Annotated in this window: 72 protein-coding genes (1 of these 72 only partly in view); 57 read left to right on the top strand and 15 right to left on the bottom strand. The window is 32.2% G+C overall.

Annotated features, from left to right (window positions below):
• Both IDG63_RS09355 and IDG63_RS09350 read right to left on the bottom strand, forming a co-directional pair.
• A protein-coding gene (locus IDG63_RS09355) for an SA1362 family protein (protein WP_001244301.1) crosses the window boundary here: on the bottom strand, window positions 1–188 show its 5' portion. The gene continues 31 nt to the left of window position 1, outside the view; only the first 188 of its 219 coding nucleotides appear in the window; it begins with the start codon at window positions 186–188; its stop codon lies off the left edge, out of view.
• Between the two features lie 13 nt (window positions 189–201).
• Window positions 202–783 (bottom strand): hypothetical protein, encoded by a 582-nt coding sequence (locus IDG63_RS09350; RefSeq protein WP_000737686.1) that lies wholly within the window; start codon window positions 781–783, stop codon window positions 202–204.
• 104 nt (window positions 784–887) lie between these two features.
• Between IDG63_RS09350 and IDG63_RS09345 the strand changes: the two genes are divergently transcribed.
• The 17 genes from IDG63_RS09345 (at window position 888) to IDG63_RS09265 (ending at window position 17,299) form a co-directional block, all read left to right on the top strand.
• Complete coding sequence (locus tag IDG63_RS09345) at window positions 888–1,949, top strand: M24 family metallopeptidase (protein ID WP_000087107.1); 1,062 nt, start codon at window positions 888–890, stop codon at window positions 1,947–1,949.
• Between the two features lie 25 nt (window positions 1,950–1,974).
• Entirely contained in the window at window positions 1,975–2,532 is a 558-nt protein-coding gene (efp, locus tag IDG63_RS09340) for an elongation factor P (protein WP_000626504.1), read from the top strand.
• Between the two features lie 473 nt (window positions 2,533–3,005).
• The gene (gene accB / locus IDG63_RS09335) at window positions 3,006–3,470 is read left to right on the top strand and encodes an acetyl-CoA carboxylase biotin carboxyl carrier protein (RefSeq protein WP_001009520.1); all 465 of its coding nucleotides are present in this window, start codon (window positions 3,006–3,008) and stop codon (window positions 3,468–3,470) included.
• The gene (accC, locus tag IDG63_RS09330) at window positions 3,470–4,825 is read left to right on the top strand and encodes an acetyl-CoA carboxylase biotin carboxylase subunit (protein WP_000756612.1); all 1,356 of its coding nucleotides are present in this window, start codon (window positions 3,470–3,472) and stop codon (window positions 4,823–4,825) included. The genes accB and accC overlap by 1 nt, the downstream gene beginning before the upstream one ends.
• A 14-nt stretch (window positions 4,826–4,839) precedes the next feature.
• Window positions 4,840–5,202: an Asp23/Gls24 family envelope stress response protein gene (locus IDG63_RS09325; protein WP_000241588.1), complete on the top strand. Its 363-nt coding sequence runs from the start codon at window positions 4,840–4,842 to the stop codon at window positions 5,200–5,202.
• Window positions 5,203–5,261: 59 nt separating this feature from the next.
• The gene (gene nusB, locus IDG63_RS09320; protein WP_000087385.1) at window positions 5,262–5,651 is read left to right on the top strand and encodes a transcription antitermination factor NusB; all 390 of its coding nucleotides are present in this window, start codon (window positions 5,262–5,264) and stop codon (window positions 5,649–5,651) included.
• 16 nt (window positions 5,652–5,667) lie between these two features.
• Window positions 5,668–7,005 (top strand): exodeoxyribonuclease VII large subunit, encoded by a 1,338-nt coding sequence (xseA, locus tag IDG63_RS09315; protein ID WP_001286928.1) that lies wholly within the window; start codon window positions 5,668–5,670, stop codon window positions 7,003–7,005.
• Window positions 6,998–7,228 carry an exodeoxyribonuclease VII small subunit gene (locus IDG63_RS09310; RefSeq protein ID WP_000159865.1) on the top strand — a complete coding sequence of 77 codons (231 nt, stop codon included), beginning with the start codon at window positions 6,998–7,000 and terminating at the stop codon, window positions 7,226–7,228. Before xseA ends, IDG63_RS09310 begins: the two co-directional genes overlap by 8 nt.
• Entirely contained in the window at window positions 7,206–8,087 is an 882-nt protein-coding gene (locus tag IDG63_RS09305) for a polyprenyl synthetase family protein (protein WP_000183371.1), read from the top strand. Before IDG63_RS09310 ends, IDG63_RS09305 begins: the two co-directional genes overlap by 23 nt.
• Before the next feature lie 431 nt (window positions 8,088–8,518).
• On the top strand, window positions 8,519–8,971 hold the full coding sequence (ahrC, locus tag IDG63_RS09300) for a transcriptional regulator AhrC/ArgR (protein ID WP_001124985.1): 453 nt from the start codon (window positions 8,519–8,521) through the stop codon (window positions 8,969–8,971).
• 15 nt (window positions 8,972–8,986) lie between these two features.
• Window positions 8,987–10,666: a DNA repair protein RecN gene (gene recN, locus IDG63_RS09295; RefSeq protein WP_000942211.1), complete on the top strand. Its 1,680-nt coding sequence runs from the start codon at window positions 8,987–8,989 to the stop codon at window positions 10,664–10,666.
• Window positions 10,667–10,816: 150 nt separating this feature from the next.
• Window positions 10,817–12,238: a dihydrolipoyl dehydrogenase gene (gene lpdA, locus IDG63_RS09290; protein ID WP_001291533.1), complete on the top strand. Its 1,422-nt coding sequence runs from the start codon at window positions 10,817–10,819 to the stop codon at window positions 12,236–12,238.
• A gap of 15 nt (window positions 12,239–12,253) precedes the next feature.
• Window positions 12,254–13,246 (top strand): thiamine pyrophosphate-dependent dehydrogenase E1 component subunit alpha, encoded by a 993-nt coding sequence (locus tag IDG63_RS09285; protein WP_000568351.1) that lies wholly within the window; start codon window positions 12,254–12,256, stop codon window positions 13,244–13,246.
• On the top strand, window positions 13,246–14,229 hold the full coding sequence (locus IDG63_RS09280) for an alpha-ketoacid dehydrogenase subunit beta (protein WP_086095944.1): 984 nt from the start codon (window positions 13,246–13,248) through the stop codon (window positions 14,227–14,229). The genes IDG63_RS09285 and IDG63_RS09280 overlap by 1 nt, the downstream gene beginning before the upstream one ends.
• A 12-nt stretch (window positions 14,230–14,241) precedes the next feature.
• A complete protein-coding gene (locus IDG63_RS09275; RefSeq protein ID WP_000406848.1) occupies window positions 14,242–15,516 on the top strand; it encodes a dihydrolipoamide acetyltransferase family protein in 1,275 nt (424 codons plus the stop codon).
• Window positions 15,517–15,867: 351 nt separating this feature from the next.
• Window positions 15,868–16,305, top strand: a complete 438-nt coding sequence (gene brxB, locus IDG63_RS09270) for a bacilliredoxin BrxB (protein ID WP_000367419.1) — start codon at window positions 15,868–15,870, stop codon at window positions 16,303–16,305.
• A 13-nt stretch (window positions 16,306–16,318) separates the two neighbouring features.
• The gene (locus IDG63_RS09265; protein ID WP_000916195.1) at window positions 16,319–17,299 is read left to right on the top strand and encodes an aromatic acid exporter family protein; all 981 of its coding nucleotides are present in this window, start codon (window positions 16,319–16,321) and stop codon (window positions 17,297–17,299) included.
• A gap of 126 nt (window positions 17,300–17,425) precedes the next feature.
• Here the strand turns inward: IDG63_RS09265 and prli42 are convergent, their stop codons facing one another.
• Window positions 17,426–17,605 (bottom strand): stressosome-associated protein Prli42, encoded by a 180-nt coding sequence (gene prli42, locus IDG63_RS09260; RefSeq protein WP_001789875.1) that lies wholly within the window; start codon window positions 17,603–17,605, stop codon window positions 17,426–17,428.
• 262 nt (window positions 17,606–17,867) lie between these two features.
• On the opposite strand from prli42, the gene IDG63_RS09255 reads away from it, so the two are divergent.
• The 7 genes from IDG63_RS09255 (at window position 17,868) to IDG63_RS09225 (ending at window position 25,724) form a co-directional block, all read left to right on the top strand.
• Window positions 17,868–19,001 (top strand): tripeptidase T, encoded by a 1,134-nt coding sequence (locus IDG63_RS09255; protein WP_000606681.1) that lies wholly within the window; start codon window positions 17,868–17,870, stop codon window positions 18,999–19,001.
• Between the two features lie 67 nt (window positions 19,002–19,068).
• The gene (gene gndA, locus IDG63_RS09250) at window positions 19,069–20,475 is read left to right on the top strand and encodes an NADP-dependent phosphogluconate dehydrogenase (RefSeq protein WP_000193707.1); all 1,407 of its coding nucleotides are present in this window, start codon (window positions 19,069–19,071) and stop codon (window positions 20,473–20,475) included.
• 315 nt (window positions 20,476–20,790) lie between these two features.
• Window positions 20,791–22,008, top strand: a complete 1,218-nt coding sequence (locus IDG63_RS09245) for an MFS transporter (RefSeq protein WP_000122710.1) — start codon at window positions 20,791–20,793, stop codon at window positions 22,006–22,008.
• Window positions 22,009–22,474: 466 nt separating this feature from the next.
• Window positions 22,475–22,846: a VOC family protein gene (locus tag IDG63_RS09240; RefSeq protein ID WP_000413425.1), complete on the top strand. Its 372-nt coding sequence runs from the start codon at window positions 22,475–22,477 to the stop codon at window positions 22,844–22,846.
• Window positions 22,785–23,039 (top strand): hypothetical protein, encoded by a 255-nt coding sequence (locus IDG63_RS09235; protein WP_001792107.1) that lies wholly within the window; start codon window positions 22,785–22,787, stop codon window positions 23,037–23,039. The genes IDG63_RS09240 and IDG63_RS09235 overlap by 62 nt, the downstream gene beginning before the upstream one ends.
• Complete coding sequence (locus IDG63_RS09230) at window positions 23,040–24,059, top strand: LacI family DNA-binding transcriptional regulator (protein WP_000256320.1); 1,020 nt, start codon at window positions 23,040–23,042, stop codon at window positions 24,057–24,059.
• Between the two features lie 15 nt (window positions 24,060–24,074).
• Complete coding sequence (locus IDG63_RS09225; protein ID WP_001041928.1) at window positions 24,075–25,724, top strand: glycoside hydrolase family 13 protein; 1,650 nt, start codon at window positions 24,075–24,077, stop codon at window positions 25,722–25,724.
• An 81-nt stretch (window positions 25,725–25,805) separates the two neighbouring features.
• On the opposite strand, the gene IDG63_RS09220 is transcribed toward IDG63_RS09225, so the two are convergent.
• Together IDG63_RS09220 and zwf are read right to left on the bottom strand one after the other, a co-directional pair.
• Entirely contained in the window at window positions 25,806–26,672 is an 867-nt protein-coding gene (locus IDG63_RS09220; RefSeq protein WP_000382586.1) for an AraC family transcriptional regulator, read from the bottom strand.
• Between the two features lie 229 nt (window positions 26,673–26,901).
• Window positions 26,902–28,386, bottom strand: coding sequence for a glucose-6-phosphate dehydrogenase (gene zwf / locus IDG63_RS09215; RefSeq protein WP_000105070.1), 1,485 nt, complete (start codon window positions 28,384–28,386; stop codon window positions 26,902–26,904).
• A gap of 312 nt (window positions 28,387–28,698) precedes the next feature.
• On the opposite strand from zwf, the gene rnz reads away from it, so the two are divergent.
• The gene (rnz, locus tag IDG63_RS09210) at window positions 28,699–29,619 is read left to right on the top strand and encodes a ribonuclease Z (RefSeq protein WP_000454066.1); all 921 of its coding nucleotides are present in this window, start codon (window positions 28,699–28,701) and stop codon (window positions 29,617–29,619) included.
• A gap of 109 nt (window positions 29,620–29,728) precedes the next feature.
• Here the strand turns inward: rnz and proC are convergent, their stop codons facing one another.
• Complete coding sequence (proC, locus tag IDG63_RS09205; protein WP_000779750.1) at window positions 29,729–30,541, bottom strand: pyrroline-5-carboxylate reductase; 813 nt, start codon at window positions 30,539–30,541, stop codon at window positions 29,729–29,731.
• Between the two features lie 141 nt (window positions 30,542–30,682).
• Between proC and IDG63_RS09200 the strand changes: the two genes are divergently transcribed.
• Both IDG63_RS09200 and IDG63_RS09195 read left to right on the top strand, forming a co-directional pair.
• Window positions 30,683–31,438 (top strand): SDR family NAD(P)-dependent oxidoreductase, encoded by a 756-nt coding sequence (locus tag IDG63_RS09200; RefSeq protein WP_000678235.1) that lies wholly within the window; start codon window positions 30,683–30,685, stop codon window positions 31,436–31,438.
• A 15-nt stretch (window positions 31,439–31,453) separates the two neighbouring features.
• On the top strand, window positions 31,454–31,702 hold the full coding sequence (locus tag IDG63_RS09195; protein WP_000995804.1) for a hypothetical protein: 249 nt from the start codon (window positions 31,454–31,456) through the stop codon (window positions 31,700–31,702).
• Between the two features lie 215 nt (window positions 31,703–31,917).
• Here the strand turns inward: IDG63_RS09195 and IDG63_RS09190 are convergent, their stop codons facing one another.
• Window positions 31,918–32,826, bottom strand: a complete 909-nt coding sequence (locus tag IDG63_RS09190; protein ID WP_086095942.1) for an aldo/keto reductase — start codon at window positions 32,824–32,826, stop codon at window positions 31,918–31,920.
• A gap of 81 nt (window positions 32,827–32,907) precedes the next feature.
• Here IDG63_RS09190 and IDG63_RS09185 point away from each other — a divergent pair, with 81 nt between their 5' ends.
• The 3 genes from IDG63_RS09185 to xerD all read left to right on the top strand — a co-directional run bounded on the left by IDG63_RS09185 (window position 32,908) and on the right by xerD (window position 34,940).
• Window positions 32,908–33,450 (top strand): NUDIX hydrolase, encoded by a 543-nt coding sequence (locus tag IDG63_RS09185; protein WP_000365246.1) that lies wholly within the window; start codon window positions 32,908–32,910, stop codon window positions 33,448–33,450.
• A 104-nt stretch (window positions 33,451–33,554) separates the two neighbouring features.
• Entirely contained in the window at window positions 33,555–34,004 is a 450-nt protein-coding gene (fur, locus tag IDG63_RS09180) for a ferric iron uptake transcriptional regulator (protein WP_000392691.1), read from the top strand.
• Between the two features lie 48 nt (window positions 34,005–34,052).
• Window positions 34,053–34,940 (top strand): site-specific tyrosine recombinase XerD, encoded by an 888-nt coding sequence (gene xerD, locus IDG63_RS09175; RefSeq protein ID WP_000447733.1) that lies wholly within the window; start codon window positions 34,053–34,055, stop codon window positions 34,938–34,940.
• Window positions 34,941–35,017: 77 nt separating this feature from the next.
• Here the strand turns inward: xerD and IDG63_RS09170 are convergent, their stop codons facing one another.
• On the bottom strand, window positions 35,018–35,524 hold the full coding sequence (locus tag IDG63_RS09170; RefSeq protein ID WP_001183429.1) for a DUF309 domain-containing protein: 507 nt from the start codon (window positions 35,522–35,524) through the stop codon (window positions 35,018–35,020).
• 91 nt (window positions 35,525–35,615) lie between these two features.
• On the opposite strand from IDG63_RS09170, the gene IDG63_RS09165 reads away from it, so the two are divergent.
• The 7 genes from IDG63_RS09165 (at window position 35,616) to IDG63_RS09135 (ending at window position 43,394) form a co-directional block, all read left to right on the top strand.
• On the top strand, window positions 35,616–36,347 hold the full coding sequence (locus IDG63_RS09165; protein WP_000273371.1) for a segregation and condensation protein A: 732 nt from the start codon (window positions 35,616–35,618) through the stop codon (window positions 36,345–36,347).
• Window positions 36,340–36,882, top strand: coding sequence for an SMC-Scp complex subunit ScpB (scpB, locus tag IDG63_RS09160; RefSeq protein WP_000368654.1), 543 nt, complete (start codon window positions 36,340–36,342; stop codon window positions 36,880–36,882). Before IDG63_RS09165 ends, scpB begins: the two co-directional genes overlap by 8 nt.
• Entirely contained in the window at window positions 36,875–37,612 is a 738-nt protein-coding gene (locus IDG63_RS09155; RefSeq protein ID WP_000159577.1) for a pseudouridine synthase, read from the top strand. The genes scpB and IDG63_RS09155 overlap by 8 nt, the downstream gene beginning before the upstream one ends.
• Before the next feature lie 132 nt (window positions 37,613–37,744).
• The gene (srrA, locus tag IDG63_RS09150; protein ID WP_000064078.1) at window positions 37,745–38,470 is read left to right on the top strand and encodes a two-component system response regulator SrrA; all 726 of its coding nucleotides are present in this window, start codon (window positions 37,745–37,747) and stop codon (window positions 38,468–38,470) included.
• Window positions 38,451–40,202 (top strand): two-component system sensor histidine kinase SrrB, encoded by a 1,752-nt coding sequence (gene srrB, locus IDG63_RS09145; RefSeq protein WP_000987769.1) that lies wholly within the window; start codon window positions 38,451–38,453, stop codon window positions 40,200–40,202. The genes srrA and srrB overlap by 20 nt, the downstream gene beginning before the upstream one ends.
• A gap of 244 nt (window positions 40,203–40,446) precedes the next feature.
• On the top strand, window positions 40,447–41,355 hold the full coding sequence (locus IDG63_RS09140; protein WP_001641538.1) for a DUF1672 domain-containing protein: 909 nt from the start codon (window positions 40,447–40,449) through the stop codon (window positions 41,353–41,355).
• Between the two features lie 11 nt (window positions 41,356–41,366).
• Window positions 41,367–43,394: a hypothetical protein gene (locus IDG63_RS09135; protein WP_001793477.1), complete on the top strand. Its 2,028-nt coding sequence runs from the start codon at window positions 41,367–41,369 to the stop codon at window positions 43,392–43,394.
• A gap of 42 nt (window positions 43,395–43,436) precedes the next feature.
• Here IDG63_RS09135 and IDG63_RS09130 read toward each other — a convergent pair whose 3' ends face one another.
• Window positions 43,437–44,642 carry a tyrosine-type recombinase/integrase gene (locus IDG63_RS09130; RefSeq protein WP_000264751.1) on the bottom strand — a complete coding sequence of 402 codons (1,206 nt, stop codon included), beginning with the start codon at window positions 44,640–44,642 and terminating at the stop codon, window positions 43,437–43,439.
• Window positions 44,643–44,767: 125 nt separating this feature from the next.
• Between IDG63_RS09130 and IDG63_RS09125 the strand changes: the two genes are divergently transcribed.
• Window positions 44,768–45,382, top strand: coding sequence for a hypothetical protein (locus IDG63_RS09125; RefSeq protein WP_000191466.1), 615 nt, complete (start codon window positions 44,768–44,770; stop codon window positions 45,380–45,382).
• Here the strand turns inward: IDG63_RS09125 and IDG63_RS09120 are convergent.
• From IDG63_RS09120 to IDG63_RS09100, 5 genes are all read right to left on the bottom strand, one after another.
• Window positions 45,379–45,525, bottom strand: a complete 147-nt coding sequence (locus tag IDG63_RS09120) for a hypothetical protein (RefSeq protein ID WP_001795334.1) — start codon at window positions 45,523–45,525, stop codon at window positions 45,379–45,381. The genes IDG63_RS09125 and IDG63_RS09120 overlap by 4 nt on opposite strands.
• Window positions 45,526–45,616: 91 nt before the next feature.
• A complete protein-coding gene (locus IDG63_RS09115; RefSeq protein WP_000449655.1) occupies window positions 45,617–46,012 on the bottom strand; it encodes a hypothetical protein in 396 nt (131 codons plus the stop codon).
• Window positions 46,013–46,040: 28 nt separating this feature from the next.
• On the bottom strand, window positions 46,041–46,475 hold the full coding sequence (locus IDG63_RS09110) for a hypothetical protein (RefSeq protein WP_000755718.1): 435 nt from the start codon (window positions 46,473–46,475) through the stop codon (window positions 46,041–46,043).
• A 17-nt stretch (window positions 46,476–46,492) separates the two neighbouring features.
• Window positions 46,493–46,954 carry an ImmA/IrrE family metallo-endopeptidase gene (locus tag IDG63_RS09105; protein ID WP_000525000.1) on the bottom strand — a complete coding sequence of 154 codons (462 nt, stop codon included), beginning with the start codon at window positions 46,952–46,954 and terminating at the stop codon, window positions 46,493–46,495.
• 12 nt (window positions 46,955–46,966) lie between these two features.
• Complete coding sequence (locus IDG63_RS09100) at window positions 46,967–47,296, bottom strand: helix-turn-helix domain-containing protein (protein WP_000429766.1); 330 nt, start codon at window positions 47,294–47,296, stop codon at window positions 46,967–46,969.
• Window positions 47,297–47,456: 160 nt separating this feature from the next.
• Here IDG63_RS09100 and IDG63_RS09095 point away from each other — a divergent pair, with 160 nt between their 5' ends.
• Together IDG63_RS09095 and IDG63_RS09090 are read left to right on the top strand one after the other, a co-directional pair.
• Window positions 47,457–47,648, top strand: coding sequence for a helix-turn-helix transcriptional regulator (locus tag IDG63_RS09095; protein ID WP_001115060.1), 192 nt, complete (start codon window positions 47,457–47,459; stop codon window positions 47,646–47,648).
• Window positions 47,649–47,731: 83 nt separating this feature from the next.
• Window positions 47,732–47,908, top strand: a complete 177-nt coding sequence (locus IDG63_RS09090; protein ID WP_001001356.1) for a hypothetical protein — start codon at window positions 47,732–47,734, stop codon at window positions 47,906–47,908.
• Here the strand turns inward: IDG63_RS09090 and IDG63_RS09085 are convergent.
• A complete protein-coding gene (locus tag IDG63_RS09085) occupies window positions 47,905–48,123 on the bottom strand; it encodes a hypothetical protein (RefSeq protein WP_000957729.1) in 219 nt (72 codons plus the stop codon). The two genes, IDG63_RS09090 and IDG63_RS09085, sit on opposite strands and share 4 nt — an antisense overlap.
• Window positions 48,124–48,190: 67 nt before the next feature.
• Here IDG63_RS09085 and IDG63_RS09080 point away from each other — a divergent pair, with 67 nt between their 5' ends.
• The 17 genes from IDG63_RS09080 (at window position 48,191) to IDG63_RS09000 (ending at window position 56,040) form a co-directional block, all read left to right on the top strand.
• Window positions 48,191–48,406, top strand: a complete 216-nt coding sequence (locus IDG63_RS09080) for a hypothetical protein (RefSeq protein WP_064135390.1) — start codon at window positions 48,191–48,193, stop codon at window positions 48,404–48,406.
• A 24-nt stretch (window positions 48,407–48,430) separates the two neighbouring features.
• Window positions 48,431–48,694: a helix-turn-helix domain-containing protein gene (locus tag IDG63_RS09075; protein ID WP_001124198.1), complete on the top strand. Its 264-nt coding sequence runs from the start codon at window positions 48,431–48,433 to the stop codon at window positions 48,692–48,694.
• Window positions 48,695–48,705: 11 nt separating this feature from the next.
• Window positions 48,706–48,867, top strand: a complete 162-nt coding sequence (locus IDG63_RS09070; protein ID WP_064125802.1) for a DUF1270 family protein — start codon at window positions 48,706–48,708, stop codon at window positions 48,865–48,867.
• A gap of 92 nt (window positions 48,868–48,959) precedes the next feature.
• Window positions 48,960–49,289, top strand: coding sequence for a hypothetical protein (locus IDG63_RS09065; RefSeq protein WP_016060011.1), 330 nt, complete (start codon window positions 48,960–48,962; stop codon window positions 49,287–49,289).
• Window positions 49,270–49,530 (top strand): DUF1108 family protein, encoded by a 261-nt coding sequence (locus IDG63_RS09060; protein WP_031786849.1) that lies wholly within the window; start codon window positions 49,270–49,272, stop codon window positions 49,528–49,530. The genes IDG63_RS09065 and IDG63_RS09060 overlap by 20 nt, the downstream gene beginning before the upstream one ends.
• Window positions 49,531–49,543: 13 nt before the next feature.
• Entirely contained in the window at window positions 49,544–49,906 is a 363-nt protein-coding gene (locus tag IDG63_RS09055; RefSeq protein ID WP_000985979.1) for a hypothetical protein, read from the top strand.
• A complete protein-coding gene (locus IDG63_RS09050) occupies window positions 49,903–51,069 on the top strand; it encodes a DUF2800 domain-containing protein (RefSeq protein WP_000762552.1) in 1,167 nt (388 codons plus the stop codon). The genes IDG63_RS09055 and IDG63_RS09050 overlap by 4 nt, the downstream gene beginning before the upstream one ends.
• 25 nt (window positions 51,070–51,094) lie before the next feature.
• Window positions 51,095–51,652 carry a DUF2815 family protein gene (locus IDG63_RS09045; RefSeq protein ID WP_000645048.1) on the top strand — a complete coding sequence of 186 codons (558 nt, stop codon included), beginning with the start codon at window positions 51,095–51,097 and terminating at the stop codon, window positions 51,650–51,652.
• Between the two features lie 67 nt (window positions 51,653–51,719).
• Window positions 51,720–53,672, top strand: coding sequence for a DNA polymerase (locus IDG63_RS09040; protein ID WP_016060003.1), 1,953 nt, complete (start codon window positions 51,720–51,722; stop codon window positions 53,670–53,672).
• A 12-nt stretch (window positions 53,673–53,684) separates the two neighbouring features.
• Window positions 53,685–53,870 carry a DUF3113 family protein gene (locus tag IDG63_RS09035; RefSeq protein ID WP_001164629.1) on the top strand — a complete coding sequence of 62 codons (186 nt, stop codon included), beginning with the start codon at window positions 53,685–53,687 and terminating at the stop codon, window positions 53,868–53,870.
• The gene (locus IDG63_RS09030; RefSeq protein WP_000113974.1) at window positions 53,870–54,271 is read left to right on the top strand and encodes an SA1788 family PVL leukocidin-associated protein; all 402 of its coding nucleotides are present in this window, start codon (window positions 53,870–53,872) and stop codon (window positions 54,269–54,271) included. The genes IDG63_RS09035 and IDG63_RS09030 overlap by 1 nt, the downstream gene beginning before the upstream one ends.
• Complete coding sequence (locus tag IDG63_RS09025) at window positions 54,271–54,525, top strand: DUF3310 domain-containing protein (protein WP_000022736.1); 255 nt, start codon at window positions 54,271–54,273, stop codon at window positions 54,523–54,525. The genes IDG63_RS09030 and IDG63_RS09025 overlap by 1 nt, the downstream gene beginning before the upstream one ends.
• Window positions 54,525–54,773: an SAV1978 family virulence-associated passenger protein gene (locus IDG63_RS09020; RefSeq protein WP_060474161.1), complete on the top strand. Its 249-nt coding sequence runs from the start codon at window positions 54,525–54,527 to the stop codon at window positions 54,771–54,773. Before IDG63_RS09025 ends, IDG63_RS09020 begins: the two co-directional genes overlap by 1 nt.
• Window positions 54,774–54,786: 13 nt before the next feature.
• Entirely contained in the window at window positions 54,787–54,993 is a 207-nt protein-coding gene (locus tag IDG63_RS09015) for a hypothetical protein (protein WP_000693989.1), read from the top strand.
• Window positions 54,994–54,995: 2 nt separating this feature from the next.
• Window positions 54,996–55,400 (top strand): hypothetical protein, encoded by a 405-nt coding sequence (locus IDG63_RS09010; protein ID WP_031836912.1) that lies wholly within the window; start codon window positions 54,996–54,998, stop codon window positions 55,398–55,400.
• Window positions 55,397–55,591 (top strand): hypothetical protein, encoded by a 195-nt coding sequence (locus tag IDG63_RS09005; RefSeq protein ID WP_000983953.1) that lies wholly within the window; start codon window positions 55,397–55,399, stop codon window positions 55,589–55,591. The genes IDG63_RS09010 and IDG63_RS09005 overlap by 4 nt, the downstream gene beginning before the upstream one ends.
• Entirely contained in the window at window positions 55,588–56,040 is a 453-nt protein-coding gene (locus IDG63_RS09000; protein WP_000982706.1) for a YopX family protein, read from the top strand. The genes IDG63_RS09005 and IDG63_RS09000 overlap by 4 nt, the downstream gene beginning before the upstream one ends.
• Window positions 56,041–56,163 lie beyond the last annotated feature (123 nt).

Below are 56,163 nucleotides of genomic sequence, written 5' to 3'. Positions count from 1 at the left end.
CGCATCGCTTTGCGATATTTGCGTTGGTCTTCAGTTAAGATGAAGAAATAATAAATCAGATAAATAATACCAGCTATTACAGCAAAGCTGACTAACATTCTGACGATTGAAAAAATAAAGGCATCTAGATTCATTACTAATCCAATCGCAGCAATAATAAGTACAAGATAAAATATTATATTACGCATTAAAAGACTCCTATCATGATTTTGCATTTAAGTTTAATTTTGACAACGCTTGTTGTCCTTTTGTAAGTTGTTTTTTATCTTTATTTTGATAGCCATTTTTAATATCATCAAATGCATGATTCAAATCAGAGTTTAATTTATCGATATTTTTAGACGTTTTTTTATCATCATCACTAAGTGATAAACCATCGATAGCATCTTTGTATGAAGTGTGAGCACTTTGAATATCATTAGAAATTTGATTTAATTTCGATTGAACATTCTTATCGCCTTTGTTTTTACTTACATCTTTCTCAATATCGTTATAGGATTTCAAAGCTTTAGCAACTTTGTCGTAGTATGTTGATGTAACATTCATCAATTTAATTTTCGTATTATTAGATGCAGTTTTTTTACTGTTTTCTTTATCCTTTTCAAGCCCTTTAATTTTAGATTTAGAATCACTAATTTGTTGATTAAGTTCTTGAATATCTAGTTTGAGTTGATGATTATCTTCTCTTAAATCTGTTGTTTTTTCTTCTAATGGTGCTAAATTTTGTGATCCACATCCAGCTAACAATAATGTTGCGCCAACAATTGAAACCAATTTTTTCATTACTATCTCCCTAAAATCAATATCTATTATTTTTTATCCTTATTATGATATTATTTTAATGTATAAAGTTGAAATGCACAAACGTTTCACTAGGAGGTAATAAGATGAGCAGAATAACACAAGTGCATCGTATTTTAGAACAAAAACATTTAGATGCGATTATCATTCTTTCGGATTACAATAGAAGATATTTATCAGGTTTTACTGGTACCAGTGGAGCACTTATCATATCTAAAGATAAACAATATTTGATAACAGACTTTAGATATATTGATCAAGCAACTAAGCAGGCGCCAAATTATGAAATTATTAATCGTAAATCTACTATTATTGGTGAGATTAAAGAATTGCTACACCAAGAAAATTTTGAAAATGTAGGTTTTGAGGGGCATCATGTAAGTTATGATACATACCTTGAATTAAATAAAAGCCGTATATCATTAATAAGCATTTCTAATACTGTAGATAAAATTAGAGACGTCAAAGATGCTGACGAAATTGCTTTAATTCAAAAAGCAGCTAATATTGTTGATGAAACATATGAATATATTTTAACTGTTGTAAAAGCAGGCATGACTGAAAAAGAATTAAAGGCAATATTAGAAAGCAAAATGCTAGAATTAGGAGCAGATGGACCATCATTCGATACGATTGTAGCATCTGGTCATAGAGGTGCATTACCACATGGTGTTGCAAGTGATAAAATTATTGAAAAAGGCGACATGATTACATTAGATTTTGGCGCGTATTATAACGGCTATTGTTCAGATATTACTAGAACATTTGCTATTGGAGAACCAGATCCTAAACTGAAAGAAATATATCAAATAGTACTTGAATCTCAAATGAAAGCAATTAATGAGATTAGACCTGGCATGACTGGTGCAGAAGCTGATGCCATTTCAAGAAACTATTTAGAGTCAAAAGGGTATGGAAAAGAATTTGGACATTCACTAGGACATGGTATTGGTTTAGAAATCCATGAAGGGCCAATGCTGGCTCGTACGATACAAGATAAACTTCAAGTTAACAACTGTGTTACAGTAGAACCTGGTGTTTATATAGAAGGTTTGGGCGGTATAAGAATAGAAGATGATATTTTAATTACAGAAAATGGTTGTCAAGTCTTTACTAAATGCACAAAAGACCTTATAGTTTTAACATAAGCGTGTAAAATGAGGAGGAAACTGAATGATTTCGGTTAATGATTTTAAAACAGGTTTAACAATTTCTGTTGATAACGCTATTTGGAAAGTTATAGACTTCCAACATGTAAAGCCTGGTAAAGGTTCAGCATTCGTTCGTTCAAAATTACGTAATTTAAGAACTGGTGCAATTCAAGAGAAAACGTTTAGAGCTGGTGAAAAAGTTGAACCAGCAATGATTGAAAATCGTCGCATGCAATATTTATATGCTGACGGAGATAATCATGTATTTATGGATAATGAAAGCTTTGAACAAACAGAACTTTCAAGTGATTACTTAAAAGAAGAATTGAATTACTTAAAAGAAGGTATGGAAGTACAAATTCAAACATACGAAGGTGAAACTATCGGTGTTGAATTACCTAAAACTGTTGAATTAACAGTAACTGAAACAGAACCTGGTATTAAAGGTGATACTGCAACTGGTGCCACTAAATCGGCAACTGTTGAAACTGGTTATACATTAAATGTACCTTTATTTGTAAACGAAGGTGACGTTTTAATTATCAACACTGGTGATGGAAGCTACATTTCAAGAGGATAATCTCTAATTTGTTAACAAATAGCTTGTATTCACTATACTGATTTAACGTAAGATATTCTAAATAAGTCTCATAAAGCTATTGCCTAAAATGATTATAGGTTATATGCTGATATGAGGCTTTTTATTTTTAAAATAATTTTTAAAATATAAAACGAATCGTCTAATTGGTAGTGAAAAAACATAGACATAAGTAAAGGTATATATCTACATATCATATTGTTGAGGATAAAACATAATAGCTAATAAAAATAACATTGATATGTTTAACTGAATGCATAAAATTTTTAATCAAGAGTTAAGATGAGTCAATGTTAAGTAATAAATACACAAGTGTTTTTAATTTAAAATGTGTTTTTATTATAACTTTGGGATAGACTTATAATGTCGCCAGCAATATGAACATGCTTGAATTGAAGAGTTGTCTCAAGTAAAATAGACGGGTAGATGAAAACAAACTGAAGGAGTCAGTAATAATGAACTTTAAAGAAATCAAAGAATTAATTGAAATTCTGGATAAATCAACTTTAACGGAAATCAATATTGAAGATACTAAAGGCAAAGTGACGCTTAAGAAAGAAAAAGAAACTGAGATTATCACGCCACAAATCTCACAAATGCCAGTTGAAGCTGCGGCAATGCCTATGCCTCAAGTACAATCAACTGATAGCAATAAAACTGAAGCTCCAAAGCCAACTTCAGATAATCACAAAACAATTAATGCACCTATGGTAGGTACATTTTACAAATCGCCATCTCCAGATGAAGAAGCATATGTGCAAGTTGGGGACACTGTTTCAAATGAAACAACAGTGTGTATTTTAGAGGCAATGAAACTATTTAATGAAATTCAAGCAGAAATTTCAGGTGAAATTGTTGAAATCTTAGTAGAAGACGGACAAATGGTAGAGTATGGCCAACCGTTATTTAAGGTGAAATAATGAAAAAGGTTTTAATTGCAAACCGCGGTGAAATCGCAGTTAGGATTATTCGCGCTTGTCGTGATTTAGGCATCCAAACTGTTGCAATCTATTCTGAAGGGGATAAAGATGCGCTACATACTCAAATTGCTGATGAAGCATATTGCGTAGGTCCCACTTTGTCTAAAGATTCATATTTAAATATTCCGAACATCTTATCTATTGCAACTTCTACAGGTTGTGATGGCGTTCATCCGGGTTATGGCTTTTTAGCTGAAAATGCTGACTTTGCAGAATTATGCGAAGCATGCCAATTGAAGTTCATTGGACCAAGTTATCAATCTATCCAAAAAATGGGTATCAAAGATGTTGCTAAGGCAGAAATGATTAAAGCCAATGTTCCAGTTGTTCCTGGTAGTGACGGTTTAATGAAAGACGTTTCAGAAGCTAAGAAAATCGCCAAAAAAATTGGCTATCCGGTCATCATTAAAGCTACTGCTGGTGGTGGCGGAAAAGGTATCCGTGTTGCTCGTGATGAAAAAGAACTTGAAACTGGCTTCCGAATGACAGAACAAGAAGCTCAAACTGCATTTGGTAATGGTGGACTTTATATGGAGAAATTCATCGAAAACTTCCGCCATATTGAAATCCAAATTGTTGGGGACAGCTATGGTAATGTAATTCATTTAGGAGAACGTGATTGTACAATTCAAAGACGTATGCAGAAATTAGTGGAGGAAGCACCTTCCCCAATTTTAGATGATGAAACACGTCGTGAAATGGGAAATGCCGCAGTTCGTGCAGCGAAAGCTGTAAATTATGAAAATGCGGGAACAATTGAGTTTATATATGATTTAAATGATAATAAATTTTATTTTATGGAAATGAATACACGTATTCAAGTAGAACATCCTGTAACTGAAATGGTAACAGGAATTGATTTAGTTAAATTACAATTACAAGTTGCTATGGGTGACGTGTTACCGTATAAACAAGAAGATATTAAATTAACAGGACACGCAATTGAATTTAGAATTAATGCTGAAAATCCTTACAAGAACTTTATGCCATCACCAGGTAAAATTGAGCAATATCTTGCACCAGGTGGATATGGTGTTCGAATAGAGTCAGCATGTTATACTAATTATACGATACCGCCATATTATGATTCGATGGTAGCGAAATTAATCATACATGAACCGACACGAGATGAAGCGATTATGGCTGGCATTCGTGCACTAAGTGAATTTGTGGTTCTTGGTATTGATACAACTATTCCATTCCATATTAAATTATTGAATAACGATATATTTAGAAGCGGTAAATTTAATACAAACTTTTTAGAGCAAAATAGCATTATGAATGATGAAGGTTAATAGGAGGTCAATCCATGGTCAAAGTAACTGATTATTCAAATTCAAAATTAGGTAAAGTAGAAATAGCGCCAGAAGTGCTATCTGTTATTGCAAGTATAGCTACTTCGGAAGTCGAAGGCATCACTGGCCATTTTGCTGAATTAAAAGAAACAAATTTAGAAAAAGTTAGTCGTAAAAATTTAAGCCGTGATTTAAAAATCGAGAGTAAAGAAGATGGCATATATATAGATGTATATTGTGCATTAAAACATGGTGTTAATATTTCAAAAACTGCAAACAAAATTCAAACGTCAATTTTTAATTCAATTTCTAATATGACAGCGATAGAACCTAAGCAAATTAATATTCACATTACACAAATCGTTATTGAAAAGTAATGTCATACCTAATTCAGTAATTAAATAAAGAAAAATACAAACGTTTGAAGGAGTTAAAAATGAGTCGTAAAGAATCCCGAGTGCAAGCTTTTCAAACTTTATTTCAATTAGAAATGAAGGACAGTGATTTAACGATAAATGAAGCGATAAGTTTTATTAAAGACGATAATCCAGATTTAGACTTCGAATTTATTCATTGGCTAGTTTCTGGCGTTAAAGATCACGAACCTGTATTAGACGAGACAATTAGTCCTTATTTAAAAGATTGGACTATTGCACGTTTATTAAAAACGGATCGTATTATTTTAAGAATGGCAACATATGAAATATTACACAGTGATACACCTGCTAAAGTCGTAATGAATGAAGCAGTTGAATTAACAAAACAATTCAGTGATGATGATCATTATAAATTTATAAATGGTGTATTGAGTAATATAAAAAAATAAAATTGAGTGATGTTATATGTCAGATTATTTAAGTGTTTCAGCTTTAACGAAATATATTAAATATAAATTTGATCAAGATCCACATCTCCAATCTGTATTGATTAAAGGTGAGCTTTCAAATTTCAAAAAGCATTCAAGTGGTCATTTATATTTTAATGTGAAAGATAAAGAAAGCGTTATAAGTGCCATGATGTTCAAAGGTAGTGCTTCTAAATTAAACTTCGAACCTAAAGAAGGAGATGAAGTCTTATTAGAAGCACGTGTTTCTGTTTTTGAACGTCGTGGAAACTATCAAATTTATGTAAATAAAATGCAATTAGATGGTATAGGGAACTTATATCAAAAATTAGAAGCATTAAAGAAAAAATTAACTGAAGAAGGTTGTTTTGATAAAGCGAATAAGAAATCAATACCTAAGTTTCCTAAAAAAATTGCAGTTTTAACAGCGAGTACAGGTGCCGCAATTCGAGATATCCATTCAACGATAAATAGTCGTTTTCCATTAGCTGAACAAATACAAATTAGTACTTTGGTTCAAGGTGAAAAAGCAAAGGACGACATTATTGAAAAAATTGAATATGCAGATAGTTTAGGTGTAGATACCATTATTGTAGGTCGAGGCGGTGGATCCATAGAAGATTTATGGAATTTTAACGAAGAAGCTGTCGTCCGTGCAATATATAATTGTAAGACACCGATTATATCAGCAGTAGGTCATGAAACAGACTTTACATTAAGTGATTTTGCTGCAGACATCAGAGCTGCGACTCCAACTCAAGCTGCTGTTATTGCAACACCAGACCAATATGAATTGCTGCAACAAATACAGCAATATCAGTTTACATTGACTCGTTTCATCAAGAAACATTTAGAACAACAACGTAAACATGTTGAACATTTGTCATCGTATTACAAGTTTAAACAACCAACTTTATTGTATGATCAACAGATACAACGTCGAGATGATTTAGAAAAGAGACTGAAACAACAAATTCAGGCAACTTTTGAACAACAGAGACATCGATTAATGCTGTTGCAACAACGTTATAATTTAAAAGCATTACTAAGTAGTGTTAATCAAGAACAACAAAATAATCTTCAATTGACAAACCAACTTGTTAAATTATTGAATTCTAAGATATTAAGTTATAAAAATGATTTGAAAAATAAAGTAGAAAACTTAAACAATTTAAGTCCAACTAATACAATGTTGCGTGGATATGCAATTGTTAATAAAAAAGACGAAGTCATTACGAGTACTAAAGATTTAACAGAAAATGATCAATTGACGTTAACAATGAAAGATGGCTTAGTAGATGCAAAAGTTACGAAAGTAAGGTGTAATAATGACTAAAGAAACGCAAAGTTTTGAAGAAATGATGCAAGAATTAGAGCAAATTGTTCAAAAATTAGATAATGAAACAGTATCTTTAGAGGAATCATTAGATTTATATCAACGTGGTATGAAACTATCAGCAGCTTGTGACACAACTTTAAAAAATGCCGAAAAAAAGGTGAATGACTTAATAAAAGAAGAAGCTGAGGATGTAAAAAATGACGAATCTACCGATGAATAAATTAATAGATGAAGTCAATAATGAATTATCGGTTGCGATAAATAAATCAGTAATGGATACTCAGCTAGAAGAAAGTATGTTGTATTCATTAAATGCTGGAGGTAAACGCATCCGACCAGTTCTGTTATTACTCACTTTAGATTCACTAAATACCGAGTATGAGTTAGGTATGAAGAGCGCAATTGCACTAGAAATGATTCATACATATTCACTTATTCATGATGACCTACCAGCGATGGATAATGATGATTATCGACGAGGAAAATTAACAAATCATAAAGTATATGGTGATTGGACTGCGATATTAGCAGGTGATGCTTTATTAACTAAAGCATTTGAACTTATTTCAAGTGATGATAGATTAACTGATGAAGTAAAAATAAAAGTTCTACAACGGCTGTCAATAGCAAGTGGTCATGTTGGAATGGTCGGCGGTCAAATGTTAGATATGCAAAGCGAAGGCCAACCAATTGATCTTGAAACTTTGGAAATGATACACAAAACAAAAACAGGAGCATTATTAACTTTTGCGGTTATGAGTGCAGCAGATATCGCTAATGTCGATGATGCAACTAAAGAACATTTAGAAAGTTATAGTTATCATTTAGGTATGATGTTCCAGATTAAAGATGATTTATTAGACTGCTATGGTGATGAAGCAAAGTTAGGTAAAAAAGTGGGCAGCGATCTTGAAAATAATAAAAGTACGTACGTGAGTTTATTAGGGAAAGATGGCGCAGAAGATAAATTGACTTATCATAGAGACGCAGCAGTGGATGAACTAACGCAAATTGATGAACAATTCAATACAAAACACTTATTAGAAATCGTTGATTTATTTTATAGCAGGGATCACTAAAAGCAAATATATCGATTAGCAACAATTGTAAAGTTTGAAATGTCTCAAAAGGCATATTCAACTGACGTTGTTTGTTAATCGATTTTTCTCATGTTGAAACTTAAAATTATGTTGAAGACTTTCATTTAAAAAATAGAATTTTCAATTTCTATACGACAATATTCGTATCTGTGATATCAATGTGATTTTAATTAAATATGTTCAAACAATTGACGCTTATTAAATCTAATAATTAGCAAGTTTATTACACATATATTCATTTTTATACATATTTTAAGCAATTGTTATGCGTAATATGAAAAATATTTATAAATAGATAACCAAGATAGATAAACCATGTTTACCCTTTTTACGTAAAGGTGTTTAGTAGTCGTAAATCAGTGCATGTGTTAAAATAAATGTATAAATATTCGTAATCAGAGGTGTTTACTGTGCCCAAAAAATCGGTTAGGCATATAAAAATTAGAGAAATTATTTCAAATGAACAGATAGAGACACAAGATGAATTAGTTAAACGATTAAACGATTATGATTTAAATGTCACTCAAGCAACTGTTTCTCGTGATATTAAAGAACTACAACTTATTAAAGTACCTATACCTTCAGGTCAATATGTTTATAGTTTACCAAATGATAGAAAATTCCATCCTTTAGAAAAATTGGGACGTTATTTAATGGATTCCTTTGTTAATATAGATGGTACTGATAATTTACTTGTTCTAAAAACATTACCTGGTAATGCACAATCTATTGGAGCTATATTAGACCAAATCAATTGGGAAGAAGTACTAGGCACAATTTGTGGTGATGATACTTGTTTAATTATTTGTCGAAGCAAAGAGGCAAGTGATGAAATCAAGTCAAGAATTTTCAATTTGTTATAAGGATGCGATGAGTTTATGTTACAAACCTTATCAATCAAGCAATTTGCTATTATTGAAGAGTTAGAAATTCAATTTTCTGATGGTTTAACTGTTTTAAGTGGTGAAACGGGTTCAGGTAAGTCAATTATTATAGATGCAATTGGACAATTAATTGGAATGAGAGCTTCATCTGATTTTGTAAGACATGGTGAAAAAAAGGCTGTCATCGAAGGTATATTTGATATTGACGAGAGTAAAGATGCTATACATATATTGAAAAATATGGATATTGATGTAGATGAAGATTTTTTATTAGTTAAACGGGAAATTTTCAGCTCTGGTAAAAGTCTTTGTAAAATTAATAATCAAACAGTTACTTTACAAGATTTACGAAAAGTTATGCAAGAATTATTAGATATTCATGGCCAACATGAAACGCAGTCTTTGTTGAAACAAAAATACCATTTAACATTATTGGATAATTACGCAGAATCACGTTATCAAGATTTGTTGGATAAATATCATCAAACTTTTCAAAATTATAAAGCCAAAAAGCAAGAGTTAGAAGATTTAGAATCAGCAGACCAAGCATTGCTGCAGCGTTTAGATTTAATGAAATTCCAATTAGAAGAATTGTCTGAAGCACATCTAAAAGAAGGCGAAATAGAGCAACTTGAAATAGATATTAAACGCATTCAAAACTCTGAAAAATTAAGCTTAGCGCTTAATAACGCACATATGACATTAACGGATGAAAATGCTATCACTGATCGTTTGTATGAACTAAGCAACCATTTGTTAACAATAAACGATATAGTTCCAAACAAATATGACAAATTAAAAGAAGATATTGATCAATTTTACTACATTTTAGAAGATGCAAAACATGAGTTATATGATGAAATGGCTAATACAGAATTCGACGAACAAGTGTTAAACGAGTATGAATCTCGTATGAATTTGCTGAATAATTTAAAACGTAAATATGGAAAAGATATTTCAGAATTAATCGCATATCAAGAAAAGCTTAATAATGAAATCAATAAAATTGAAAACTATGAACAAAGTACATCGCAGTTACGAGAAGAAATAAATGCATTGTATAATCAAGTTATAGAGGTTGGACAAGCGTTATCAAAGCAGCGTCGTATAGTCGCTAGGGAGTTAAGAGACCACATTGTATCGGAAATTCAAAACTTACAAATGAAAGACGCAAATCTTGAGATTTCATTTAAAAAATTAGAAGAACCGAATATTGATGGAATCGAATTTGTAGAATTTTTAATCAGTCCAAATAAAGGGGAACCATTAAAAAGTTTAAATAAAATTGCGTCAGGTGGAGAACTTTCTAGAATTATGTTAGCGTTAAAAAGTATTTTTGTTAAATCGAGAGGTCAAACTGCAATTTTATTCGATGAGGTTGACTCAGGTGTATCTGGACAAGCTGCACAAAAAATGGCAGAGAAAATGCGAGATATAGCTGAATATATACAAGTTATTTGTATCTCTCACTTACCACAAGTTGCATCGATGAGCGACCATCATTTATTAATTTCGAAATCATCAAAAGATGATCGTACAACAACACAAGTTCAAGAGTTAATTAGCGATGATAAAGTAGATGAAATTGCACGAATGATTTCAGGTGCAAGTGTTACTGATTTAACTCGAGAAAATGCAAGAGAAATGATACAACACAATCAAAGACGTAGATAATTTCCAAAGTGTGTTGAATACTCATTTATGGATTTATTTATGTGCATTCAAACTAAATAGACAATCATGTAAAATAGGTAATTAATGGACATGAAAACTATGTATTAATAAATTTTCAATGGATATATATCATTAGTTAGGAGTAAGAACATGTCAGAGAAACAATATGATTTAGTCGTTCTCGGTGGAGGTACTGCAGGATATGTTGCTGCGATACGTGCGTCTCAATTAGGTAAAAAAGTGGCAATAGTAGAACGACAACTATTAGGAGGTACTTGTCTCCATAAAGGTTGTATTCCTACTAAATCGCTGCTTAAATCTGCTGAAGTATTTCAAACAGTAAAACAGGCAGCAATGTTTGGCGTTGATGTCAAAGATGCTAATGTTAATTTTGAAAATATGTTGGCACGAAAAGAAGACATTATTAATCAAATGTATCAAGGTGTAAAGCATTTAATGCAACACAATCACATTGACATTTATAATGGCACGGGACGTATTCTAGGTACATCTATATTTTCACCTCAAAGTGGCACAATTTCTGTCGAATATGAAGATGGTGAATCAGACTTATTACCAAACCAATTTGTATTAATTGCAACTGGTTCTTCGCCTGCAGAGTTGCCATTCTTATCATTTGATCATGATAAAATTTTATCTAGCGATGATATATTATCATTAAAGACGTTACCATCAAGTATTGGTATTATTGGTGGTGGTGTTATCGGAATGGAATTTGCATCATTGATGATAGATTTAGGTGTTGACGTAACAGTTATAGAAGCAGGTGAAAGAATTTTACCAACTGAAAGTAAACAAGCTTCACAACTATTAAAAAAATCATTGTCAGCACGTGGTGTTAAATTCTATGAGGGAATAAAACTTTCTGAAAATGATATAAATGTTAACGAAGATGGTGTTACGTTTGAAATTTCCTCAGACATAATTAAAGTAGATAAAGTGTTGCTATCGATTGGTAGAAAACCTAACACATCAGATATAGGTTTAAACAACACTAAAATAAAACTTTCAACATCAGGACATATTTTAACGAACGAATTTCAACAAACTGAAGATAAACATATTTATGCAGCTGGTGATTGTATTGGAAAATTACAATTGGCACATGTTGGATCAAAAGAAGGTGTTGTGGCTGTCGATCATATGTTTGAAGGGAACCCAATCCCAGTAAACTATAACATGATGCCTAAGTGTATTTATTCACAACCTGAAATTGCTTCTATCGGTTTAAACATTGAGCAGGCAAAGGCAGAGGGAATGAAAGTTAAAAGTTTTAAAGTACCATTTAAAGCAATTGGTAAAGCAGTGATTGATAGCCATGACGCAAACGAAGGGTATAGCGAAATGGTGATTGATCAATCAACTGAAGAAATTGTGGGTATTAATATGATTGGTCCACATGTAACAGAATTGATTAATGAGGCATCACTGTTACAGTTCATGAATGGCTCGGCATTAGAATTAGGACTAACAACACACGCACATCCTTCCATCTCTGAAGTGTTGATGGAATTAGGATTGAAAGCAGAAAGTAGAGCTATTCACGTATAAATAGGAGGATTTAACATGATTGATTATAAATCATTAGGCCTTAGCGAAGAAGACCTAAAAGTAATATATAAATGGATGGATTTAGGTAGAAAAATAGATGAAAGACTGTGGTTATTGAACCGTGCAGGTAAAATTCCATTTGTTGTAAGTGGTCAAGGACAAGAAGCAACTCAGATTGGGATGGCATACGCATTAGAAGAAGGTGATATTACAGCGCCTTATTATAGAGATCTAGCTTTCGTTACTTATATGGGTATCTCAGCGTATGATACGTTTTTATCAGCGTTTGGAAAGAAAGACGATGTTAACTCTGGTGGAAAACAAATGCCATCACACTTTAGTAGTAGAGCTAAGAATATTTTGTCTCAAAGTTCACCGGTAGCAACTCAAATACCCCATGCTGTTGGTGCTGCTTTAGCTTTAAAAATGGATGGTAAGAAGAAAATTGCAACAGCAACTGTTGGTGAAGGTAGCTCAAACCAAGGTGACTTCCATGAAGGTTTAAACTTCGCGGGTGTACACAAACTTCCTTTTGTATGTGTCATTATAAATAATAAATATGCAATTTCAGTACCTGATTCATTACAATACGCAGCTGAAAAATTATCGGATAGAGCACTTGGTTACGGTATACATGGTGAACAAGTAGATGGTAATGATCCATTAGCAATGTATAAAGCGATGAAAGAAGCAAGAGATCGAGCTATTTCTGGTCAAGGTTCAACTTTGATTGAAGCAGTAACAAGTCGTATGACAGCTCATTCATCAGATGATGACGACCAATATCGTACGAAAGAAGAGCGTGAAGCGCTTAAAAAAGCAGACTGCAATGAAAAGTTCAAAAAAGAGTTGCTTTCAGCTGGCATTATCGATGATGCTTGGTTGGCAGAAATAGAAGCGGAGCATAAAGACATCATCAATAAAGCGACAAAGGCTGCTGAAGACGCGCCATATCCAAGTGTCGAAGAAGCCTATGCATTTGTGTACGAAGAAGGGAGTCTTAACTAATGGCTAAATTATCTTATTTAGAGGCGATACGCCAGGCACAAGACTTAGCATTACAACAAAATAAAGATGTGTTTATTCTTGGTGAAGATGTTGGTAAAAAAGGTGGCGTATTTGGTACTACTCAAGGACTACAACAACAATATGGTGAAGACAGAGTTATCGATACGCCATTAGCTGAGTCAAATATTGTTGGAACTGCCATTGGTGCAGCTATGGTAGGTAAAAGACCAATTGCAGAAATTCAATTTGCAGATTTTATTTTACCTGCGACAAATCAAATTATTAGTGAAGCTGCGAAAATGCGTTATCGTTCAAATAATGATTGGCAATGCCCATTAACGATTCGTGCACCATTTGGTGGCGGTGTTCACGGAGGACTATATCATTCACAAAGTATTGAAAGTATATTTGCTTCATCACCAGGTTTAACAATTGTTATTCCTTCCACACCGTATGATGCTAAAGGGCTTTTATTATCATCTATCGAATCAAATGATCCAGTATTGTACTTTGAGCATAAAAAAGCTTATCGTTTCTTAAAGGAAGAAGTGCCAGAAGAATATTACACTGTACCTTTAGGAAAAGCAGATGTTAAACGTGAAGGTGAAGATTTAACAGTATTTTGTTATGGATTAATGGTCAATTATTGTTTACAAGCAGCGGATATTTTAGCTGCAGACGGTATCAACGTTGAAGTCGTTGATTTACGAACTGTTTATCCATTAGATAAAGAAACAATTATTGATCGTGCTAAACATACAGGTAAAGTTTTACTTGTAACTGAAGATAATTTAGAAGGTAGTATTATGTCAGAAGTGTCAGCGATTATTGCAGAGCATTGCTTGTTCGATTTAGATGCACCAATCATGCGTTTAGCTGCTCCAGATATACCATCTATGCCATTTTCTCCTGTATTAGAAAATGAAATTATGATGAATCCAGAAAAAATCTTAAATAAAATGCGTGAATTAACAGAATTCTAGGGAGGGAAAGTCATGGAAATAACAATGCCTAAGTTAGGTGAGAGTGTTCATGAAGGTACCATTGAACAATGGTTAGTTTCTGTTGGTGATCATATTGATGAATATGAACCATTATGTGAAGTTATAACAGATAAAGTGACAGCTGAAGTCCCTTCCACGATATCAGGAACAATTACAGAAATTTTAGTTGAAGCGGGGCAGACAGTAGCTATTGATACAATTATCTGTAAAATTGAAACTGCTGATGAAAAGACAAATGAAACAACTGAAGAGATACAAGCAAAAGTGGATGAGCATACTCAGAAATCTACTAAAAAAGCTAGTGCAACAGTAGAACAGACATCTACTGCTAAACAAAATCAACCTCGTAATAATGGTCGCTTTTCACCTGTTGTATTTAAACTCGCTTCAGAGCATGACATTGATTTATCACAAGTTGTAGGTAGTGGATTTGAAGGTCGTGTAACTAAGAAGGATATAATGTCAGTTATTGAAAATGGTGGTACCACAGTTCAATCTGACAAACAAGTTCAAACAAAATCAACATCAGTAGATACATCAAGTAACCAATCATCTGAAGACAATAGTGAAAACAGCACAATACCAGTAAATGGTGTGCGTAAAGCAATTGCGCAAAATATGGTTAATAGTGTAACAGAGATTCCACATGCATGGATGATGATTGAAGTAGATGCTACAAATCTTGTGAATACGAGAAATCATTATAAAAACAGCTTTAAAAATAAAGAAGGATATAATCTAACTTTCTTTGCTTTCTTTGTAAAAGCTGTAGCAGATGCTTTAAAAGCATATCCTTTATTAAATAGTAGCTGGCAAGGAAATGAAATTGTCTTACATAAAGACATTAATATTTCAATTGCTGTTGCTGATGAAAATAAATTATACGTACCTGTGATTAAGCATGCAGACGAAAAGTCAATCAAAGGTATAGCTAGAGAAATTAATACTTTAGCAACGAAAGCGCGTAATAAGCAATTGACAGCTGAAGATATGCAGGGCGGTACATTTACGGTAAATAATACTGGTACATTTGGTTCAGTATCATCAATGGGTATTATAAATCATCCTCAAGCAGCGATTTTACAAGTAGAATCAATCGTTAAAAAGCCAGTAGTAATTAATGATATGATTGCAATTCGTAACATGGTTAATTTATGTATTTCAATTGATCATCGTATTTTAGATGGTTTACAAACAGGTAAATTTATGAATCATATTAAACAGCGTATCGAACAGTATACTTTAGAAAATACAAATATATATTAGTGATAACATAGATGCATCTATCGACAACTTGTTTTATCTTGTTTTTGTCGATGGATGTATTATTTTTTGGCAATAAAATATGTGCAATAAATTCAAAAAAAGATAAAGAACAATAATCAACATGGTTGAATGCATTTTTGCAGTAAAGTCAAAATAATACATCATACTTGAAACATATTAATGAAAACAGGTGAACAAATTAGTTTCCATGATATTAAGCACAATAATGTTTGGTATATTGTTAAAATTGTGTCTAAATATTGGTGTGATTCAGATTAGTTTATTGAACAATATGTTATTAATTAGTAGAATGAGGATAGTTTAAATATAAAGGGATAGGTGATTGAACTTATGGACATGAATTTCGATTTATACATGAACGGTGTTGTAGAACAAGCAAGGAATGAAATTGAATCTGCGGGATATGAGCAATTAACTACTGCAGAAGATGTTGACAAAGTTCTTAAACAAGATGGTACAACACTAGTTATGATCAATTCTGTATGTGGTTGTGCAGGTGGTATCGCAAGACCAGCAGCATCACATGCTTTACATTATGACGTATTACCTGATCGTCTAGTGACAGTATTTGCTGGACAAGATAAAGAAGCGACACAAAGAGCGCGTGAATACTTCGAAGGTTATGCGCCTTCAAGTCCGTCATTTGCATTAGTAAAAGATGGAAAGATTACAGAAATGATTGAAAGACATCAAATCGAAGGTCATGATGTGATGAACGTAATTAATCAATTACAAACATTATTCAATAAATATTGTGAAGAAAGATAAGAGGCGCTAACCCATGTTAAAGTTAAATCCTTACAAGATTGGATTTAGAACAATAAAAACAGCAGTGGGTATGACTTTAGGTGTAATTATTAGTAAGCTGTTAGGTTTAGATAATTATGCTTCAAGCGCCATATTAGTCGTATTATGTATTAAACATACAAAAGTACATTCGCTACAAGCGATTATTTCAAGATTAGTATCATGTTTTTTAGTATTGTTTTTAGGTTCAGCAATATTTAGTTTATTAGGTCAGAGTCCAATTGTACTCGGTATTATCGTATTGTTATTTATACCATTAACTGTCGTATTAAAAGTACAAGAAGGTGTCATTACGAGTTGCGTTATATTACTTCATGTTTTTAATGCAAAATCAATTGATGCACATTTAATTGTTAATGAAACATTATTACTGTTAATTGGACTAAGCATTGCATTTACAATGAATTTAATGATGCCAAGTTTAGACAAACAACTAGACGAATACAAATGTAAAATTGAGCAACAAATTGCTGATATTTTTAGTAAATATAGTTATATTTGTGAAAAATATGAAGATACCATTGCGATTGAATTTGAAGTGTTACTTTTAAATATTAAAAAGGCGAAGTCTATCGCGTTCCGAGATGTTAAAAATCATTTTGTTAGAAACGAAAATTCATATTATCATTATTTTGATATGCGAGAAGAGCAAGTGGAATTGTTAATGAGAATGAAACCGCTCATCGAAAGTATCTGTCATAAAGATCCGCTTTTAAATGATGTTGCGTCACTGCTGAAAGAAATTGGTCTAAATGTGAATAGTAATGACTATACAGCAATGCGTTTACACAATTTGTATGAGACGCGTTTGAAATTGGATGAACTGCCATTGCCAACAACACACAAAGCGCTTAACTCGAGAGCAAGTATTATTCAAATATTAAATGAATTAGAAGAATATTTACAAATCAAATCGCAATTTGGTTCATTGAAAATGCATAGTGAAGTAGCTTAAAAAATAATCCATCCGTATGACCCATGTTTGAAAGTAATCGTTGCAATACGATAACTTATTAATACATGCGTTTATAACGGATGGATTTTTAATTGTATGATTTTGTATAGGTAGTTGAGATATAGTTTATAAAATTGGAATGATACTCGTTAATAACAATGCTAATACAACTGATACAAGCATAACGATAATGATAATTCTTAAAACTTTATTTTGCATTTTGTGTGCCTCCAAATGAATAACCTTTGTATTAATAATTACGACATAAGATATAAAACTTTTAACTTGAGACGATATAACTAGCAATCATCATTAAGGAATATAATAAAAAACATGAGTAAGTTTGCTTATGTCATTTTCCTCATTATACGATATCTTTGAAAAATCAATCAATATATTTTTGACAAAGCTTAGTTTGAGTTACAATAAATATATATAATAAATTGAAAATAATATGACACAATTTACAAGCCTGATAAATCTGTGTAACGTCAATTAAAGTAACATTTTATTTCATCAATTTTTACCGTTTGGCGTACATGAAAATTTTGATAAAAGGGGTTCCATTATGATTAATGAGCAAAGATTACTTAATACGTTTTTAGAACTTGTAAAAATCGATTCTGAGACAGGGAATGAATCAACAATCCAACCTATTTTAAAAGAAAAATTCATAGCATTAGGGTTAGATGTTAAAGAAGATGAAGCGGCTAAACATCCTAAATTAGGTGCCAATAATCTAGTGTGTACAATGAATAGTACTATCGAAGAAGGCGAAGTACCTAAATTATATTTGACGAGCCATATGGATACTGTTGTACCCGCAATTAATGTAAAGCCAATTGTAAAAGATGACGGCTACATATACTCTGATGGTACGACTATACTAGGTGCAGATGATAAAGCAGGATTAGCAGCGATGCTTGAAGTTTTGCAAGTGATAAAGGAACAACAAATCCCACATGGACAAATTCAATTTGTGATTACTGTTGGGGAAGAATCAGGTTTAATTGGTGCTAAAGAATTAAATTCAGAGTTGTTGGACGCGGACTTTGGTTATGCTATTGATGCAAGTGCTGATGTCGGCACTACGGTTGTAGGTGCACCGACGCAAATGTTAATTTCAGCTAAAATTTTTGGCAAAACGGCTCATGCAAGTACGCCAAAAGAGGGTGTTAGTGCTATTAATATTGCGGCGAAAGCAATTAGTCGAATGAAATTAGGACAAGTTGATGAAATAACTACTGCCAATATTGGTAAGTTTCATGGCGGTTCAGCTACGAATATTGTTGCAGATGAAGTCATCTTAGAAGCAGAGGCACGTTCTCACGATCCAGAAAGAATAAAAACACAAGTCAAACATATGACTGATGTGTTTGAAACTACTGCATCAGAATTAGGTGGGAAAGCAGTAGTTACAGTGGAGCAAAGTTATCCAGGATTTAAAATTAATGATAATGAAACGGTTGTTAAAATTGCACAAGAAAGTGCTCGTAATTTAGGATTATCTGCAAATACAATTATTTCTGGTGGCGGTTCAGACGGCAGTATTATTAATACATTTGGTATTCCTTCAGTCATTTTAGGAGTGGGTTATGAAAAAATCCATACAACAAATGAGAGAATGCCGATTAAATCATTGAACTTGCTTGCAAGTCAAGTGTTAGAAATAATCAAAATAGTTGCGCGACAATCGAAATGATTTAGTGTAGTGTATGTCTATTTTGTGATACAATACTAATGAAAAATCAACAAGTGAGGTAAGTAATATGACACAACAAATTGGAGTTATTGGTTTAGCCGTTATGGGTAAAAACCTAGCTTGGAATATTGAATCACGCGGATATAGTGTATCTGTATTTAACCGCTCAAGTGAAAAAACTGATTTAATGGTTGAAGAATCAAAAGGGAAAAATATTCATCCAACGTACTCATTGGAAGAATTTGTTAATTCTTTAGAAAAACCACGTAAAATTTTATTAATGGTTCAAGCAGGTAAAGCTACGGATGCAACGATTGATAGTTTGTTACCTTTATTAGATGATGGAGATATTTTAATTGATGGTGGTAATACAAACTATCAAGATACTATCAGACGTAATAAAGCATTAGCACAAAGTGCAATCAACTTTATTGGTATGGGCGTTTCTGGTGGTGAAATTGGAGCGTTAACTGGTCCGTCATTAATGCCGGGTGGACAAGAAGAAGCTTATAACAAAGTTGCAGATATTCTTGATGCAATTGCTGCAAAGGCAAAAGACGGTGCTTCATGTGTTACTTATATTGGACCAAATGGTGCTGGACACTATGTGAAAATGGTACATAATGGTATTGAATATGCTGACATGCAATTAATTGCAGAAAGTTATGCTATGATGAAAGAATTATTAGGCATGTCTCATGAAGACATTGCTCAAACGTTCAAAGACTGGAATGCTGGTGAATTAGAAAGTTATTTAATTGAAATCACTGGTGATATTTTCATGAAGTTAGATGAAAATAAAGAAGCATTAGTTGAAAAAATTCTTGATACAGCAGGTCAAAAAGGTACAGGAAAATGGACTTCAATTAACGCATTAGAATTAGGTATTCCATTAACAATCATCACTGAATCTGTATTTGCACGTTTTATCTCTTCAATCAAAGAAGAGCGCGTAAATGCTTCTAAAGAATTAAATGGTCCAAAAGCATCATTTGATGGTGACAAGAAAGACTTTTTAGAAAAAATTCGTAAAGCATTATATATGAGTAAAATTTGTTCTTATGCACAAGGTTTCGCGCAAATGCGTAAAGCTAGTGAAGATAATGAATGGAATTTAAAACTTGGTGATTTAGCTATGATTTGGAGAGAAGGTTGCATTATCCGTGCACAATTCTTACAAAAGATCAAAGATGCTTACGATAATAATCCAGGATTACAAAACTTATTGCTAGATCCTTACTTTAAAAACATCGTTACTGAATATCAAGATGCGTTACGTGATGTTGTCGCAACTGGTGTTCAAAATGGTGTACCAACACCTGGTTTCTCATCAAGTATTAATTACTATGATAGTTACCGTGCTGCTGATTTACCTGCAAACTTAATTCAAGCACAACGTGACTACTTCGGTGCTCACACGTACGAAAGAAAAGATAAAGAAGGCGTATTCCATACACAATGGATTGAAGAATAATATTGACCATTGAGCCTGAGACCTTATGAATTTAGGTAATGTTAAAGAGACAATTTCTATTATTTATTTGATAGAAATTGTCTCTTTCCTTATGTATTTATCGAAATTTTCTACGCATGATATATTCAATGATTTTCTTTCTCTTGTCAAATTAAAATTTTCAACTTTTATAAATTAACGATATCTATCCTCATAGAATTTGTCCGTTTAAGTGTAGACGTTTTACTTACATACTATTAAGATAGCATTAGTAAATAATTTTAATATTTCGATAAATAGATTACGTTTTATTATTTGATGAATAAGAGGGATAGAATGTCATATACTTCTGTATTGTTTAATAAGAACTTTACTTTTTATTTAATAGGGATAGCTTTTTCTAACATGGGCAGTGCTTTTACTACGTTTGTTTTTCCATTAATGATTTTAAAGCTTACTGGATCTGCATTTCAAGTTGGCATAGTTTCTGCACTAAGTTTTATACCTTATGCAATTTTAGGATTGCCAGCTGGTGCTTTAATTGACAGATTGAATAAGAAGACCATAATGAAATGTGCTGATATAATTAGGTTCGTTTCATATTTAAGTATACCAGTATTAAGTTTTTTCAATATGTTAAGCATCTTTCAAATTTATGTAGTTGCAATCATTTCAGGTATTGGATTAGTATTTCACAGTATTTCTGAGGTTTCGATAATCCCAAGTATTGTAAAAGAAGAAGATTTGGCGAGCGCAAACAGTTATATATACGCTACTCAAAATGTTTCGGAATTTTTGGGCCCTATAATTGGAGGTTTACTTTATACATATATGGGATATTCAATATTGATTTTTATAGATTCTATGACTTTTTTACTCTCATTTTTCAGTTTGATATTAATTAAAATTGAAACAAAGAGTATATTCAATCAAGAAAAGTTGAGTGGAAAAAATTTTTTGAGCGATGTTAAAGTTGGATTTGATTATCTATTATCTAATTCAACTATTAGAGTAATGGCTGTTGTTGTAAGTTTATCCAATCTAATTATCTCACCTTATTATATTTATATAGTAATGTTTGTAAAGGAAGACATGAATCAATCATCTCAAGCATTGGGGTTAGTTTTAGGTATCTCATCATTAGGTGCGCTAATCGGTTCATTATCTGCAAGTTTTCTCTTGAAATTATTTAATTTCGGAAAACTAATTGTAATTATATTATTTTTAGATACAATTTTTAGATTAATGTTACCATTTAGTACTTATATTTTTATACTCATCCCACTTTTAGGGTTGACATATATGACACAATCCATTTTAAATATAGCGATAATCACACTGAGGCAAAAGAAATGTTCAGAAAATATGTTAGGACGTGTTAATAGTGTTTTTAAAACAATGGTTTTTGCATTCAGACCTATAGGCCTTTTTTTAGGCGGTATATTACTTGAAAATAAAGGTGGATTTTATGCACTTACGATCAGTGCTGTGTTATTTATACCATTAGTGTTATATATACTGAAAAATAGATTTTATCAAGTTGAAGAATATTAAGAAGAAAATTAATAAAAATGGCTGCTATGTCAAATTGGACTGATGAATTCAATATAGGAAGTTAGGCAACTAAACATTGTATAACTTTCTTTTTAGTTATTGGAGCTTAAAGTTTTGAACATAATAATATTCGATTGCGCAAATGATTGTAACTTCCATAATCAAATGATGTACGTTTAATTAATTTTATTATGTTAGTTATACATTCTAATGGACAATGTGAGCTACACCCAGTTAAGTTGACATAGAAAATACGAAAACTTTGAACGAAGTATTTCATTGATATATGTCCCAGACGACATGTTTGATTAATGAAGTTCTATGTGGCTACAAAATTTTAAAAATTACACAAGCAATATCTATTACCTTAAAAGCATCCCGCCATATTTTTAAGCATTTTGTGAAGTAATAAAATATTTACTGTGTTATGATAGCATGTACTATAGAGAAATAGAGGTATTAACTTATGGAAAAGTTAAATCAAGTTATGTTATATGTTGATGATGTTGACAAAGCGAAAGCATTTTGGACAGAAACTTTAGAATTTGTTGTTGTAAGTGAAACACCGTTAGCTGAGGACTATGTTGCAGTTGAAGTATCACCTACGAAAGATGCTGAAACGTCATTGACGATTATGGCAAAAGAATTTATTGAAAAGCATAGTCCAGAGGTGAACCTAGGAACACCATCTTTAATGTTTAAAGAGAAAAACTTTGATGCATTATACTCAAAATTAAATGATTTAGGTTTAACTGGGCATGATATAGTAGAAATGGATGGTCAACGTGTATTTAATTTCCAAGATGGACAAGGTAATTATTTTGCAGTTAGTGACTAAACAATCGATTTTAATATTTATACAAACCTTTATATTGATTTTCGGATTGAATTTCAGTATGAAGGTTTTATTTTTATCGTTTTATGCAATCGTTTGCACAAATCTTTTGACTTTTTTAGAAAGAGTGACTAAACTGTTATTATATAGAGGTTGGAAGCGTTTTCCAATGCAGAAATTAACAGGAGGTGATTAAATGGTTACGATTAAAGATGTTGCACTAAAAGCCGGTGTTTCTCCTTCGACAGTTTCAAGAGTTATAAAAGGAAATAAACGTATTAGCGAAGCGACAATTTCAAAAGTGAAGAAAGTTATGGAAGAATTGAATTATTTTCCTAATACCGCTGCTAGAACTTTAATTACAAACCAAACATATAAAATTGGTTTAGTGTTAAAAGGGTCTGAGGAGCCTATTCGACTGAATCCATTCTACATCAATGTATTGCTAGGAATTTCTGAAACGTGTAACCAGCATGGCTATGGTACACAAACGACAGTCTCAAATAATATGAATGATTTAATGGATGAAGTTTATAAAATGATTAAACAACGAATGGTTGATGCGTTTATACTGCTTTATTCAAAAGAAAATGATCCAATTAAACAAATGTTAATTGATGAAAGCATGCCATTTATTGTGATTGGTAAGCCTACATCGGATATAGATCATCAATTTACACACATAGATAATGATAATATATTAGCTTCTGAAAATTTGACACGACATGTTATTGAACAAGGTGTAGATGAATTAATATTTATTACAGAAAAAGGAAATTTTGAAGTTTCAAAAGATAGAATTCAAGGATTTGAAACGGTTGCATCACAATTTAATCTGGATTATCAAATTATTGAGACTAGTAATGAAAGAAAAGTTATTTTTAATTACATGCAAAATCTACATACGCGCTTGAAGGACCCAAATATTAAACAGGCAATCATTTCGTTAGATGCTATGTTACATTTAGCGATTTTAAGTGTCCTATATGAACTTAATATTGAAATTCCGAAAGATGTAATGACAGCAACGTTCAATGATTCTTATTTAACCGAAATTGCGTCACCACCTCAAACCAGTATTGACATCAAGCCTCGAATGTTAGGTCAACAAGCCGGGTCTGCTATTTTAGAGATATTAAAAAATAAAGCACAGGATGTTATTGAACTCGTCATTATAGATACAGAATTAAAAATAAGAAAATCAACACAGCGATAGCAAAGGAGTTTTAAAATGAATAAGCAATGGTGGAAAGAAGCAGTAGCATATCAAGTATATCCAAGAAGTTTTAATGATAGTAATCACGATGGTATTGGGGATTTACCTGGAATGATTGATAAATTGGACTACTTAAAAGATTTAGGTATCGATGTCATTTGGCTCAGTCCAATGTTTAAATCACCTAATGATGACAATGGTTATGATATTAGTGACTACCAAGAGATTATGGATGAATTTGGAACGATGGAAGACTTTGATCGTTTATTAAAAGGTGTTCATGATAGAGGCATGAAGCTTATTTTAGATTTAGTTGTAAATCATACATCTGATGAACATCCTTGGTTTATAGAATCTAAATCTAGTAAAGACAATCCCAAACGTGATTGGTATATTTGGCAAGATCCAAAGCCAGATGGCTCTGAACCTAACAACTGGGAAAGTATCTTTAATGGATCTACATGGGAATATGATGCTAATACTGAGCAATATTATTTCCATTTATTCAGTAAAAAACAACCTGATTTGAATTGGGGTAATCCAGAAGTTAGAGATGCTGTATTTGAAATGATGAACTGGTGGTTTGATAAAGGCATTGATGGATTTAGAGTAGATGCAATTACGCATATTAAGAAGACGTTTGAAGCGGGTGACTTACCTGTACCTGAGGGTAAAACATATGCCCCAGCATTTGATGTAGATATGAATCAGCCAGGTATACAAACTTGGTTACAAGAGATGAAAGATCGCTCATTAAGTAAGTATGACATTATGACTGTCGGTGAAGCGAATGGTGTAAGCCCTGATGATGCTGATGACTGGGTCGGGGAAGAAAATGGTAAATTTAATATGATATTCCAATTTGAACATTTGGGACTGTGGAATAGTGGTGATTCTCACTTTGATGTAAATTCGTATAAATCTGTATTAAATAGATGGCAAAAACAACTTGAAAATAAAGGTTGGAATGCGTTGTTTATTGAAAATCACGACCAACCACGACGTGTATCGACGTGGGGTGACGATGACAAGTATTGGTATGAATCAGCAACAAGTCATGCAGCTGTTTATTTCTTGCAACAAGGTACGCCATTCATTTATCAAGGTCAAGAAATTGGTATGACGAATTATCCATTTGAAAGTATTGAAACGTTTAACGATGTTGCTGTTAAAAATGACTATCAAATAGTGAAAGCTCAAGGTGGAGATGTAGACGCTTTACTTGCGAAATATAAAGATGAGAACCGAGATAATTCTCGCACACCAATGCAATGGGATGATACGTTAAATGGAGGATTTACAAATGGTGAACCGTGGTTCCCAGTGAATCCGAATTATAAAACTATCAATGTTGCACAACAATTAGAAGATGAGCATTCAGTATTACAATTTTATAAAGATTTAATTCAATTAAGAAAGTCTAATGATGTATACGTATATGGTCAATTTGATTTAGTAGATGCTGAAAATTCACAAGTTTTTGCGTACACGAGAACATTAAATGAAAAGCAAGTTCTTATTGTAGGTAATCTTACTAACCACGAAGCAGAATTAACTGTACCATTTGATTTAAGCCATGGAGAAGTAAAGCTATTTAATTATGATGCCAAAGTTAATTTAAAACAGTTACGTCCATATGAAGCATGTGTTATCGAACTAAATTAACATATTAATATGCCCCCTAATAGAATCTAAGGCCATTTGTAGACCTATAGATATATTAGGGGGCTTCTTTGTTTTTAATTTTTAATCTTCGTCATAAGGACTCTGTTTAACAGGAATCCAAAGCTGAATTTTAGTGAATGGGTCATTAAATGAAATATCGAGAGGGTACACTTCAACATATAAATCATTTCGTTCATATGGCAATGTTAACTGCAAACTTGATTCAATATAGTACCAAGCTTCATTAGTTGCATAATCAATTTCACCTTGTAAATTGAATTTCGCACAATGTTTGCCAGGTAAAAATCGGCTTTCTAAGTGTGCAGGATAACGTTCACTTGGTACACCTACAAATATTTCTAAACCATTTTCAAGAGGACAACTAATAACAAATAGTTCAAATGGACTAACGTCATTATATCGTCGTAACTCTTTAATTTTACCATCAATGAGCAAGTCTTCTAAAAAATCCGGAACATTAAAAGGATGTGACAAATACTTAGTGTCTATAAATCGTGCATATCCAACCAATGAAATATCATCTGTCTCTTCTAATCTGTATGGATAGGGTGTTCTCTCAGTAGTTGATAATTTGATATATAATCGCTCTTGAATTTGTAATTCATCTTTTTTAGTAGAAGCTTGAATAGGTGATACGCCGTGAAAATCACTAAAATCATTTGCAAAATCATTTGAATTTGCATAGTGATATTTTTTAGCGATATCTACAAGTCGTGTAGCACCATTAATCACATCATTTGCAGCGAGTGTCATTTTACGCGCGCGTGCATAAGCTTCTGGAGATAAGCCGACAATCATTTTAAATGATTGATCAAGATGGTATGGCGAAAGACCAACGTAATCACTTAATTCTTGCAAATTGAAAGGCTCTAATAAACGATCTTCAATATAAACAATTGCCTGTTGTATTTGCTTGATAACGTCCAAAACTTTCACTCCAATTAATTCAATCATTTATTTTTATTCTACATTATTTCTATAAATTATACACCCATTTGTTCAATGATTATTAAAATAGTTTTGGGCATTGTAAAATATAATTTCATAATATAGTCTAGAAAAAAAGCGAATGATAGAACAATTGATTTACTTGATTCGTAATCAATCCTTGTCATTCGCTCATTTATTTTTGTTTAACATGTGCGTTTTAATTCAATTATTGAATATCGTCCCACCAATGGTTACCATCACGAGCAAGTAGTAAATCACTTTCTAATGGACCATTAGTACCTGATTCATAGTTAGGGAATTCTGGATCAACCATATTCCATTCATCTTGAATTGCATCAACAAATTTCCATGTTGATTTTAATTCTTCCCAGTGCGTGAAGTTAGTGGCATCACCTTTAAGACAATCGAATAATAGATTTTCATATGCATCTACAGTATTCATTTTATCTTGAGCGCTCATTGAATAAGACAATTGAACAGGTTCAGTTTCGATACCTTGTGTATTTTTCTTAGCATTTAGATGTAAAGATACACCTTCATTAGGTTGGATATTGATTACTAATAGGTTTGAATCTAATAGTTTATCAGTTTCATAGTATAAGTTCATTGGTACTTCTTTAAATTCAACGACAACTTGAATTGTTTTAGATTTCATACGTTTACCAGTACGAATATAGAATGGTACACCAGCCCATCTAAAGTTATCAATTGTTAATTTACCTGAAACAAAGGTAGGTGTGTTAGAGTCATCTGCAACGCGATCTTCATCACGGTATGCTTTAACTTGTTTACCATCGATATAGCCTTCGCCATATTGACCACGAACAAAGTTCTTTTTAACATCTTCAGATTGGAAATGACGCAGTGATTTAAGTACTTTTACTTTCTCAGCACGGATATCTTCACTATTTAAACTAATAGGTGCTTCCATAGCTAATAATGCAACCATTTGTAACATGTGGTTTTGCACCATATCTTTTAGCGCGCCACTTGATTCATAATAACCACCACGATCTTCAACACCTAGTATTTCAGATGATGTAACTTGGATGTTTGAAATATATTTGTTATTCCATAATGGTTCAAACATCGCATTCGCAAAACGTAATACCTCGATATTTTGAACCATGTCTTTTCCTAAATAGTGGTCAATACGATAAATTTCTTCTTCTTTAAATGATTTACGAATTTGATTGTTTAATGCTTCGGCTGATTTTAAATCACTACCGAATGGTTTTTCGATAACAAGGCGTTTAAATCCTTTTGTATCAGTAAGACCAGAAGATTTTAGATAATCAGAAATAACGCCAAAGAATTGTGGTGCCATTGCTAAATAGAATAGTCGATTACCTTTTAATTCAAATTGGCTATCTAATTCATTACTAAAATCTAGTAATTCTTGATAGCTTTCTTCATTACTAACATCATGTCTATGATAGAAGACATGTTCCATAAACGCGTCAATTTTGTTTGTATCTTTTACGTGCTTTTGAATTGATGATTTTACTTGATTACGGAAATCATCATTAGTAATGTCACGACGTCCAATACCGATGATGGCAATATGTTCATCTAAATTGTCTTGTTGGTAGAGATGGAATATTGATGGAAACAACTTACGATGGCTTAAGTCACCAGTTGCACCAAAGATTGTGATTAAACAAGGGATGTGTTTGTTTTTAGTACTCAAGATTAAAACCTCAATTCTTAATTAGATATATGATTTATTATTATAAGATAATCCATTCAGCAGGTCATTCAATATGCTCGACAGTATGCAGTGTCTTAAATGAAATATCGATTCATGTATCATGTTTAATGTGATACTTATTAATGATAAGTATAACGTAATTATCAAAATTTATATAGTTTTGTCTACGTTAAAGTTAGAAAAATTAACTAGCAAAGACGAATTTTTAACAGATTTTGATTCAAGTATAAATTAAAACTAAATTGATACAAATTTTATGATAAAATGAATTGAAGAAAAGGAGGGGCATATATGGAAGTTACATTTTTTGGAACGAGTGCAGGTTTGCCTACAAAAGAGAGAAATACACAAGCAATCGCCTTAAATTTAGAACCATATTCCAATTCCATATGGCTTTTCGACGTTGGTGAAGGTACACAGCACCAAATTTTACATCATGCAATTAAATTAGGAAAAGTGACACATATATTTATTACTCATATGCATGGCGATCATATTTTTGGTTTGCCAGGATTACTTTCTAGTCGTTCTTTTCAGGGCGGTGAACAGAAGCCGCTTACATTGGTTGGACCAAAAGGAATTAAAGCATATGTGGAAATGTCTATGAATTTATCAGAGTCACATTTAAACTATCCAATTACATATATTGAAATCGATGATCATCTGACATATCATCATGATGGTTTTACTGTAGAGGCGCATTTACTTAATCATGGTATTCCATCATATGGATATAGAGTAATGGCACCTGAAACTACAGGTACAATCAATGTTGAAGCGTTAAAAAACATTGGTCTTGAACCAGGTCCTAAATATCAAGAAGTAAAATCTCATGATACATTTGAACATAATGGTCAAGTTTATCAATCAAAAGATTTTAGAGGTGAGTCCAAACAGGGTCCAGTTGTAGCAATTTTTGGTGATACAAAACCATGTTCTAATGAACGTGTGATTTCTAGAGATGCTGATGTGATGGTACATGAAGCGACCTATATAGATGGTGAAAAGCATTTAGCCAACAATTATCATCATAGCCATATTGAAGACGTATTTGCATTGATAAAAGAAGCCAATGTTAAACGTACGTTGATTACACATTTGAGCAATCGCTATAATACAGAAGATATAAATGAAATTTATCAAACATTGATACAAAATAAAGATACACCTAATTTTAATTTTGTAAAAGATTTTGATAGTTTTAAAATCTAATGACAAAGTAATAAACAATGCTTGCCAAATAGTAATAATTTATAAAAATAACCCGTCAAACACAATGCTTGCGATGATGCATACATGTGTTGGCGGGTTTGTTTTTATATTAATCTTCAATATTTGATAATTCAATGCTTCGTTCTACGGCAGCATTTAGACAATCTTCGAAAATAGATACTAAATCATATTGTGACAATGTATCAAGGCCAGCTTGTGTCGTACCACCTTTAGAGGTAATATTTTTTCTTAATTGAGCCATGCTCAAATCTGAACGTTCAATCATCTTACTTGTACCTATAATAAGGTTGCGTATAGATTCTTCAACTTGTTCTTTTTCTAGACCAAGTTTCGTACCAGCTTTAACGTATTGCTCGAATACATGATATAAAAATGCTGGGCCGCTTCCGGTGATAGCTGTTACTTGATGTAAATGATCTTCTGATACTTCAATTACAGAACCAAATGCTTTAACTAAATCGTTAATTTCATCTTTAGATTTAGGGTCAAAGTTGTTTGAAAAACTAATGCCAGTAACAGAGTGTCCGACTTGCGCATTTGTGTTTGGCATAATTCTAGCAACTGGATTTTGGCATTCTAATTGTTGTTTAATATAATCAATCGGAATACCTGCCATAATTGAAATGAAGCAATTGTCTTTTGTGATATGTGGTTTGATGCGTGTTGCTAGAGCATCAAAGTCATGCGGTTTGGTACCTAAAAAAACATAATCTGCATCTTTTAATAATGTCGCATCATCATAACTATAGTTAACACCTAGTTTTTCAGCGAATGCTTTTAAAGCTTGTTCATTAGATTTATTTGTTAAATATATATCATTGGCATCTAAGTTGCTTGAGTTAATAATTCCTGTAAATATAGCTTGTGCCATATTACCAGCTCCATAAAATACGAGTTTCATTAACGTCACATCCCTTTAGTTTTTGATTTGTATGTTATATTTTCTTATTATTGTATATATATTAGGAAAGACAATCAACTTGTCTCAATTATGTAAAGTTGATAAATTGCATTCTATATAATTGAAAAGGAAGGTTAATTGATGAAAGGACAACATTTTATAGTGACTGGTGGTACGAGTGGTTTAGGTTTATCGATTGTCCGAAAGTTACTAGAAAATAAAGTGCATGTAACGTTGTTGGTGCGTGATGTTGATAAAGCAACTAGAATCTTTGAACAGGAATTGGGAAAAACTATAAATGTTATTCCTTGTGACTTAAATGATATGAAATCGATACAGGCACTGCAATTTGAAGACAATACATCATTCGATGGATTCATTTATAGTGCAGGTTTAGGTTATTTCAAATCTATTTCAGACCATAGTTTTTCAGAAATGATTGAAACGTATCAGCTTAATTTAATTAGTTTTAATGTTTTATATACTGTGTTGAGACCATATTTAACATCTAACGCACATATTGTAGGTATTTCAAGTCAAGCTGCATTTTCCACTCAAGCAAATGCTGCACATTATGGGGCATCGAAAGCAGGGTTTTATGCATTAATGAATGCTTTAAGACTAGAGTCACCAAACTTACATATCATGACAGTTAATGTTGGCCCGATTGATACACCTTTTCATCAAAAAGCCGACCCATCAATGAAGTATGCTAAAAAGATGGGGAAAATTATGCTTGATGCTAACCAGCTTGCAGAAGATATCATTTATGGCATTAAAACAAAACAATTAGAAATTAATCGGCCTAAATGGATTCACCATGCGTTGAAAATGTATCAAATTGCGCCTAGATTTTTTGAACGATGTTTTCCTAAATTATTTAAAAATAAAGCATAAATAGGTGGGATGGCAATGAACTGTCAATCGGAGAGTGTGGTAAGACTTTGTGTACGATATGCGGAACAACTATCAGTGTTTGAAGAATTTACAGTGCTGGATATTTTAGGCGATATTTCTGTAGACCAAATTTCAGACAGTACATTATATTATACTTGTGAAAAATTCAAACTACTTGTGTTGCAAAGAAATGTGCTGGGTGTACAAATAATAACTAATAATGATGAATCAACATGCGAAGTGAAATATAGAAAGATGTTTTAATAAAATTATTAAAAGATGAAGTGGCAGAAGTTTGCTTAAGGCACTGCCGCAGGGCGTAATTACTAAATACTGATGCGTGAGGACGACTCTTTAATTTCTATCATAAGTGAGTAATCTTAATCATAAATTATAGCGAATTGTACATAAACAACAGCAGTAAGGCATTTTTATAATGAAACGCCTCATGCCGCTGTTTTTATTACTGAAAATGACTTCTACACTAAATGGTTGGTATATTCCAAATCCTTTACACAAGCTCTTGCTGTTTTAATCTGATCTAAACTAACTTTAGTATGATAGTTTTCAATATTTTCTTTTAATTGGTCGACCCTACTTGCACCTACAATGATGGAACCAAGCACGTCATGTGATGTTAAATAACTAAATGTCAATGCAGATAAATTACTTTCAATTTCTTTAATAGAGGCTATTGTTTCACCCAATTCATCATGAGAATAATCAAAAATACCATCTTTAAATTTATTGTCGAGCACATTAACACTGTTTGAAGTTAATAATCCTTTAGACACAGGTCCTCTTGCCAATACTTTAACATCATTGGTGTGGATTGCATCTAATAATGATTCTGGACGATTATCAATCAAATTGAATTGAGACATTATCGTTTCGATTTGACTATGTTTTAAATAATAATCAATTACATTTGGGCGAATAGAAGAAATACCGTAAGCACGTATAATTCCTTCTTGTTTCAATTCATCAAATGCGCTTATTGTTTCGTCTAATGGGTCATCAATGGTTCCGCCATGAAGTTGATATAAATCGATATGATCGATACCTAAACGCTTTAGTGAACCTTTAACTGCCTCTTTAATATAGGATTTACTCGGATCCCATGTTGTACTGCCATCTTTTGTTAAACGATTGCCTACTTTTGTACCAATGACAATATCATCGCGTTGTTGATATTTAAGAAGTGCCTTACCAACAACTGATTCATTTATACCTTTATCGTACATGTCTGCTGTATCAAAATAAGTGATACCATTTTCAACAGCACAATCTATAATTTGTTCGGCTTTTTTTAAATCTGTACCTAAACTCATGCAACCTAGACCTAATTCAGATAATGCAATACCACTTTTTAATATATTTTTTTGCATGTCTATTCTCCTTTCGATACACTTTAGCTAACAAGCATAGTGTATCAATATATAATATGAATTTAAAGGAACGTGATTATAATGGATTTAAATGAAAAAACAATTGATCGAACAGTTATTTATAATGGCAAAATTGTAGATGTAGAAATTCATACAGTGACATTACCAAACGGTGAAACGTCAACAAGAGAATTAGTTTATCATAATGGTGCAGTTGCTGTTTGTGCAGTGACACCTAAAAAAGAAGTCGTATTAGTGAAACAGTATCGTAAACCAGTAGAAAAACCATTGCTAGAAATTCCAGCTGGTAAATTAGAAGATGATGAAGATAGAGTCGAAGCGGCAAAACGTGAATTAGAAGAAGAAACAGGATATATTGCCAAAGAGTTAACACATGTTGTAGATATGTATGGTTCACCAGGTTTTTGCGATGAACAATTATCAATATATTTTACGGATAATTTAGAAGAAGGTACAGTTCACTTAGATGAAGATGAATTTGTCGAAGTCATTAAAGTTCCGATTGAGAATGTTAAATCGATGCTAATGAATAAAGAAATAGAAGATGCGAAGACTATCATTGCATTGCAACACCTATTATTAAATTATAATCATTCTAAATAACAAATGAGAAAAGCTTGCATTTTATTGAGAAAACTGTTAGTTTTAATTGTGAAGTTTGAAATAATTTGTAATGATTTTAATTATTAGTAGGGGAGTGGACATCGTTGGAAGAACGATTAAATCGCGTTAAGCAACAATTACAACAATCATCATATAAGCTAACGCCACAACGCGAAGCTACTGTTAGAGTTCTAATTGAAAATGAAAAAGATCATCTAAGTGCTGAAGACGTATATCTGAAAGTAAAAGATAAAGCGCCTGAAATTGGCTTGGCGACAGTATACAGAACGTTAGAGTTGTTAGCTGAACTAAAAGTTGTCGACAAAATTAACTTTGGTGATGGCGTCGCTCGTTTTGATTTAAGAAAAGAAGGCGCAAAACATTTCCACCATCATTTAGTATGTATGGAATGTGGTCGTGTAGATGAAATCGATGAAGATTTGTTACCAGAAGTTGAAAATCGAGTTGAAAATGAGTTCAATTTTAAAATTTTAGATCATCGTTTAACTTTCCATGGTGTGTGTGAAACGTGCCAAGCTAAAGGTAAAGGATAGTAAATTGCGTAGGTTAAATTAACCTTCGCTTTTTTTAGAGGTGTGGTTATGGAAACAATTATTGAAGAATATTTGCGTTTTATACAAATTGAAAAAGGACTAAGTTCTAACACAATTGGTGCTTATAGACGTGATTTGAAAAAGTATCAAGATTATATGACTGAACATCATATCTCGCATATTGATTTTATAGATCGACAATTAATTCAAGAGTGTTTGGGGCATTTAATAGACCAAGGGCAATCTGCTAAATCTATTGCGCGATTTATTTCAACAATCCGTAGTTTTCATCAATTTGCTATAAGAGAAAAATATGCGGCGAAAGATCCAACGGTATTATTAGATTCACCAAAATATGACAAAAAATTGCCTGACGTTTTAAATGTTGACGAAGTGTTGGCTTTATTAGAAACGCCAGATTTAAATAAAATTAATGGATATCGTGATCGTACGATGTTAGAACTTCTGTACGCAACGGGAATGCGTGTATCTGAATTGATACATTTAGAGTTAGAAAACGTGAACTTAATAATGGGATTTGTACGCGTATTTGGTAAAGGCGATAAAGAAAGAATTGTACCATTAGGCGACGCAGTCATTGAGTACTTAACTACTTATATTGAAACGATTAGACCGCAACTTTTAAAAAAGACTGTTACTGAAGTCTTATTTTTAAATATGCATGGTAAACCTTTATCACGACAAGCAATATGGAAAATGATTAAACAAAATGGTGTAAAGGCAAACATTAAAAAGACGTTAACGCCACATACGTTACGCCACTCTTTTGCGACACATTTATTGGAAAATGGCGCAGATTTAAGAGCAGTGCAAGAGATGTTAGGTCACTCTGACATATCTACTACCCAACTCTATACACATGTTTCGAAATCTCAAATTAGAAAAATGTATAACCAATTTCATCCTAGAGCATAAAGTGAACAATAACTCAAAAGTCACAATACACATGACTAAAAATGTCTGTGCTATTGTGGCTTTTTTAAATTGGTTGATTAATTACGTCTATGTTTTCTTAATTGAATCGCTTCTTCTTTTGCTGCAATCACTTCTGAACGATCACGGCGCATGTGATGGTCTACAATAAAAGGATCTGTTGCTGTTTCCTGATTATAATCATAGTCTGGATAATTGGCCTTGATGATGCGTTCAAAGACTGGAGTTATTGGTAATATAACAGATGAAAAAGGCTTTGCTGCATTCAATTTTGCAATCTGTTGCTCAATTAACAACTGATAATCATTTAAATTAAGGTATAACGCATCTCTATCTTTAGCATTTTGTATTATTTCTTTAGATTTATTAAAAGACTTATAGGCGCCTTTTAAATTATTGCGGCGATAATGGTAACAAGCAGTTGCAAACAAGATTAAACTAACAACTGCATCTTGCTTACTGTAGTTATTTTCAGCTTTCCATGCATCTTCTAAAATGTCATGACATAGGAAATAATGTTGCTTAGTATGAAATTGATAATAGAAATTTATCAGTGCCTGTTGCATTTTGTTATCACCCCAATTTAAAAGTAAGTTATTTTCATGCTATAATATTTTAGAGAATTATGCACATATGACGCAATACGAGGTAGATATTATGTATGAAGTTAAATTAGATGCTTTCAATGGACCATTAGATTTATTGCTGCATCTTATCCAAAAATTTGAAATAGATATTTATGATATTCCTATGCAAGCATTAACAGAGCAGTATATGCAGTACGTTCATGCAATGAAACAGCTTGAAATTAATATTGCAAGTGAATACCTAGTATTAGCGTCAGAACTCTTAATGATTAAAAGTAAGATGCTATTACCACAATCAACATCAGATATGGATGTTGATGATGACCCACGGGAAGATTTAGTTGGGCGTTTAATAGAATATCAAAATTATAAAGAATATACTGCTATTTTAAATGACATGAAAGAAGAAAGAGATTTTTATTTTACAAAAAGACCGACAGATTTATCTCATTTGGAAACAGATGAATCTTGGGATCCAAATCATACGATTGATTTAACTGAATTAATTGTAGCTTATCAAAGAGTTAAAAATAGAGTTGAGTTAAATACACCTAAATCTGTTGAAATCCGAAAAGAGACATTTACCATTCAACAAGCTACAGAACAAGTGACATCGAGATTGAAAGATAAAGATCATTTTAACTTCTTTAGTCTGTTTACGTTTTCTGAGCCAATTGAACAAGTAGTCACTCACTTTTTAGCTATTTTAGAGATGTCAAAAGCAGGAATTATTAATATTGAGCAACAACGTAATTTTGAAGATATTAACATTATTAGAGGAGTGAACTACCATTTTGGATAATCATGGTATATTAGAGTCGCTTTTATTTACAGCTGGCGATGAAGGTTTAGATGAAAAACAACTATTAGAAATATTAGATATGTCGAAAGACCAACTCGTTGAATTAATTGAAAATTATTCATCACATGGATTAATGATACAACGATTTGGAATGACGTATGTTTTAACGACTAAAAAAGAAGCGGCAACGTATATTGAACAATTAATTGAACAAAAGTCACAAATGAAATTAACACAAGCAGCAATGGAAGTACTATCAATTATTGCTTATAACCAGCCATTATCAAGAAGTGATATTGAATTAATTCGTAGTATCAATTCAGATGGTGCAGTTAAGACATTGATTGCCAAAGGACTAGTTGAGGCTAAAGTGGTTAATGAACAGCGTAGCCAACAGTTAATTACTACTGATTTATTTTTAAATGTATTTGGTATTTCCAATATAGAAGATTTGCCGACAACTGAAGAAGACGATGAAGAAATGGATGCTTTTTTCAGTAATCTAGTCAATCAAAAAGGAGAAAATAATGACTAAAGAATTAGAACGATTACAAAAACGTATAGCTAATAGCGGTTATACTTCAAGACGTAAGGCAGAAACTTTAATTTCTGAAGGAAAAGTGAAAGTGAATGGTACGACTGTCACTGAATTAGGAACAAAAGTGAAGCCATCAGATACGATTGAAGTTGAAGGTATTAAAATAGAACTAGAAGACAAAATTTACATTTTATTCCATAAACCAACTCAAGTGATAACAAGTGTATCTGATGATAGAGGACGTACAGTGGTTACAGATTACTTTAAAGATATAGAAGCACGTATTTATCCTGTTGGTCGTTTAGACTATGATACTTCTGGATTGTTATTACTCACAAATGATGGTGAATTTACTAATTTAATGACACATCCAAGATATCAAATTAAGAAAAAATATGTTGCGAAATTAAAAGGTTATTTAATGAGAGAAGAAGTGAAAGCGCTAGAAAAAGGTATTGAATTAGAAGATGGTATGACGCAACCGGCTGAAGTGAAAGTTAAGAAACAAGATAAAGATAAAAACACAACATTGGTTGAAATTACAATTACAGAAGGTCGTAATCGCCAAGTCAGAAGAATGTTCGAACATTTTGGTCATCAAGTGACGAAACTGTCTCGTATTGAATATGGGCCTTTAAATGTTGTCGGTTTGAATGCTGGTGAAGGACGTGTATTGACGCCTCATGAAGTAAAAGTGATGCGTCATTTAGCAGAACATGGGAAATAATTAAATAAAATATGTATTTATCACAAAGTTTGAGAATTTTTTCACAAAATTTTAGGTTTTTAATAACTGTATGCGCTTTCCTGTGATATAATACTTTTGTAAAGAAAAGCATGTGTGGGAGGTATGACCTGTATGTCGAACGAAATACTTATCGTAGATGATGAGGATAGAATCAGAAGATTACTTAAAATGTATTTAGAAAGAGAATCTTTTGAAATCCATGAAGCAAGTAATGGCCAAGAGGCTTATGAACTTGCAATGGAGAATAATTATGCTTGCATACTACTAGATTTAATGTTGCCTGAAATGGATGGTATCCAGGTGGCAACTAAATTGCGTGAACATAAACAAACACCGATTATTATGTTGACTGCTAAAGGTGAAGAAACAAACCGTGTTGAAGGTTTTGAATCTGGTGCAGATGATTATATCGTCAAACCATTTTCACCAAGAGAAGTAGTCTTAAGAGTTAAAGCACTTCTAAGAAGAACGCAATCTACAACTGTAGAACAAAGCGAACCTCACGCACGTGATGTGATTGAATTTAAACATTTAGAAATAGATAATGATGCACATCGCGTACTTGCTGATAATCAAGAAGTTAATTTGACTCCTAAAGAGTACGAATTATTAATATATTTAGCTAAAACACCAAATAAAGTATTTGACCGTGAACAATTATTAAAAGAAGTTTGGCATTATGAATTCTATGGTGATTTAAGAACAGTTGATACTCATGTTAAACGACTTAGAGAAAAGTTAAATCGTGTGTCTAGTGAAGCTGCGCATATGATTCAAACAGTCTGGGGCGTTGGGTATAAATTTGAGGTTAAATCTAATGATGAGCCGGCTAAATAGTGTCGTAATTAAACTGTGGTTAACTATTATTTTAATAGTGACGACAGTTTTAATTTTATTAAGTATTGCTTTAATTACCTTTATGCAATACTATTTCACACAAGAAACCGAAAATGCCATAAGAGAAGATGCTAGACGTATAAGTTCACTGGTCGAACAATCACATAATAAAGAAGAAGCAATAAAATATAGTCAAACATTAATTGAAAATCCTGGTGGGTTGATGATTATAAATAATAAACATCGTCAATCAACGGCTTCACTTTCTAATATTAAAAAGCAAATGTTGAATGAAGTAGTCAACAACGACCATTTTGACGATGTGTTTGATAAAGGTAAATCTGTTACTCGAAATGTAACGATTAAAGAAAAGGGCTCATCTCAAACATATATTTTGTTAGGCTATCCAACAAAAGCACAGAAGAATAGTCATAGCAAATATAGTGGAGTCTTTATATATAAAGACTTGAAATCAATCGAAGATACAAATAATGCTATTACGATTATCACCATAATTACGGCTGTTATTTTCTTAACAATTACAACAGTCTTTGCGTTTTTCTTATCGTCAAGAATTACAAAACCTTTAAGACGTTTAAGAGACCAAGCTACACGTGTATCTGAAGGGGATTACTCTTATAAACCTTCTGTCACAACGAAAGATGAAATTGGTCAATTATCGCAGGCATTTAATCAGATGAGTACAGAAATCGAAGAGCATGTCGACGCATTATCCACATCTAAAAATATTAGAGACAGCTTAATTAACTCTATGGTAGAAGGTGTCCTAGGTATTAATGAGAGTCGACAAATTATCTTATCTAATAAGATGGCGAATGATATTATGGACAATATTGATGAAGATGCTAAAGCTTTCTTATTAAGACAAATTGAAGATACTTTTAAATCAAAACAAACTGAAATGCGCGATTTAGAAATGAATGCACGATTCTTTGTTGTGACCACAAGCTATATCGACAAGATTGAACAGGGAGGTAAAAGTGGTGTTGTTGTGACAGTTCGTGATATGACTAATGAGCACAATCTAGATCAAATGAAGAAAGATTTCATTGCTAATGTATCACATGAATTACGTACACCGATATCATTACTTCAAGGTTATACTGAATCAATTGTAGATGGTATTGTTACAGAACCGGATGAAATAAAAGAATCGCTTGCCATTGTCCTTGATGAATCGAAACGTTTAAATCGTTTAGTTAATGAATTGTTAAATGTCGCACGCATGGATGCTGAAGGGTTATCCGTAAATAAAGAAGTTCAGCCTATTGCAGCGTTACTAGATAAGATGAAAATTAAGTATCGCCAACAAGCTGATGATTTAGGTCTAAATATGACTTTTAATTATTGTAAGAAGCGTGTTTGGAGTTATGATATGGATCGCATGGACCAAGTACTAACGAACTTAATTGATAATGCATCACGTTATACGAAACCTGGAGATGAAATTGCAATTACTTGTGATGAAAATGAAAGCGAAGATATTTTATACATTAAAGATACAGGCACAGGCATTGCACCAGAACATTTACAACAAGTATTTGATCGTTTTTATAAAGTTGATGCAGCGAGAACGCGAGGTAAACAAGGTACCGGTTTAGGTTTGTTCATTTGTAAAATGATTATCGAAGAGCATGGTGGTTCCATAGATGTTAAAAGCGAATTAGGGAAAGGCACAACATTTATTATTAAACTACCAAAACCAGAATAAAACTGAATATAGTTATTTAAGAACGCATGTTATTGATTAGAGACTCTAATTTATAGCATGCGTTTTTTGATTGATGTGGGGAATTTTGTATGTGGATTAGGATTTAGGATTTTTGTGAATAACAACTATTAAATATATTGCTAATTTATACAAAAATATAAAGTTTGATAAAGTTATTTATTTGATTATAAAAATAGGGTAAAATATAGATATATTGTAATAATTAAATTATTCGAGGTGTCATATGAAAAAATTCATTGGATCAGTTTTAGCTACGACATTAATTTTAGGGGGATGTTCCACGATGGAAAATGAATCAAAAAAAGACACGAATACAGAAACAAAATCAGTGCCAGAAGAAATGGAAGCTTCAAAATATGTAGGACAAGGCTTCCAACCACCTGCAGAAAAAGATGCGATTGAATTTGCGAAGAAGCATCGTAAAGAATTTGAAAAAGTAGGTGAACAATTCTTTAAAGATAACTTTGGACTAAAAGTTAAAGCTACAAATGTTGTAGGTAAAGATGATGGTGTAGAAGTTTATGTGCATTGTGAAGATCATGGCATTGTATTTAATGCAAGTCTACCTTTGTACAAAGATGCCATCCATCAAAAAGGATCAATGCGCAGTAATGACAATGGTGATGATATGAGTATGATGGTGGGTACAGTGCTGAGTGGCTTTGAATATCGAGCGCAAAAAGAAAAGTATGATAACTTATATAAATTCTTCAAAGAAAATGAAAAGAAATATCAATATACAGGCTTTACAAAAGAGGCAATTAACAAGACACAAAACGTTGGATATCAAAATGAATACTTTTATATCACATATTTATCAAGAAACTTAAAAGAATATCGTAAATATTACGAACCGTTGATTCATAAAAATGATAAAGAATTTAAAGAAGGTATGCAACAAGCTAGAAAAGAGTTAGATTATACTGCCAATACTGATGCAGTTTCTACACTTTTTTCAACTAAGAAAAACTTTACTAAAGACAATACAGTAGATGATGTGATTGAATTGAGTAATAAATTAAAAGAAAAACCCAATATGCCTCAAAAATCTCAAGTTACTATTCAATTAGGAAAATCTAGTATAAATACTAAAAAACCATTTTATGACGATATAAATCCAATTGAAGGGTAAGTGAATATAAAGTGAATAAAATAAATGATAGGGACATAGCAGAATTGAGCAGTTATTGGGTTTATCAAGATATAAATGAAAAAAAAGATTTTAAAGTAAATGGAAAACGGTTCAAACAAATAGATAATTATAATGATAATAGTAATGATAATATGAATGGTGCTGCTGATATTAAAACATACGAGTTACTTAATGATCAGGGGAATCCAACTGGTCAACAGACAATAATTTATCAAGGAACATCTAATGAGGCAATTAACCCAAATAATCCATTAAAATCATCGGGTTTTGGAGATGATTGGCTCCAAAATGCTAAATTAATGAATAATGATAATGAAAGCACAGATTATTTAAAGCAAGTAGAAGAATTCGCAAATAGTTATCGACAAAAAATTAAAGATGCTTCTGTTCTTGATGAAAATGAATTTAGAAGAAAATACAAAACTAAACCTTATAATTACAAAAACAAAACAATTGTGGCGGATGGTGGTAATTCGGAAGGTGGTGCAGGAGCAAAATATCAAGGAGCGAAACATCCGAATGAAAAAGTTGTTGCTACTGACTCAGCAATGATTCCTTATGCTGCTTGGCAGAAATTTGCTAGACCACGCTTTGATAATATGATTAGTTTTAATAGTACCAACGATTTATTAACATGGTTACAAGATCCATTCATCAAAGATATGCCAGGAAAACGCGTTAACATTAGTGATGGTGTGCCCAGGTTAGATGCTTTAATAGACAGCCATGTAGGTTATAAAAGGAAGTTAAATAGAAAAGATAACACATACGATACTGTACCACTAATCAAAATTAAGTCGGTAAAAGATACAGAAATTAAAAATGGAAAAAAAGTAAAAAAGACTATTAACATAACATTAGATATGGATGGGCGAATTCCAATAAATGTTTGGACAGGAGATTCGATTGCACGTTCCGGAAAAGGAACTTTAATTAAACTTAATTTAGAAAATCTTGATGCGTTGAGTAAACTGATTACTGGTGAAACAAGTGGTATGTTAGCAGAATGCGTAATCTTTTTAAATGAAAGTTTTAACATCTCAGAAAATGAAAATAAAAATTTTGCAGATAGAAAGAAACAATTATCAGAAGGATTTAAGGATAAGATTAACTTATTTCAATTAGAAGAAATGGAAAGAACTTTAATTAGTAAAATAAACGCACTTGAAGAAGTTGCAGATGAAACAATAGAAAGTATTAGTGCTGTTAAACACTTATTACCTGATTTTGCATTGGATGCATTAAAAGAAAGAATTAATGAGTTGTTTAAAGGTATAAAATCTTTTATAGAAAAAGTGTATGATAGTATAGATAATGAAATTTTAGAAATTTTCAAAAATATAGATCACGACTTCAGAGATGGAGTATCTGAAGAAATGATGAAACATTTGAAAGTAGTGAAACAGAATATAGAGCAAATAAAAAATCAAAATGATATTTATGGTAGGCAAATTGCAGATATTAGAAGTATTATGAAGCAACAAGATGCAACAATTTTAGATGGAAATTATCAAATTAATTATAGCGGTGAAAATATGGTGCAGGGTCTAGCTTTACCTTCTAATTATTTAGGAAGAAAAATGAAAATATTAAAAGACCATATCGATGATGGTATTAAAAAAATAGCAGACTATGTTCAAGGTATATATGATGAATATGCATCGAAAATTGTCGATGTAATAAAATATTTGATTAATACAATTCCCAAAATACGTAAGAATTTAAGACATGCAATTGAAATGTTAAATGTAAAAAAGAAAGAATTTTTGTCCCTGATTCCTAATGTAACTTGTAATTATATTAAAACTAAATTAGAAGAATTAGATAATACTTTAGGCAAATGGGAGCCTTTTCTTAATGATTTAAAAGCAGTGTCACCAATTTTAGATAACCATTTAGATGATATTGTTAAGAACATGAAGCCTTTGATTGTACAAATGATATTTGAACCATCACATTATGATGATATGTTTATTTCAAGAAAAGCTTTAACGCCAGTGTTCTCAAGCGTTTTATAAAGCTTGTAAAAAATATAAGGGCAAAAAAAGGGCGGATTTAAGCTAACTTGGAATGTTTTCGAGTTTTTGAGTTAGTTCTCTATCCATTTTTTCAGTTACATGAGTATATATGCGAATGGTTGTTTTTTCATCTACATGTCCTACCCTTTTCATAATTGCTTTTAAAGAAACATTCATTTCTACTAATAAAGTTATGTGTGTATGTCTAAATGTGTGCGTGGTAACTTTCTTATTCATATTTAAAGCTTTTGTAGTTTTCTTAAGCACACCGGCGATTTGATTATTACATAAAGGATTCCCTTTTTTTGTTGTGAATATGAACCCTCTGTCAACATAGCTCGAATTCCATCTTTTCAACATTTTGTTTTCCAGTATTATCTTTTTAAAAATTTCTACGGTTCTAGAATTGATGCTGATACTTCTTTTTGAACTTATAGTCTTTGTAGTGTCTTTGTATCCGAATCCTTCCTCGTATTTAATGCGGTGAATTGTACCTGTTATATTGATAGTTTTGTTTAATAAATCTATATCTTTTTCCTGCAGTGCTTGTAGTTCTCCTATGCGCATACCAGTTAAAGCCTGTACTTCTAAGATGCTGGCAATTAAAATGCGATTTCGCTTGTGTAACTTATTATCATTTAGTATATGATCACGTATCTGTAGGACTTGGTTCATTTCTAAATAGTTGTACATTTTAGATTCATCTTTTTCGATATCCTCTATTGTTTTTCTTCTTTTAGGAATTTTGACATTAGTTAACAAATATTCATTTGGATAATTGTAAAATTTAACTGCATATTTAATAGCTCCTTTCATATCTCCGAGTTGACGGGTTACTTGATTTTGAGAATAGATATCTGATAATTTATTAATAAATATCTGCATATATTTTGTATCTAGTTTGTTTAAAAGCAAGTTCTCAGAGCTGTATCGTTTAATGTTTCTAATTCTTATTTTTATATTATTAAGAGTAGTCAACTTTGAACCTGATGTTTTTATATGATATTCAAGCCATTCATCTAATAGCGCGTGAAAAGTCAAAGTTTTTAATTCGCTTGACGACTTGTTGTTCAGTTTTTCTTTTATTTTTTCTTCTAAACGAAACATTGCTTCTTTTTGAGATTGTTTTGTATTCTTGTTCAACACAACACTTACGCGCTTCCATTTATCTGTGTATGGATCTTTATACTTCTCGTAGTATCTGTATTTAGTTTCGTTATTTTTGTTTTTAAATTTTTCAATCCACATGTTTATACCTCCTGCAAGAACGTATGTTCTATAAAATATTAAAAAATAATAAGGGTAGTCGGGCTACCCGTAATTTAGTACTAGGTACTAAATGTGTTATAATAAAATAAAAAGTAGGTGATAAGATGACTCAATTTCTAGGGGCGCTTCTTCTTACAGGAGTTTTAGGTTACATACCATATAAATATCTAACAATGATAGGTTTAGTTAGTGAAAAAAACAAGGTTATCAATACTCCTGTATTATTGATTTTTTCTATTGAAACATGTTTGATATGGTTTTATAGTTTTATAATTTTTAATAATGTTGATTTAAAAAATTTGAATTTAATTCAGTTGCTTACAGGTCTAAAAGCAAATATTTTGTTTCTATTTATTTTTGTTTTAACAGTGTTTGTATTTAATCCTTTAATTGTTAAATTTATTATCTGGTTAATTAATATAACCAGAAAGTTTATGAAATTGGATTGTATAAGCTTATTAGACAAAAGAGACAAGTTGTTTAATAACAACGGTAAACCAGTATTTATAGTTATAAAAGACTTTGAAAACAGAATCATTGAAGAGGGTGAACTTAAAACCTATAATTCAGCTGGTAGCGATTTCGATTTACTAGAAGTTGAGCGACAAGATTTCAAAGTATCTGATTTACCGTCAAACGATGAATTGTATATTAAACATACGCTTGTAGACCTTAAACAACAAATTAAATTGGATTTATATTTAATGAATGAATACTAATCTTTTTTCTTAGCTTTTTCTGATAAAGTGCTTTTTAATTTTTCGCTGGCGCCTGACTTTTCAAAACTTTTGTTTAATGGGTTACTACGAGTAGTTTCTTGTTTTTTGTTTTTATCTACCATAAAATTCTCACCACCATTCAACGTCTACACTAGTAGGCGTTTTTTTTGATTTTTTTTAATCCTTTTTCTCGTCACGCTATATAGGTACTTTTAATCGTAATTAAAGCCAAGTTTATTTAAAATCTCTAAATAATCTGACGACTTTGCCCGTAATGTTTACGTCATTTATTTTTGACATTGGGTAGCTTCTATCTTTAATGGTAACGTAATTAGATAATCGCTTTAGGGTAAATGTGTCATCTGAGTTAAATATAATTTCACAAAAATATTCATCAGTCGCAGTTCCGTTTTCAGGACAGTAAACAGTAATTATATCTCTGTCAAAGATAAAGTCCATTACATCATCATCCTGATCTAAAATGTAGCAAACAGTCATATCTTCATTTTCAACTCTTCTTGCGCTATTTATAGTAGTTATTGGTTGTGCAACTAATTTGCCTTTTGCCTCTGTGTATCTTTTTGGAAATTCCACATAATTCATTAAATCGATTGTTTTATTTGTTTCCATATTAGCTCTTCTTTCTTATATTGTTTTATTAGTTAATATTGGCTCCTGGTACTGCGCTAGCACCAGCTCTTGCTTCCTCTTCTTTTCCTTTTTTGTACTCTTCAAAAGCTTTAGCCTGTTCATCTTTAGTCCAGCCAGGCGAAACGACATACTCATCATTTAAATTAGTATTTTGTGAATCGTTTTCATTTATATTTGCAGGAGTATTATTAGATGGATCTGAATTATTATTAAGTTGATTGTTTTGTGATTGGTTTTGATTGTTTGAATTATTTTGTATGCTATTATTAGGTGGATTTTTATCTTCAACTTTTTTCATTTTTTCTTGTTGCGTTTTTGGTTTGCTATCTTTGTGTTTTTGTGTTTGTGACTTTTTATTTTCTTCTTTTTTTGGTTTTTCTTTTTCACCACAAGCTGTTAAAGCTAATGTACTTACTAGTAGCAGTCCGATTACTTTTTTCATATGTATCTCTCCTTTGTTTATATTTCCTTATATTTAAAAACTCTCAACGGCTCAAACGTAATAGAATACTCGCCATAGTGAGTTCCAATACCATATATCTTTTTATATTGTTCTATAGCTTCTAGTATGTATGATTCACTCAACTGCAGATACTCTGACAACTCGTACAAATTACGAACACCGTAGTTGTGAGCTTCTACAATTTCATGTAGCGGTACAGCTGAAGTAAAACCATGTCTACGTGCATAATTTTCAAATTTTCTATTAATCCATTTTGTTTGGTCTAAAATGTTGCCATACGTCAACTTGTGGTGGGCAAGTTCCTCATATAACACTTCTGCTTTACGTACTTCTGATAAATTACGCCTTATATAAATTTTTCCGTTCATATAGCATCCAGGTTGGAAATTTGGAAGCTGGTCAGTTTCTTCTATCTTTATTTTTTCGTTATTTATGCAAAGTTCTTCGTATAATCCCAATATAAACACCCTTTATTTGTCTCTATTTCTAACCCATTCAATGAATCTATTTACTTCTTCAATCTCTTCTTCAGTTAATCCCTCCTTATCAAAATGAGCAGCAATTGTTTCTTGATGTATATCTTTTTTTGATTCAGTAATTCTTGATTTCGGTACATTGAAGTAATCTGCAAGTTGTTGAATTCTTTTAATTCGTGGATATTTAGTTTGTTGAATCCAATTGGAGACTGTAGGTTGAGAAACTCCAATAGCTTCAGCAAGTTCTCTCTGATCAATATTTTTATCATTCATAAGTTCTTGAAGGTTTTCAGATAAAATTTTTCTGACTTTATTATTCTCCATAGTTGTCTCCTTTAATATTACTTAATGTAATATTAACTTACCATAACCGACATTACTTTACAATACTTTTTATAACTTTTTATGAAGAAATATAACTTTATCTGTTGACAAGTAATACAAAGTAATATAAAGTTATACGTGTGAAAGGGAGGTGGACGACATGCCGGAACAATTATCCGTAAGAAAATGGAGACTTGTAAGGGACTTGAAACAGCAAGAAGTAGCAGATATATTGGGCGTCAATGCAAAGACAGTTGGTCATTGGGAAAAGGATGACACTAATTTAAGTAATGTTACAGTTTACGCTTTAGCAAAGTTATATGATATTGAGGTAGACCAGATAAAGGTCTAAATTTTTTGACCTTCGTATAACTTTTTATAACTTTTAGGTAATGTAACAAATGGACATAAACAACTTAAAAGGAGGAACAACAAATGAACGAAGAAAAATTAAAGATGATTCTCTTACTTCTTGAAGATATACCAAGAGACGAATGGAATCGATTAGTAAATGAAGTAAATAATCAATACAGTTACCAAGCTGACAAGGTAGGACTTGCCAGTGATAACTGTCAACAAATAGCAAATAACTATAAGCACTATGGATTTTAAGATGGATAAGGACTATCGTTATTCTTTTCACCTTTAACGTTAATGTCGAAATACAAAACATGATCTAAACTGACAACTCTATCTTTTGGATGAATGATGTGTAGAGTTTTGCTTTCAGCATCTTTTATATGTTCTTGTACTTTAATAACTTCACCATTAATTAAATGTAAATCTAAAGAAGTAACGATTTCTTTATCTAAATATTGAGTGAGCAATCTCTTATGTATACTTATCACCTCCTCAGGTTGATAACAACATTATACACGAAAGGTGGAACAACAAATGAACAAAAAATCAGAAGGGTTAGACATAATCATACCAAGGATTTTCAGAAGAGATCATGCGTCAGTAGAATCTTTAACAGAAAATGAACGTCGACTAAGAAAGGAAATATTAGGAAGTATTAAAAAAAGTGATTACAGCTACTTAGAAATAAACAAAGTCTTCTATGTATTAGATAGAGAACTTCAATACAGAGCGAATAATAGCAAAATTTAACATTTATCGAAAGGAGTGATAGAGATGCCAAAAATCATAGTACCACCAACACCAGAAAACACATATAGAGGCGAAGAAAAATTTGTGAAAAAGTTATACGCAACACCTACACAAATCCATCAATTGTTTGGAGTATGTAGAAGTACAGTATACAACTGGTTGAAATATTACCGCAAAGATAATTTAGGTGTAGAAAATTTATACATTGATTATTCACCAACAGGCACTCTGATTAATATTTCTAAATTGGAAGAGTATTTGATCAGAAAGCATAAAAAATGGTATTAGGAGGATATTAAATGAGCGACACATATAAAAGCTACTTAATAGCAGTACTGTGCTTCACAGTCTTAGCGATTGTACTCATGCCGTTTCTATACTTCACTACAGCATGGTCAATTGCGGGATTCGCAAGTATCGCAACATTCATATACTACAAAGAATACTTTTATGAAGAATAAAAAAACTGCTACTTGCGTCAACAAGTAACAGTGACAAACATTTATCAAAATATACAACTTAATTAAATCAAAATATACGGAGGTAGTCAACTATGGCTGAAAATATTAAAACTGAACAACATTATTACACTAAAGATTTCTCAGGATACAGAAATGAAGAAGATAACTTTGTAGCAAATCAAGAATTGACAGTAACAATCACATTGAACGAGTACAGAAAACTTATTGAAATAAAGGCTGTTAAAGATAAAGAAGAAGATACTTATAGAGGTAAGTATTTTGAGGAAGAAAGAAAAAACGAAAAATTGGAAAAAGAAAATATAAAACTAAAAAACAAAATTTATGAATTACAAAACGAAGAAGATAAAGAGGAGGACGAAGAAGACAAGGAGGACGAGAAAGATGTATTACAAAATTGGTGAGATAAAAAATAAAATTATCAGCTTTAACGGGTTCGAATTTAAAGTGTCCGCGATGAAGAGGCATGATGGTATCAGTATACAAATCAAGGATATGAATAATGTTCCGTTTAAATCATTTCATGTCATAGATTTAAGCGAACTATATATTGCAATGGATGCAATACATGACGTTGTAAATGAATGGATTGAAGAAAACACAGATGAACAGGACAAACTAATGAACTTAGTCATGAAATGGTAGGAGGATTTAATCAATGGCAATATTAGAAGATATTTTTGAAGAATTAAAACTATTAAATAACAATTTACGTGTGTTAAACACTGAACTATCAACAGTAGATTCATCAATTGTACAAGAGAAAGTTAAAGAAGCACCAATGCCAAAAGAAGAAACAGCTCAACTGGAATCAATTGAAGAAGTTAAGGAAACTTCTGCTGATTTAACTAAAGATTATGTTTTATCAGTAGGAAAAGAGTTCCTTAAAAAAGCAGATACTTCTGATAAGAAAGAATTTAGAAATAAACTTAACGAACTTGGTGCGGATAAGCTATCTACTATCAAAGAAGAGCATTATGAAAAAATTGTTGATTTTATGAATGCGAGAATAAATGCATGAAGCTAGATCACTCAAATAGAGCTCATGCAAAGCTTAGTGCAAGTGGAGCAAAACAATGGCTAAACTGCCCACCGAGTATTAAGGCAAGTGAAGGTATTGCAGATAAAAGTACAGTTTTTGCCGAAGAAGGTACATTCGCCCATGAGTTAAGTGAGTTATATTTCAGCCTTAAATATGAAGGCCTAACACAGTTTGAGTTTAATAAGGCTTTTCAAAATTATAAGAGAAATCAATATTACAGCGAAGAATTGCGTGAATATGTGGAAGAGTATGTAGCTAATGTAGAAGAAAAATATAACGAAGCTTTGAGTAGGGATAATGATGTAATAGCTTTATTTGAAACAAAATTAGATTTAGGTAAATACGTCCCTGAATCTTTTGGAACTGGTGATGTCATTATATTTTCAGGTGGTGTACTTGAAATTATTGACCTTAAATATGGTAAAGGCATTGAAGTTTCAGCTATAGATAATCCTCAACTTAGATTATATGGCTTGGGCGCATATGAACTGCTTAGTTTAATGTATGACATTCATACAATTCGCATGACTATCATACAACCTCGAATAGATAACTTTTCTACTGAAGAGTTACCAATATCAAGATTACTTCAATGGGGAGCCGATTTTGTTAAACCATTAGCCAGACTTGCTTATAACGGTGGAGGAGAGTTTAAAGCAGGTAGTCATTGTAGATTCTGTAAGATAAATCATTCATGTAGAACACGTGCAGAATACATGCAAAATGTGCCTCAAAAGCCACCACATTTGTTAAGTGATGAAGAGATTGCAGAACTTTTATATAAACTGCCTGATATCAAAAAATGGGCTGATGAAGTAGAACAATATGCACTAAATCAAGCGAAAGAAAATGATAAAAACTATCCTGGTTGGAAGCTTGTAGAAGGTCGTTCACGAAGAATGATAACTGATACAAAAGCAATGCTTGAAAAGTTAGTTGAAGCGGGTTATAAACCTGAAGATATTACAGAAACCAAGTTACTTAGCATTACGAATTTAGAAAAATTAATTGGTAAAAAAGCATTTTCTAAAATTACAGAGGGTTTTATAGAAAAGCCGCAAGGTAAATTAACACTTGCTACCGAGTCGGATAAACGACCAGCTATAAAGCAATCTGCTGAAGATGATTTTGACAAACTATAAAAATTTAAAAGGACGGTATATAAACATGAAAGCAAAAGTATTAAATAAAACTAAAGTGATTACAGGAAAAGTAAGAGCATCATATGCACATATTTTTGAACCTCACAGTATGCAAGAAGGGCAAGAATCAAAGTATTCAATCAGTTTAATCATTCCTAAATCAGATACAAGTACGATAAAAGCCATTGAACAAGCTATAGAAGCTGCTAAAGAAGAAGGAAAAGTTAGTAAGTTTGGAGGCAAAGTTCCTGCAAATCTGAAACTTCCATTACGTGATGGAGATACTGAAAGAGAAGATGATGTCAATTATCAAGACGCTTATTTTATTAACGCATCAAGCAAACAAGCACCTGGTATTATTGACCAAAACAAAATTAGATTAACGGATTCTGGAACTGTTGTAAGTGGTGATTATATTAGAGCTTCAATTAATCTATTTCCTTTCAACACAAATGGTAATAAGGGTATCGCAGTTGGATTGAACAACATTCAACTTGTAGAAAAAGGCGAACCTCTTGGCGGTGCAAGTGCAGCAGAAGATGATTTCGATGAATTAGACACTGATGATGAGGATTTCTTATAAGTCAATAGGTGGGGTTTTAGCCCCACTTTAATTTTAAAGAAATTGAGGTGTCAAGAATTTGAGATTTATGAATATAGATATTGAAACATATAGCAGTAATGATATTTCGAAATGTGGTGCCTATAAATACACAGAAGCTGAAGATTTCGAAATTTTAATTATAGCTTATTCAATAGATGGTGGAGCGATTAGTGCGATTGACATGACTAAAGTAGATAATGAGCCTTTCCACGCTGATTTTGAGACGTTTAAAATTGCTCTTTTTGATCCTGCTGTAAAAAAGTATGCATTCAATGCTAATTTCGAAAGAACTTGTCTTGCTAAACATTTTAATAAACAGATGCCACCTGAAGAATGGATTTGCACAATGGTTAATTCAATGCGTATTGGCTTACCTGCTTCGCTTGATAAAGTTGGAGAAGTTTTAAGACTACAAAACCAAAAAGATAAAGCAGGTAAAAATTTAATTCGTTATTTCTCTATACCTTGTAAACCAACAAAAGTTAATGGAGGAAGAACAAGAAACTTGCCTGAACATGATCTTGAAAAATGGCAACAATTTATAGATTACTGTATTCGAGATGTAGAAGTAGAAATGACGATTGCTCATAAAATTAAAGACTTTCCAGTAACTGCAATTGAACAAGCATATTGGGTTTTTGACCAACATATAAACGACAGAGGTATTAAGCTTTCTAAATCATTGATGTTAGGAGCTAATGTGCTCGATAAGCAGAGTAAAGAAGAATTGCTTAATCAAGCTAAACATATAACAGGTTTAGAAAATCCTAATAGTCCTACACAATTATTGGCTTGGTTAAAGGATGACCAAGGATTAGATATACCTAATTTACAAAAGAAAACGGTTCAGGAGTACTTAAAAGAAGCAACAGGAAAAGCTAAAAAAATGCTAGAAATTAGATTGCAAATGTCTAAAACCAGTGTGAAAAAATACAACAAAATGCATGACATGATGTGCAGTGATGAACGGGTAAGAGGTCTGTTTCAATTTTACGGTGCCGGTACTGGAAGATGGGCAGGTAGAGGTGTACAACTTCAGAATTTAACAAAGCATTATATTTCAGATACTGAATTAGAAATAGCAAGAGATCTTATTAAAGAACAACGTTTTGACGATTTAGATTTATTACTCAATGTTCATCCTCAAGACTTATTAAGTCAATTAGTTAGGACGACATTTACTGCTGAAGAAGGTAATGAACTAGCAGTAAGTGATTTTTCTGCAATAGAGGCAAGAGTCATAGCATGGTATGCAAAAGAACAATGGCGTTTAGATGTGTTCAACACACACGGAAAGATATATGAAGCATCGGCTTCTCAAATGTTTAATGTCCCGGTAGAAAGCATAACTAAAGGCGACCCTCTCAGACAAAAGGGAAAAGTGTCCGAATTAGCTTTAGGTTATCAAGGTGGCGCTGGAGCTTTAAAAGCGATGGGTGCATTGGAAATGGGCATTGAAGAAAATGAATTACAAGGTTTAGTTGATAGTTGGCGTAACGCAAATCCTAACATAGTTAATTTTTGGAAGGCTTGCCAAGAGGCTGCAATTAATACTGTGAAATCCCGAAAGACGCATCATACGCATGGACTTAGATTTTATATGAAAAAAGGTTTTCTAATGATTGAACTGCCTAGTGGAAGAGCTTTAGCTTATCCAAAAGCTTCAGTTGGTGAAAATAGTTGGGGTAGTCAAGTTGTTGAATTTATAGGCTTAGATCTTAACCGTAAATGGTCAAAGTTAAAAACGTATGGTGGGAAGTTAGTCGAGAATATTGTTCAAGCAACTGCAAGGGATTTACTTGCGATTTCTATAGCTAGGCTTGAAGCATCAGGTTTTAAAATAGTTGGACATGTCCATGATGAAGTAATTGTAGAAATACCTAGAGGTTCAAATGGACTTAAGGAAATCGAAACTATCATGAATAAGCCTGTCGATTGGGCAAAAGGATTGAATTTGAATAGTGACGGATTTACTTCTCCGTTTTATATGAAGGATTAGGAGTGTGATTGAATGCAACATCAAGCTTATATCAATGCTTCTGTTGACATTAGAATTCCTACAGAAGTCGAAAGTGTTAATTACAATCAGATTGATAAAGAAAAAGAGAATTTGGCGGACTATTTATTTAATAATCCAGGTGAACTATTAAAATATAACGTTATAAATATCAAGGTTTTAGATTTAGAGGTGGAATGATGGCTAGAAGAAAAGTTATAAGAGTGCGTATCAAAGGAAAACTAATGACATTGAGAGAAGTTTCAGAAAAATATCATATATCTCCAGAACTTCTTAGATACAGATACAAACATAAAATGCGCGGCGATGAATTATTGTGTGGAAGAAAAGACTCAAAATCTAAAGATGAAGTTGAATATATGAAGAGTCAAATAAAAGATGAAGAAAAAGAGAGAGAAAAAATCAGAAAAAAAGCGATTTTGAACCTATACCAACGAAATGTGAGAGCGGAATATGAAGAAGAAAGAAAGAGAAGATTGAGACCATGGCTTTATGATGGAACGCCTCAAAAACATTCACGTGATCCGTACTGGTTCGATGTCACTTATAACCAAATGTTCAAGAAATGGAGTGAAGCATAATGAGCATAATCAGTAACAGAAAAGTAGATATGAACAAAACGCAAGACAACGTTAAGCAACCTGCGCATTACACATACGGCGACATTGAAATTATAGATTTTATTGAACAAGTTACGGCACAGTACCCACCACAATTAGCATTCGCAATAGGTAATGCAATTAAATACTTGTCTAGAGCACCGTTAAAGAATGGTCATGAGGATTTAGCAAAGGCGAAGTTTTACGTCGATAGAGTATTTGACTTGTGGGAGTGATGACCATGACAGATAGCGGACGTAAAGAATACTTAAAACATTTTTTCGGCTCTAAGAGATATCTGTATCAGGATAACGAACGAGTGGCACATATCCATGTAGTAAATGGCACTTATTACTTTCACGGTCATATCGTGCCAGGTTGGCAAGGTGTGAAAAAGACATTTGATACAGCGGAAGAGCTTGAAACATATATAAAGCAAAGTGATTTGGAATATGAGGAACAGAAGCAACTAACTTTATTTTAAAAGGGCGGAAACAATGAAAATCAAAATTGAAAAAGAAATGAATTTACCTGAACTTATCCAATGGGCTTGGGATAACCCCAAGTTATCAGGTAATAAAAGATTCTATTCAAATGATGTTGAGCGCAACTGTTTTGTGACTTTTCATGTTGATAGCATCTTATGTAATGTGACTGGATATGTATCAATTAACGATAAATTTACTGTTCAAGAGGAGATATAACAATGAAAATCAAAGTTAAAAAAGAAATGAGATTAGATGAATTAATTAAATGGGCGCGAGAAAATCCGGATCTATCACAAGGAAAAATGTTTTTTTCAACAGGATTTAGTGATGGATTCGTTCGTTTTCATCCAAATACAAATAAGTGTTCGACGTCAAGTTTTATTCCAATTGATATCCCCTTCATAGTTGATATTGAAAAAGAAGTAACGGAAGAGACTAAGTTTGATAGGTTGTTAGAGGTATATGAGATTCAAGAAGGAGTCTATAAATCCGCATTACACAAAGGTATCAGTTTGAACGAACGTTTTGAAGACGACAATATTTTTCCTACTAAAGCATTCTATATCTTAAACGATGACATGACGATGACATTGATTTGGAAAGATGGGGAGTTGATAGAATGATGCAAACCTATAAAGTAAGTCTTTGTATCAAGTTCTTAGCGTCTAAATGTAATTATAAATTAAAAAAGCATTATTTTGTGCAAAGTACGAATGAGGAAGAAGCCACGAATACGGTATTAAAACTGACTCGTAAAAAGCTCCCATTCAAAACTGCAAGCATAGAAGTAGAAAAAGTGGAGGTAGTAGAATGATGCCTAAATATCGAGTGTGGGACGAATATACAGGAAGAATACACGATGTTGTAGGATTCGACTTCATCGAGAATGAAGTTCACTATGAAAACTACGCGGAAGCAGAAGCTTTAATACACGCAAGAGATTTCAAAGATGTAGAACTTATGCAAAGTACAGGACTTAAAGACAAAAACAACAACGAAATATATGCGGGAGATATAGTTGAGTTCAAAGATGGAGTACTCATGATAGCGGGCGACGATGAGTCTTTAGTAGATACAATTAATAGAGCAGTGATATCTATTGATATTGTAAATGGTATTCAATTAAAAGATTTTATGTTTGAGGGTGCACTCTCTGAAAATGATTACTTTGAGTATATAGACAAAAAATCCTTCCTTAGATATGACTGTGAGGTTAAAGGCAACATATTTGAATCATCTCATTTACTGGAGGTAACAGAATGAACTATGAAACAGGGTTCCAACTAGGTGTAATGGAAGCTAGGTTGAAGAAGATGAGAAAACAACGTGATGAGTACAAGAAGCAACGAGATGAGCTTATTGGGGATATGACGGAAGTTAAGAGAA

This window comes from Staphylococcus sp. EG-SA-14 (assembly GCF_017151935.1).
GTDB classification, from domain to species: Bacteria; Bacillota; Bacilli; order Staphylococcales; family Staphylococcaceae; genus Staphylococcus; species Staphylococcus aureus.
The sequence above is the reverse complement of the archived record's forward strand: the minus strand, read 5'-3'. Positions and strand labels throughout refer to the sequence as shown.

Excerpts from the sequence above, each read along its gene's own strand:
- IDG63_RS09140 (WP_001641538.1), top strand. The coding sequence starts at position 40,447 with ATGAAAAAATTCATTGGATCAGTTTTAGCTACGACATTAATTTTAGGG.
- IDG63_RS09045 (WP_000645048.1), top strand. The coding sequence starts at position 51,095 with ATGAAAGCAAAAGTATTAAATAAAACTAAAGTGATTACAGGAAAAGTA.
- brxB (WP_000367419.1), top strand. The coding sequence starts at position 15,868 with ATGGACATGAATTTCGATTTATACATGAACGGTGTTGTAGAACAAGCA.
- xseA (WP_001286928.1), top strand. The coding sequence starts at position 5,668 with ATGTCAGATTATTTAAGTGTTTCAGCTTTAACGAAATATATTAAATAT.
- IDG63_RS09345 (WP_000087107.1), top strand. The coding sequence starts at position 888 with ATGAGCAGAATAACACAAGTGCATCGTATTTTAGAACAAAAACATTTA.
- IDG63_RS09225 (WP_001041928.1), top strand. The coding sequence starts at position 24,075 with ATGAATAAGCAATGGTGGAAAGAAGCAGTAGCATATCAAGTATATCCA.
- IDG63_RS09230 (WP_000256320.1), top strand. The coding sequence starts at position 23,040 with ATGGTTACGATTAAAGATGTTGCACTAAAAGCCGGTGTTTCTCCTTCG.
- accB (WP_001009520.1), top strand. The coding sequence starts at position 3,006 with ATGAACTTTAAAGAAATCAAAGAATTAATTGAAATTCTGGATAAATCA.
- IDG63_RS09325 (WP_000241588.1), top strand. The coding sequence starts at position 4,840 with ATGGTCAAAGTAACTGATTATTCAAATTCAAAATTAGGTAAAGTAGAA.
- IDG63_RS09190 (WP_086095942.1), bottom strand. The coding sequence starts at position 32,826 with ATGCAAAAAAATATATTAAAAAGTGGTATTGCATTATCTGAATTAGGT.
- IDG63_RS09245 (WP_000122710.1), top strand. The coding sequence starts at position 20,791 with ATGTCATATACTTCTGTATTGTTTAATAAGAACTTTACTTTTTATTTA.
- srrA (WP_000064078.1), top strand. The coding sequence starts at position 37,745 with ATGTCGAACGAAATACTTATCGTAGATGATGAGGATAGAATCAGAAGA.
- xerD (WP_000447733.1), top strand. The coding sequence starts at position 34,053 with ATGGAAACAATTATTGAAGAATATTTGCGTTTTATACAAATTGAAAAA.
- IDG63_RS09040 (WP_016060003.1), top strand. The coding sequence starts at position 51,720 with ATGAATATAGATATTGAAACATATAGCAGTAATGATATTTCGAAATGT.
- IDG63_RS09155 (WP_000159577.1), top strand. The coding sequence starts at position 36,875 with ATGACTAAAGAATTAGAACGATTACAAAAACGTATAGCTAATAGCGGT.
- IDG63_RS09200 (WP_000678235.1), top strand. The coding sequence starts at position 30,683 with ATGAAAGGACAACATTTTATAGTGACTGGTGGTACGAGTGGTTTAGGT.
- IDG63_RS09235 (WP_001792107.1), top strand. The coding sequence starts at position 22,785 with ATGGTCAACGTGTATTTAATTTCCAAGATGGACAAGGTAATTATTTTG.
- IDG63_RS09075 (WP_001124198.1), top strand. The coding sequence starts at position 48,431 with ATGCCAAAAATCATAGTACCACCAACACCAGAAAACACATATAGAGGC.
- IDG63_RS09015 (WP_000693989.1), top strand. The coding sequence starts at position 54,787 with ATGAAAATCAAAATTGAAAAAGAAATGAATTTACCTGAACTTATCCAA.
- IDG63_RS09070 (WP_064125802.1), top strand. The coding sequence starts at position 48,706 with ATGAGCGACACATATAAAAGCTACTTAATAGCAGTACTGTGCTTCACA.
- efp (WP_000626504.1), top strand. The coding sequence starts at position 1,975 with ATGATTTCGGTTAATGATTTTAAAACAGGTTTAACAATTTCTGTTGAT.
- nusB (WP_000087385.1), top strand. The coding sequence starts at position 5,262 with ATGAGTCGTAAAGAATCCCGAGTGCAAGCTTTTCAAACTTTATTTCAA.
- IDG63_RS09100 (WP_000429766.1), bottom strand. The coding sequence starts at position 47,296 with ATGGAGAATAATAAAGTCAGAAAAATTTTATCTGAAAACCTTCAAGAA.
- IDG63_RS09115 (WP_000449655.1), bottom strand. The coding sequence starts at position 46,012 with ATGGAAACAAATAAAACAATCGATTTAATGAATTATGTGGAATTTCCA.
- IDG63_RS09170 (WP_001183429.1), bottom strand. The coding sequence starts at position 35,524 with ATGCAACAGGCACTGATAAATTTCTATTATCAATTTCATACTAAGCAA.
- IDG63_RS09310 (WP_000159865.1), top strand. The coding sequence starts at position 6,998 with ATGACTAAAGAAACGCAAAGTTTTGAAGAAATGATGCAAGAATTAGAG.
- gndA (WP_000193707.1), top strand. The coding sequence starts at position 19,069 with ATGACACAACAAATTGGAGTTATTGGTTTAGCCGTTATGGGTAAAAAC.
- IDG63_RS09240 (WP_000413425.1), top strand. The coding sequence starts at position 22,475 with ATGGAAAAGTTAAATCAAGTTATGTTATATGTTGATGATGTTGACAAA.
- IDG63_RS09305 (WP_000183371.1), top strand. The coding sequence starts at position 7,206 with ATGACGAATCTACCGATGAATAAATTAATAGATGAAGTCAATAATGAA.
- IDG63_RS09350 (WP_000737686.1), bottom strand. The coding sequence starts at position 783 with ATGAAAAAATTGGTTTCAATTGTTGGCGCAACATTATTGTTAGCTGGA.
- IDG63_RS09000 (WP_000982706.1), top strand. The coding sequence starts at position 55,588 with ATGATGCCTAAATATCGAGTGTGGGACGAATATACAGGAAGAATACAC.
- IDG63_RS09025 (WP_000022736.1), top strand. The coding sequence starts at position 54,271 with ATGAGCATAATCAGTAACAGAAAAGTAGATATGAACAAAACGCAAGAC.
- rnz (WP_000454066.1), top strand. The coding sequence starts at position 28,699 with ATGGAAGTTACATTTTTTGGAACGAGTGCAGGTTTGCCTACAAAAGAG.
- IDG63_RS09095 (WP_001115060.1), top strand. The coding sequence starts at position 47,457 with ATGCCGGAACAATTATCCGTAAGAAAATGGAGACTTGTAAGGGACTTG.
- IDG63_RS09280 (WP_086095944.1), top strand. The coding sequence starts at position 13,246 with ATGGCTAAATTATCTTATTTAGAGGCGATACGCCAGGCACAAGACTTA.
- IDG63_RS09020 (WP_060474161.1), top strand. The coding sequence starts at position 54,525 with ATGACCATGACAGATAGCGGACGTAAAGAATACTTAAAACATTTTTTC.
- IDG63_RS09035 (WP_001164629.1), top strand. The coding sequence starts at position 53,685 with ATGCAACATCAAGCTTATATCAATGCTTCTGTTGACATTAGAATTCCT.
- IDG63_RS09185 (WP_000365246.1), top strand. The coding sequence starts at position 32,908 with ATGGATTTAAATGAAAAAACAATTGATCGAACAGTTATTTATAATGGC.
- IDG63_RS09060 (WP_031786849.1), top strand. The coding sequence starts at position 49,270 with ATGTATTACAAAATTGGTGAGATAAAAAATAAAATTATCAGCTTTAAC.
- IDG63_RS09110 (WP_000755718.1), bottom strand. The coding sequence starts at position 46,475 with ATGAAAAAAGTAATCGGACTGCTACTAGTAAGTACATTAGCTTTAACA.
- IDG63_RS09050 (WP_000762552.1), top strand. The coding sequence starts at position 49,903 with ATGAAGCTAGATCACTCAAATAGAGCTCATGCAAAGCTTAGTGCAAGT.
- IDG63_RS09010 (WP_031836912.1), top strand. The coding sequence starts at position 54,996 with ATGAAAATCAAAGTTAAAAAAGAAATGAGATTAGATGAATTAATTAAA.
- recN (WP_000942211.1), top strand. The coding sequence starts at position 8,987 with ATGTTACAAACCTTATCAATCAAGCAATTTGCTATTATTGAAGAGTTA.
- IDG63_RS09195 (WP_000995804.1), top strand. The coding sequence starts at position 31,454 with ATGAACTGTCAATCGGAGAGTGTGGTAAGACTTTGTGTACGATATGCG.
- IDG63_RS09255 (WP_000606681.1), top strand. The coding sequence starts at position 17,868 with ATGATTAATGAGCAAAGATTACTTAATACGTTTTTAGAACTTGTAAAA.
- IDG63_RS09090 (WP_001001356.1), top strand. The coding sequence starts at position 47,732 with ATGAACGAAGAAAAATTAAAGATGATTCTCTTACTTCTTGAAGATATA.
- IDG63_RS09165 (WP_000273371.1), top strand. The coding sequence starts at position 35,616 with ATGTATGAAGTTAAATTAGATGCTTTCAATGGACCATTAGATTTATTG.
- IDG63_RS09080 (WP_064135390.1), top strand. The coding sequence starts at position 48,191 with ATGAACAAAAAATCAGAAGGGTTAGACATAATCATACCAAGGATTTTC.
- IDG63_RS09125 (WP_000191466.1), top strand. The coding sequence starts at position 44,768 with ATGACTCAATTTCTAGGGGCGCTTCTTCTTACAGGAGTTTTAGGTTAC.
- IDG63_RS09285 (WP_000568351.1), top strand. The coding sequence starts at position 12,254 with ATGATTGATTATAAATCATTAGGCCTTAGCGAAGAAGACCTAAAAGTA.
- IDG63_RS09065 (WP_016060011.1), top strand. The coding sequence starts at position 48,960 with ATGGCTGAAAATATTAAAACTGAACAACATTATTACACTAAAGATTTC.
- proC (WP_000779750.1), bottom strand. The coding sequence starts at position 30,541 with ATGAAACTCGTATTTTATGGAGCTGGTAATATGGCACAAGCTATATTT.
- lpdA (WP_001291533.1), top strand. The coding sequence starts at position 10,817 with ATGTCAGAGAAACAATATGATTTAGTCGTTCTCGGTGGAGGTACTGCA.
- IDG63_RS09055 (WP_000985979.1), top strand. The coding sequence starts at position 49,544 with ATGGCAATATTAGAAGATATTTTTGAAGAATTAAAACTATTAAATAAC.
- srrB (WP_000987769.1), top strand. The coding sequence starts at position 38,451 with ATGATGAGCCGGCTAAATAGTGTCGTAATTAAACTGTGGTTAACTATT.
- IDG63_RS09005 (WP_000983953.1), top strand. The coding sequence starts at position 55,397 with ATGATGCAAACCTATAAAGTAAGTCTTTGTATCAAGTTCTTAGCGTCT.
- IDG63_RS09030 (WP_000113974.1), top strand. The coding sequence starts at position 53,870 with ATGGCTAGAAGAAAAGTTATAAGAGTGCGTATCAAAGGAAAACTAATG.
- IDG63_RS09265 (WP_000916195.1), top strand. The coding sequence starts at position 16,319 with ATGTTAAAGTTAAATCCTTACAAGATTGGATTTAGAACAATAAAAACA.
- accC (WP_000756612.1), top strand. The coding sequence starts at position 3,470 with ATGAAAAAGGTTTTAATTGCAAACCGCGGTGAAATCGCAGTTAGGATT.
- IDG63_RS09275 (WP_000406848.1), top strand. The coding sequence starts at position 14,242 with ATGGAAATAACAATGCCTAAGTTAGGTGAGAGTGTTCATGAAGGTACC.
- IDG63_RS09130 (WP_000264751.1), bottom strand. The coding sequence starts at position 44,642 with ATGTGGATTGAAAAATTTAAAAACAAAAATAACGAAACTAAATACAGA.